Below are 44,668 nucleotides of genomic sequence, written 5' to 3'. Positions count from 1 at the left end.
CGACGACTGAGCCCACGACGACGACTGAGCCCACGACGACTGAGCCCACGACGACTGAGCCGACCACGACGACTGAGCCGACCACGACGACTGAGCCGACCACGACGACGGCTGAGCCCACGACAACTGAGGCCTCGACCAACCCTTCGGCGTCGCAACGTCCGAGCAGCAGCGCTTCCCCTGCGACCAACGCAACTTCGCAGACTGAGAGTTCATCTAGCGAAGCAGCCTCCGAGACGACGCAGTCCCCTTCCGAGTCGCAGTCGAGTTCCGAGCCATCCTCGGAGGCCGCGGTTCCGCCGGCTGGACCGTCTGATCCGCAGGGGCCGTCAGCGGGCGGCGGAGCAGCTGCACCCTCTGCCGGTGGACCGGCGAACGCTGCGCCGGGCGCAGTCGCAGCACCGTCCGCGCCCGAGGTTCTGGCCGCACCGGCACCCGTAGCTCCCCAGGTACCGTCGAACGCTCCGAACGTCGCGAGTCCCAGTGAGAACCCGCAGGCATTCCCGACGGCGTTCACTCAAGGCCTTCCGCCGATTCTCAACGCTGCCGCCGTCGCAGGCGGTGTGGGCGGAATGGCAGTCGTAGCGGCGGGTGCGGGAGCAATGACTTTTCGCGGAGCATCGTTGCAGAAGGCACGTTTGGCTGCCGCACGTGCCGAATTCCTGGCACCCGGATCACAGGGAGGTGCGTGAGTCGTGCCGGACAGACGTTCACATCGCCGCGTTCTGGCCGCGGTGGATGCCGTATGTGACGCAGCAGCGTCGTCGGAGGCTGTGTCACTGCTTACGGTGGTACAGACAGTCGCCCGCGAGCGTGGGCGCCCGATCGAGATCGATCTGGAAACCCCGCTCGCCACCGGAGTGTGCGGTCAGCGCCGGGCCTACGACGACCACGACGTCATCGTTTTGGCTCCCGGACTACCCAATGTCGAGCGGACTCTGGCACATGAGTTGGGGCACATAGTGTTTCGTCACGAAGGTGCCGAGATCGCCGAGGCGACGCTCGAGGTCAGTGACGATTTGATTGCATACATGTTGAGTCAACGTTCTCTGCGGCGCAACGAACCCGTGCCGATGGATGACATCGCGGAGTGGGAAGCCGAGACGTTCGCGTCGATGTTGATCATGCGTCTGCGAACGATGAGTGGCCGTGGGACACCGCTGTCGGTGTTGCGGTACGACGAGGCGATCGGATGATCTTTTGGGCTGTGGCCCTTCTCGTCTGGGTTGCAGCCGGCGCGAGACTGGGTCGAGTTGTCGCGCGCACCGCGACGCCGTTGCGAATGTCGATGGTCTTCGCAGGCTTCTCGGTCGCATTGTCGTCGACGGTCATGGTGCCGGCGGTGTGGGACATCGTCGATCGAATTGCGCCGGAGCAACATGCCGCAGCGATGATCGTCATCGTCTTGTGGACCGCGTTGTCTGCGGCCAGCGCAGTCGGCGCCGTGTCTGCCTGGCCGGTGATGTCGCGTCCAGCCATGCGCGGTCTCGCCACGGTGCTGTACTCGGTGGGGCTGCTGGTGGCGATCGCGGTTTTCTTCGGATACCCAGCGCCGGCTCTGATCTTTATCATCGTCGCTCTGTCCCTTGTCATTTCGACGGGGCTACGGCACGTTGCCTGGGCGCCGTTGGGGCGCGGAATCGCATTGATCGTGACAGGTTCGTCGGTCTTGCTTGTCGTGGTCGTCGTGATGCTGGTCGAATCGATCGGTGGCACCAGCGCACTCGAATCGGATATCTGGACGGGCGCAGGGGTGTGGTTCATCGCTGCCTCGAGTGTTCTGATAGCGCTCGGCATCACGTGGGTGCTTCTCGAGACCTGGTTACGTGCCCGACGAGATCTGTACCGGCTGCGGCGGATGCACGCGCTTCTCGTCAAGCGATTCCCCGAGGTTGTCGACGCGGACAGTGCCGGAAGTACGTCAGTACTCCGGGCATCGGACATGATCGCTCAGATCATGGATGCGATGTACATACAGTCCGGCGCCGGGATGTTCGACGTCGGTGGTCAGGAACCGCCCCGGGCAGTTACCGCCCATGCAGGAATACTTGCGGGGTGGATCGCGGATCCATTGGCCTCGGATGTGTTGGACACCAGATGGATTGCGCCGCCGGAGCGGATGTCGGCGCGCCGATGGGTCCTACTGTTGGCGAAGGAACTCGATGAAACGACAAAAGTAGGTCGACGTTCGTAGTCGACCTACTCCATGTCAATTCAGTGCTTCAGCACATTTGCATCAGCGTGACGCGTCGGGCGGAACCTCTGGCAAACCCTCACTCGCACGCAGCTTTTCAGCCATCGTGGTGAGCAGATTCTGCGATTCTTCCGACAGGTCGAATGCGCGGCTCGAGAGGCGGCGAAGGCCGTAACCTTGGAGCTGCGAGAGCAGTTCGAGGTCGTGATCGATCTTGGCAGCGTAGATGTCGTTGAAGAAGTAGTCGGGCTTCACCTTGAAGAACCGGGCGAACGCAGCGACTGTCTCGTCCGAGGGGTTGGTGCGCTGTCCCGAGCGGAGCTGCGAGATGTACGGCTTGGAGATCTGATGGCCGTCTTCGATGAGCGCTGCCGCAACCTCGGCGTTGGTGTGGGGTTTGCGCCCCGGAGGATGAACACTGTCGAACAGTTTGTTCAATCGTTCTGCAAAGTCAGCCATTGTGAACCGCCCCGTAATCCTCTCTAGCTAGCAATTGTCCGTTCAGTGAATCCTACGGTATCACGCGGATAACCGATCGGTAGCTCACCGTAGTCTGTTTAGTGGACCAGTTGTCAAATGTGTCCGAGATTCGATTCGTTCGGCCATTGAGTGCTCAGCTATGTCTCAGCGCACATTGAGTATCGGCCGCACGAAGATTGTGCAGCTACGGTCGCGCTATTCGAACCTTCCATTACTTGGTTAATGTGCCCAGTATCAAACCTTTTACCCGTTTTGGCGATATTAGCTAAGCGTTAGCCTGGTTTTTCATATGTGTTCCGAAAGGAAAACCGCAGTTCAGTGACGGTGTGGAGTGATGCGGTTGCAATTATGGCGACTGTTCGCGATGTTGCTCGAATCACTTCGGGGTTGAACCTTGAACGGTTTGCCGGAATGCAATCTGCGCTAGCTAAACCCCCTGCGTAGGTGCAGAATTGTGATATGAAACACACGATGAGTGATGACGAACTGCGCCGCGCGATCCGTGAAATCCAGGATCGAGCCCACGACGCACGCAAGCGTGGGGACGATGTAGCGGCGGAAGAACTCGACCGTACGGTCAGGGGCTATCAAGAGCAGATGGCTCAGCGTCTGTAGCTGTCGGTGGGTTCGGCGACTGCCGCCGAGGTCGTGGGTTCTGGCATGCTCACGGCCGCAATGCGTGTTTCGGGGCGGCCGCACAACGCGTGCGTAGACTTTCCCGCATGTCCACAGTACGAGTGCGGGGGAGTGTCGATCCATGTCAGTAAGGTCGCTCGAGGGTAAGAAATGCCTGATCACCGGCGCTGGTAGTGGGATAGGACGCGCAACTGCACTGCGGGCATCCGAGGCCGGAGCCGAATTGTTTCTCACTGATATCAACGACCGTGGATTGCACGAGACTGCCGCAATGGTTGGTGCCGGAGGCGGCACGGTCAGTTTGGCCAAGGCACTCGATATCTCGGATTACGACGAGGTCGTGAAATTCGGTACCGAGATTCACACTCAATTCTCTCCGATGGATGTCGTCATGAATATCGCCGGCATTTCAGCGTGGGGAACTATCGAGAACCTCGAGCATCGGCACTGGAAGTCGATGGTTGACGTCAACCTGATGGGACCGATCCATGTCATGGAGACGTTCGTTCCGCCCATGATCCGCGCCGGCAAGGGTGGGCACCTGGTCAATGTGTCTTCGGCCGCTGGGCTCTTGGCACTGCCGTGGCATGCCGCTTACAGTGCGAGCAAGTTCGGCCTTCGCGGGGTCTCCGAGGTGCTGCGATTCGATCTGAAGCGGCACGGAATCGGCGTCAGTCTGGTTGTGCCTGGTGGGGTGAAGACGCCTTTGGTGGGAACCGTGGAGATCGCGGGTATCGACCGGGATGACCCGCGGGTCAAAAAGCTCACGCACCGGTTCGAGAAGCGCGCGGTCTCCCCGGAGAAGGTGGCCTCGTGCATTCTGCGGGGAATCGAGAAGAACACGTACCTCGTGTATACGTCCAATGACATTCGATTCGGATACTGGTGGGCCCGCAAATTCGCCCCGCCTTACGAGTTCGTGATGCAAAAAGCGAACGACCAGTTCAGTAAATTGCTCAAGCGATGAGCATTAACTCCGACGGGACTTTTATCTAGTCGAATAGGGACCAAAGTCATGCCGAAGAGTTTTCACTTCGATATCGAATTCAAATATCCGATCGACGACGTGCATCGAACTTTGACTGACCCGAGTTATTGGAAAGTCCGACTCGGAGACCTTTATGCCACCTCGGACATCGAAGTTGGAGACGGATCGATCGAAGTATCCGTGTCCGAGGAAATCGACTCCGCCTCCCTCCCGACCCTGGTCGCCAAGGTTGCGCCGAGTCGACTGGGTCTGACACGGGTCGACCACTGGGGGCCTCTGTCTGACGGGAAGGCCGCAGGGTCGGTCACCGGAATCGCGCACGGACTGCCGATACGAATCGAGACGACGCTGGACCTCACCGCCGCCGAGTCCTGCACGCGACTGGTCGTCGACGGAACGGCCGAAGTGAAGATGCCGATCATCGGCGGCCAGATCGAGAAGTTGCTGAAGAAGACCGTCGAGGACTTGCTGGGGCGCGATCGGGACGCTGTCGAGTCATTTCTCGCCTGAGTCGGCGCCGAAATCCACCTCCAGAACGCGTGCACCTGGGCCAGCGGCAGCGAGTTGATCGTGAGGGTTTGCGAGGGCGCATCCCTCCAGTGAGAGACACCCGCAACCTATGCAACCGGTGAGATTGTCGCGTAGTCGTTCCAGTTGCTCGATGCGGAGATCGAGGTGGCGCCGCCATCCGGTCGACAACCGTTCCCAATCTGCGCGGTTCGGGGTACGGCCTTCAGGAAGTGTGCCGAGGGCTTCCCGGATTTCCGACAGTGGAATGCCGACGCGTTGCGAGATTCGGATGAAGGCGACGCGTCGAAGCGTGTCTCGTTGGTATCGACGCTGGTTGCCGCTGGTCCGGCGACTGACGATGAGGCCTTCTCGTTCGTAGAAATGCAGGGCCGAGACGGCGACACCGCTGCGCTCGGAGAGCTGGCCGGGCGTAAGTTCCTTGGCTTTCCACGACGGCATCTCCATGGCGACTACCGGTCCGTCGCCCGGTGGAGGGTGGCGTGGAGATGATGCGTCAGCGGGGTGTCGCCGTGCGCCATCCACAAGTCGTAGGTCAGGGTGTCGCCTTGGACGCGCATGACTCGCCGGACGTCGTGAACCGGTTTTGCGTCGGGCGATGCTGCGAGCGTGAGACGGGTCAAGGCGAGAGTGCCTTCGGAGTCGACGGTGCCGCGATGGATCTCGACAAAACCGGTGGGCTGGCTGACCAGCAGTTCGAGCTCACCACCAGGTGTCGGGCGCAGGTATCCCGATTCCTTGTGAAGTGGTCGGCCGTCGGGGAGCCCTCGAGTGCGCGACGAGTAGGTGACAAACGGTTTCGGAGTCGGAGCGAACTCGATCTCCTCGGAGTACTCGAAGTCGTCGATGGTGGGGAAATGTCCGGCTCCAGCGCCGACCCAGCGCCCGGTGAACCTGTCGATTCCGGCGCCGCCCAGCGCCGCCTGATCCGTGCTACTCATTGCGTGGTCCTCTCGCCTGCGTCGGATCAGACGTTACGCGGGAAGATATGGCAGCTGCTCATCCCTGCTGGGTGGGGCCTACGGGATTAGTGTTCACTCATGAACGCTTCTGGCTCCGTCCCCCTCGGTGTCGATTCCGAGGTGGGCCGATTGCGATCGGTCATTCTTCATCGTCCGGGCGACGAGTTGAAACGATTGACTCCGCGCAACAACGACGAGCTGCTCTTCGACGCGTTGCCGTGGGTGGACCGCGCGCAGGAAGAACACGATCAGTTTGCGACCGTCCTTCGTGAGCGCGGCGTCGAGGTACTGCTTTTGTCCGATCTCCTCACCGAGGCGCTCGAGGTCAGTGGCGCAGCGAGGATCCAGGGAATCGCGGCCGCCGTCGACGCACGCAAGATCGGCCACGCGCTCGGGCAACACCTGGCTGCGTACCTGCGAAAGGTAGACCCGAAGGAGCTGTCGTCGATCCTTACTGCCGGAATGACGTTCGACGAGCTGCCGATCGACGCCGGCTCGACCTCGTTGGTGCGCAGGATGCATCACGGCGGTGACTTCGTGATCGACCCGCTGCCCAACTTGCTCTTCACCCGCGATTCGTCGTTCTGGGTCGGGCCACGGGTCATCATCACGTCCTTGGCGTTGTCAGCGCGAGCTCGCGAATCCTCGATCACGGATCTCGTCTACGCGCATCACCCTCGATTCAGAGGCGTGCGCCGCGCGTACGAGTCGCACACGGCTCCTGTCGAGGGAGGTGACGTGCTGCTTCTCGCGCCGGGGGTGATCGCGATCGGTGTCGGTGAACGTACGTCACCCGCCGGCGCAGAAGCATTGGCGCGTAGCGTGTTCGACGACGGTCTCGCCCACACGGTGTTGGTTGTTCCGATCGAGCAACGCCGAGCGTCGATGCATCTCGACACGGTCTGCACCATGGTCGAGGCCGACGCGGTCGTCATGTATCCGGCCATTCAGGACACATTGGCAGCGTTCACCCTTTGCAAGGAAGACGACGGGGTGAGTATTCGCGGTGCGACGCCGTTCCTCGAAGCGGCAGCCGACGCCATGGGAATCGGAAAACTTCGAGTGATCGACACCGGACTCGACACGGTCACTGCCGAGCGTGAGCAATGGGACGACGGCAACAACACGTTGGCCGTCGAACCGGGCGTCGTCGTCGCTTACGAGCGCAACGTCGAAACGAATGCCAGGCTGGAGGCCTCGGGTATCGAGGTTTTGCGAATCGCGGGTTCCGAACTGGGCTCCGGTCGCGGTGGACCTCGCTGCATGTCCTGCCCGATCGCCCGCGATCCGCTGTGAGCGGTGGACGTCAGAGAATCTCTTCCACCTTGGCTGCCGGACGCGCGAGCACCGTGCCCTTGTCAGTGACGACGAATGGGCGTTCGATCAGAATTGGGTGCTCGATCATCGCGTCGAGGATCTCGGATTCGGAAGCGTCGGCGAGTCCGAGGTCCTTGTACTGCGTTTCGCGCTTGCGAACCGCTTGACTGGGCTCGAGGCCGGCGTCGGCGATGAGTTTTTCCAGCTCGGATCGGGTAGGCGGAGTATCGAGGTACTTGACGATGGTGGGTTCGATGCCGGCTTCCCGGATGAGCCCGAGAACGGTCCGCGAGGTGTTGCACCGTTGATTGTGGAAGATGGTTGCAGATGCCATGTTCGTCATTCTGCCTCTGCGTCCGAACTCGTGGGACAAACAGGGGAACAACGGGCCGCTCCGGAGTGCTGCACTTGAAGTACCGACGTGTGAGGAGAAAACGATGACGGAACATCGAAGTGTGGACGAACGACGCGTGGTCATTGCCGGTGGGCACGGCAAGATCGCGCAGCACCTGACGTACCTGCTGGCAGGACATGGTGATCGGCCGGTAGCGCTGATCCGCAACTCCGCGCACGAGGGTGCGGTCCGCACACTCGGCGCGTTCCCCGTGGTGATCGATCTGGAATCCTCCTCGGTCGAGGAAGTTGCGAAGGTACTCGACGGTGCCGACGTCGCGGTCTTCGCCGCGGGCGCCGGACCTGGTAGCTCGATCGAGCGCAAGGACTCCGTCGACCGAGCTGCGGCGGTGCTGTTGGCCGATGCCGCCGAGAAAGCGGGAGTACGTCGGTTCATTCAGATCAGCGCCATGGGTGCTGGTGACGAAATACCGGAGAACACCGACGAGGTTTTTGCCGCCTACCTGCGGGCGAAGACGGCAGCGGAGGAAGACCTGAAGACAAGGTCTTCGCTGGATTGGACGATTCTTCGGCCAGGACTTCTGACGGACGACGACCCCACCGGTGAAGTATTGCTTGCGCAGCCGCCCGTCGATCGAGGCTCTGTGCCTCGAGCCGATGTCGCCGCCGTCGTCGAAGCGCTCATCGATGCGCCGTCCAGCGTCGGCAAGACATTGGTTCTGACCTCCGGCCCGCATACGATCCGCGAGGCGATCGAGGGCCTGTGACCGAGAAGATACGACGAGGGTGACGATGAAGATCGCAATCGAACACGATTCCTCCACAGCTCCGTACGACCAACTGCGGCAACAGATTATCGAGCAGGTTCACGGCGGCGGATTGATCGCGGGAACCAAGATCCCGACGGTGCGAGCGTTGGCCTCGGAGCTGGGATTGGCGGCCAACACCGTCGCGAAGGCTTATCGCGCGCTCAGCGATCAGGGCGTCATCGAAACGAGGGGAAAGCAAGGGACATTCATCGCTTCGGGGACCGATCCGGTGCAGGCGCAGGCCGAGCAGGCGGCGACCGCGTTTGCGCATAGGGTCCGCTCGCTCGGGTACTCCGACAGTGAGATCGTCGCCATGGTGGAGTCGGCATTGAGAGGTGCATGACACAATGTTTAAGTTGACGCTTCAACTTAAAGCTGTCAGTCTTGGCTCATGAATTCGTCGATTGCTCGTGACCTCGGACTCCTCATCGCCCGTGTCGGCCTCGGGATCATCTTCATCGCCCACGGTTGGCAGAAGTTCTTCACCTACAAGATCGCCGGAACGCAGGCCGCGTTCGAAGGGATGGGCGCCCCGCTCCCCAAGATTTCTGCGGTTGTGGCTGCATCCATCGAACTCGGCGGCGGAATCCTGCTCATCGCGGGTCTGTTGACCCCGCTCGTCGGCGCGCTGCTGTTCCTCGACATGGTCGGCGCGTTCTTCATCGTGCACGCGGACAAGGGTGTCTTCATCGACAACGGTGGCTACGAACTCGTCGTCGCACTCGGTGTCGGATCGCTCTTGATCGCTGTGATCGGCGCAGGACGCATCAGCATCGACGGATTGATCGGCAAGGGCAACGGTTGGGTTAAAACCCCAGCTTGATCGGGGTGAGAAGGCGGGTTCAACGGACGTTGAGCCCGCCTTCCGGCTTGCTTTTGGCCCATAAAGTGACGAACGTAGTCATCTATGGTGACGAAATCTGATCGATCCGAACAAGATTCCGGGGCCAACGAAGAGCGCCCGGAGACGGGCTTTACTCGAGTAGGCGTTCGGACCGACTACGTGGTGTTTTCCGTGGCGGCTGCCGCGGTGCTGGCTATTGTCGTGTGGGGCCTCGTAGCTCCCGACAACCTCGATTCGGTAACCGGAAGTGTTCTCGGCTGGTTGGTGACGAACATCGGCTGGCTCTTCGTACTCGCAGCTTCGGCTTTCGTGCTGTTTTCCATCTACCTCGCGGTCAGTCGATTCGGCGACATTCCGCTGGGCAAGGACGGTGAGAAGCCCGAGTTCCGAACCGTCAGCTGGATCGCGATGATGTTCAGCGCCGGCATGGGGATCGGCCTGATGTTCTTCGGTGTCGCGGAACCGCTTGCGCACTACGTGACTCCGCCTCCCGGCACCGACGGTGGCGTCGGAACTGCCATGGCCACCACCATGTTTCACTGGGGTCTTCATCCTTGGGCGATGTATGCCGTTGTGGGCCTTGCCATTGCATACGGGTCGTATCGCCGAGGACGCAAGCAACTGTTCAGTTCGGCCTTCATTCCGTTGCTCGGTCGCAAGGCCGAAGGGCCGATCGGCAAGGTCATCGACATCCTGGCGATCTTTGCCACACTTTTTGGTACCGCAGCATCTTTGGGGCTCGGCGCACTTCAGATCGGCTCCGGTTTCGAGGTAGTCGGCTGGATGGAAGAAGCCGGCGTATTCCTGCTCGTGGCCATCGTTGCGGTGCTGACCCTGGCATTCGTCGCTTCGGCAGTTTCCGGTGTGGCCAAGGGAATTCAGTGGCTCTCCAACATCAACATGGTGCTCGCGCTGATCTTGGCGCTGTTCGTGTTCGTTCTCGGGCCGACCGTGCTGATTCTCAATCTGCTCCCGACGACCATTGGCGCATACGTTTCCGACCTCGCCCAGATGTCCGCCCGCACGGGTGCATCGTCGAATCCTGAAACGGGCGCGTGGCTTTCGTCGTGGACGATCTTCTACTGGGCATGGTGGGTGTCTTGGACGCCGTTCGTCGGCATGTTCCTGGCACGCATCAGCCGCGGCCGCACGATCCGCCAGTTCATCGTCGGCGTCATCGCCGTTCCCACGACTGTCAGCTTGCTCTGGTTCGCGATCTTCGGCGGCGCAGGCATCGGCGAGGAACGTGACGGAATCGGCTTGTCCGGCCGAGGCTCGGAAGAGGCTCAACTGTTCGGCATGCTCGACAATCTGCCGTTGGCCGGAGTGACGACTGTCCTCGTCATGCTGCTCGTGGCAGTGTTCTTCGTTTCCGGCGCAGACGCAGCGTCGATGGTGATGGGGACGCTCTCGCAGCGCGGAACGCTCGAACCGAGTCGCTGGGTTGTGGTCTTCTGGGGCATGTTGACCGGTGGCGTCGCGGCGCTTCTGCTGTGGACCGGTGGCTCCGAAGCGCTCGACGGCTTGCAGACCATGACGATCATCGCTGCGGCGCCGTTCGTGCTGGTCATGATAGGACTGTGCTTCTCGCTGTACAAGGATCTTTCGCACGACCCGATCATCATTGCGGCGAAGGAGCAGAAACGTGCTCTCCTACGCCCGAGGCGGGGACGTCGCGTCGGTAAGCCGACAGAGTAATCGTGAAGCGAAGGAGGCACCGAACCAGGTTCGGTGCCTCCTTCGTCTCTCTATTTCCAGCTAGGCAGCCACAGATGGTTTTGCCACGATTCCGGCGTGATCGGCATGGCGGTGAGTATCGGCCAGAGGTAGACGAAGTTGGCCACGACCAGACCGATGTACAGACTGACCGCAAGAAGTCCGGTGGTACGACGCTCGACGGACGCGCTCGCCTTGCCCAGAACATCGCCGAGGACCAGCGCAAATCCCATGACCATGAACGGGGCGAGTGCAACTGCGTAGAAGTAGTACATCTGGCGGTCGAGCGTCGCGAACCACGGAAGGTAAGCGGCGCCGTAGCCCGTCAGGACCACGGCATATCGCCAGTCCCTGCGCACGAACGTCTGCCAGATCGCCCACGCCAACATCGGTAGTGCCAGCCACCACATCGCCGGTGTGCCGATCAGCATCACGGCCTTGACGCAGCTGGCGGCCCCGCAACCGGTGACCTGCTCGCCGTCGGCGTAGTAGTAGAGCATCGGTCGTAGCCCCATCGGCCACGTCCACGGTTTCGACTCCCACGGGTGGTGGTTTCCGGCGGAGTTGGTCAGACCGGCATGGAACTGGAGAACGTTTCCGCTGTAGTACCAGAGTGAACGCAGTGCGGAGGGAATGAAGCTCCACGTGCCGCCCTCACCGATCTCGTTACCGACGGCGTGACGGTCCACGCCGGTCTCGCTGGTGAACCAGGCCCAGTAGCTCGCGAGGTACACACCGAGCGGAATGACCACCAGCGCATACAGAGCTGGACCGATGTCGCGAACTGCGGTGCCGACCCAGGGGCGCTGCACGCGGTATGCGCGGCGCGCTGACAGGTCGAAGGCAACACTGAGCAATCCGAAGAACAGAATGAAGTACATGCCGGACCACTTGGTTCCGCATGCCAGACCGAGCAGGATACCGGCGCCGAACCGCCACCACCGGAAACCCAGCCGTGGACCCCAGGCGGAATCGCCGATTCGACCTTCCTCGTATACCTTCGCCATTCGTTCGCGGACTTGGTCGCGATCGACCACCAGGCATCCGAGCGCCGCAAGGACGAAGAATGCCAGGAAGATGTCGAGCATCCCGAGGCGTGAGGAGACGAAGGTGACGCCGTCCACGATGAGCAGGATTCCGGCAATCGCCCCGATCAGCGTGGACCGCGTCATGCGGCGGACGATCCGGATGATCAGCAGGACCATCAGCGTCCCGACCAGGGCTGACGAGAATCGCCACCCCCAACCGTTGTAACCGAAGAGTGCTTCGCCGATCGCGATCATCTGCTTACCGATCGGCGGGTGCACCACCAATCCGTAACCGGGATTGTCCTCGATGCCACCGCCGGTCAGAACTTGCCAGCCCTGCGGAACGTAGTGCTTCTCGTCGAATACAGGTGTGCCGGCGTCGGTCGGGTAGGCGAGCATCGTGAAGCGGGTGATCGCCGCGATGGCGGTGATGAAAGCGGTGACGATCCAGCCGCGCAATCTGTCGGTCGGGCCGAAATCAGGATCCGGTACCAGCGGGCCGGGACTACGCACTACCCGATCGCTCGTGGCGGGCGTTGGCCGCTCGTCCGTCTGCACAGTCACCTGGCAATCGTAGGCTGTCAGGTATGACTGGTCGTTTGGTACTCGCCGCAACACCCATGGGAGATGTCGGTGACGCGTCCCCGCGTCTTCGGTCTGCTCTCGCAACCGCCGACGTCGTCGCTGCGGAGGACACACGACGCACCAAGTCTCTGGCGTCCGCGCTCGACGTCACCATCACCGGGAAGATCGTCAGTTTCTACGACCAGGTCGAGATTTCGCGGCTGCCCGCGTTGGTCGCCGACGTGGCCGAAGGCAAGACCGTCCTGCTGGTCACCGATGCAGGCATGCCGTCTGTCAGTGACCCCGGATATCGCCTCGTTGCCGCCTGCGTAGCCGAGAACCTCGCCGTCACGTGTCTCCCGGGCCCGTCGGCGGTCACGACGGCGCTGGCACTCTCGGGTTTGCCGGTGGAGCGGTTCTGCTTCGACGGATTCCCGCCGCGAAAGCAGGGGCAGCGCAAGACCTGGCTTTCGGCCCTGGCAACCGAGCAGCGAGCGTGTGTGTTCTTCGAAGCACCCCATCGCCTTGCCGACTGCCTCGCAGATGCTGTGGAAGTTCTCGGGCCCGATCGCCGCGCGGCCGTGTGCCGGGAATTGACCAAGACCTACGAGGAAGTGAAGCGCGGCACTCTCGGAGAGTTAGCTACTTGGGCGGCCGAGGGCGTTCGCGGAGAGATCACGGTGGTGCTCGAAGGCGCAGTGCTGGTGGCATCTGATCCTGCCGATCTGGTCGACGAGGTGGAAAGGCTGGTCGAGGGGGGAGCACGATTGAAGGACGCGTGTGCTCTGGTCGCAACGGCCGGAGTCTCCAAGCGTGAGTTGTACGAGACGGTCCTGGCCGCTCGAAAGGACTAGCGGGAGCGGTTCACGGCGGGTGCGCCGGGACGCAGGTTGGCGTCGTCGGCTGCGGCCTGGCCGGCGTGCCAGCCTTCGGCGTCGACGGACCGTCCGCGAGTTTTGCGGGTTGTCGGGAACAATCGATCGAATTCGGCGTCGACGGCCTCGGAAGTGGTGGCCAGGATCGGCAGAAGATCCGCGACGTCCATCGATGCCGCGTCGGCCGCTTCGGCGGTGGCTTTGGTGCCGGCGTCACGCAGGCGGTGTCCGATGCGGCTGGCGAACCCGGCCAGGAATCCCTTGCGGAACGAGGTGGTGCGTGAGCCGCCACGATTGCTCGAGTCGGCGAATTGCATTGCACGGGTTGCCTGTACGAGCAAGGAAGTGAACAGCATGTCGACTTGCTGAAGGTCGACCGGAGTGCCGACGACGGTCGCGAGTGCAATGTCGCTGAACCAGACAGTCCTGACTCGATTCGATTCGCCGATCTCGGTCAGGAGGTGAACCTTTTCCTTCACGTACGGGTTCTCGATGTGAATGCGTCGGGCATTCACGGATGTGTCGGTGACCCCGGCGCGAGAGTGGAGCAGCGCGGAATCGATGGCGTACCGGGTCATCAACTCCTGAGCCTTCGCGGTGAAAATCTCGGCTTCTTCCGCGAAGTTGGTGGCTTCCGCTTTGGCGAGTAATCCACGAATTCGCTTGAGTACCTTGGAGTCGACCTCGGTATCACCGACGCCGGCATAGGTGGTGTCGGTCCGTTGCGACGGCCAGGTGGATGGTGGCGCGAGCAACACCGTCCACTGAGGTAGGCGCATCCACGATCGCGCGACGTCGACGATTTGCGAAACAAGGAAGTAGGGATCCTGGAACAGAAGGCCGGCGGCGAGGGAGCGAAAAACGTCGTCGTCCACGGTGATTCGAGAAGCGATGTGCCGAGACTTCGGATACTGTTCGCCGATCGTCTGCAACTGCCCCACCCATTCGAGCGGTGCGCGATCGGAGGCGCGCGACGCTTTCGCATCGAACAGGATGGTGGTGGCGGCGAGATCGGCGTCGGACGGTTCTTTGCTTCGACGCGCCAGATGAATCAGATCCGCCGGCTGCCATCCGCGGTCGTACGCCGCGGACAGTTCGGAAACGAGATCTCGCACCGCGGAAACGGATTGAGGGCTGACCTCCTGAGTGGACACCCGCGCTCCGTTCCATGGCAGTGTCTGCGCCGAAGCGCTGGTTCGAATGTATGTTCTATTCGTCGTCATGGCTGGAGTGTGCACGTGGGGTCCGACACATCCGCCTGTAACCGGATATCTCGGACCCCACGTGAGGCACTCTCGCTTAGCTCATTCCTCGACGAAGCGGGGGAAAACTGGCGCCGGAGCAGGCAGTTTCCGGTTCGCGTCGATGCGAACCGCGATGTCGGCGAACTGTCGGTTCTCTTCGCTCTGGCCGAGCAGATCGAGGATACGTGACGCCGCGTCGGGCATCACCGGCTGAACGAGAAGCCCGACGATACGGACCACTTCGAGCGTCACGTACAGAACCGTCGCCATACGTGCCGGATCGGTCTTACGCAGAACCCACGGTTCCTGCTTGGAGAAGTACCGGTTGGTCTCGCCGAGCACGCCCCAGATGGCTTCCAGCGCGAGGTGTAGAGCCTGCACGTCGAACTCGCTGCGGCACTTGGCGAGCAGGGCATCCGCCGATGCCAGCATCGCCAGGTCGTCCTCGGTGAACTCACCGGGGGTGGGTACCTGGGCGTCGCAGTTCTTCGCGACCATCGTCAGCGAACGCTGCGCGAGATTGCCGAGTTCGTTCGAGAGATCAGCGTTCATGCGCGTCACGATCGCTTCGTGACTGTAGCTGCCGTCCTGACCGTACGAGATCTCGCGGAGCAAGAAGAAGCGGACCGCGTCGAGGCCGTACTGATCGACCATCGCGATGGGGTCGACGACGTTGCCGACGGACTTCGACATCTTCTCGCCCTTGTTGTACAAGAAGCCGTGGACGAACACCCGCTCCGGCAGTTCGATGCCGGCAGACATGAGGAATGCCGGCCAGTACACGGTGTGGAACCGCGTGATGTCCTTGCCGATGATGTGCAGGCTCGCGGGCCAGAACTTCTTGAACTCCTCCGAATCGACGTTCGGGTATCCGACGCCCGTCAGGTAGTTGGTGAGGGCGTCTACCCAGACGTACATGACGTGGTCCGGGTCGCCCGGCACCTTGACGCCCCAGTCGAACGTGGTGCGCGAGATCGAGATGTCCTTGAGGCCGCCCTTGACGAAGCTGACGATCTCGTTGCGGCGAGTCGTGGGGGCGATGAATTCGGGGTGCTCTTCATACAGCGCGAGGAGACGCTCCCCGTACGCCGAGAGACGGAAGGTGTAGTTCGACTCCTCGGTCCACTCCACCGGGGTGCCGGTCTCGGTGGACTGACGGGTGCCGTCCTCCAGAAGCGTGGTCTCGGCTTCGGTGTAGAAGGCCTCGTCCCGAACCGAGTACCAACCCGAGTACGTGTCGAGGTAGATGTCGCCCGATGCGGCCATCTTCTCCCAGATCGCCTTGCTGGCGACCTGGTGATCAGCGTCCGTGGTGCGGATGAACCGGTCGTACGAGACGTTCAGGACCTTGTCGAGGTTCTGGAACACGTCGGAGTTGCGAGCCGCGAGTTCGCGTACGTCGATGCCCTCTTTGATCGCTGTCTGCTGCATCTTCAGACCGTGCTCGTCGGTACCGGTCATGAAGAACACTTCATGACCGTCCAAACGCTTGAAGCGGGCAAGCGCGTCCGAGGAGATGTACTCGTACGCGTGGCCGATGTGCGGAGCGCCGTTGGGATACGCGATCGCTGTCGTGATGTAGAACGGCGATCGTTCCGCGCCTTCCGGGGCGGCGGAGTCCGGGCGCGGGGTCTGGGAGGGTGAGGCAGGCACAGTCATGGTGGGCTTACTCTATCGGGCGTGAGCAAAGACCGTCCCGCCCCCGATGCCCCTGAGCCCTTGTCGCCTCTGATCGACGCCCATACGCACCTCGACGCGTGCGGCGCACACGACGCTGCGACCGTGGCCGAAATAGTCGATCGAGCCGAGGCCGTCGGCGTCGGACGGGTCGTCACGGTGGCCGACGACCTCGATGCTGCACGCTTTGCCGTCGACGCTGCGAACTGGGATTCGAGGGTTTACGCAGCCGTCGCAATCCATCCGACCAGGGCGAACGTCCTGGATGCCGACACCAGGGCCGAGATCGAACGGTTGGCGTCCGATCCGCGGGTCGTCGCGGTGGGGGAGACCGGGCTGGATCTCTACTGGCCAGGCAAGCTCGAAGGGTGCGCCACGATCGAGGAGCAGGTCGACGGTTTCCGGTGGCACATCGATCTGGCGAAGCGTCTCGGTAAGACGCTGATGATTCACAATCGCGAAGCCGATCAGGATCTGCTGCGGGTGCTGCACGAGGAAGGCGCGCCGGAGACAGTGGTGTTCCACTGCTTCTCCTCGGATTCGGAGATGGCGCGGGCATGCATCGACGCCGGGTATGTGCTCAGTTTTTCGGGAACCGTGAGTTTCAAGAATGCGAAGGCGCTGCGTGAGGCCGCGCTGTTGGTGCCGTCGGATCAACTGATCGTCGAAACGGATGCGCCGTTCTTGACGCCGCACCCGTTCCGCGGGGCGCCCAACGAGTCGTACTGCCTGCCGTACACAGTGCGCGCACTCGCAGACATCCGCGGCGAGGATCCGCAGGCCCTGGCAGCGGCGTCCACGGCGACAGCGGAGCGCGTCTACAAGATCTGACGCTATTCTGGTTCGACAGGTAACTCCGCGCCCGGGATCGTCGTGTCCCGGTCCGTCTACTGCGCGGGGTATTTCAGATGAATGACTCCATCTATCCCTCCGACGTCTATCCCGACGACGTCGAACACACAGCCGAGCAGTCCTCGCGATCCGGCTCGAGCGCGGCGAATTTCTCGAATCCCGGGAGGGAATGAAGGCGCACAGCTTCGCTGAGCCGACGCCGGTCGACTCTTCGGTCCAGATCGTCAGCGTTCATGTCGACGCGGTCGAAGTCGAGTGCTGCGGGCCGTTTCCGGTGGTCGGTGAATCATGCTCGTGGACATTGGCACCGCGATCGCAGGACGACGCGTTCGACGGTTGGGTTCACGGCGGGATGCCGGCGTCTGGAGTCGTGACCACGGGTGTGGTGCTCGGGATTCTCGTGGTGACGACGACCTACGCAGAGGTCGGAAGTCCACGCATGTGGTTGCCCGTCGCAGGTAGTGAGAACTATCGAAGGGTCGAGGCCAGTCCTCGGTGGTTCCGAAGGTTCGGCGACTTCGACTTCGAGCCGCAGAATCGGATCGAGACCGGGCTGGTTGTCGAATTGGCCACCACCCGTGCGCCTTTCCGGTAGTCCCCACTACCAAAAAGGCGCACAGGGGGCTTGCCCCTAGAGAACTTTCGCCAGGAAGTCCTGGGTGCGCTGCTGCTGGGGGTTGCCGAACAGACTCTCCGGCTTACCTTCTTCGACGATGTATCCGTCGGCCATGAAGATGACTCGGTCGGAAACCTCACGGGCGAAGCCCATCTCGTGGGTCACGACGACCATGGTCATGCCCTGCTTGGCGAGGTCGCGCAGCACCTGCAGAACCTCACCCACCATTTCGGGGTCGAGGGCGCTGGTGGCCTCGTCGAAGAGCATGATGTCCGGGCTCATCGCCAGTGCGCGGGCAATGGCCACACGTTGCTTCTGCCCACCGGACAGGCTGGCGGGCTTGGCATCTGCCTTCTCCGCGAGACCGACCTGGCCCAGCAGTTTGACGGCGATCTCGCGAGCCTGATCCTTGGTCGATCGCCCGGTCTGCACCGGGGCGAGCATCACGTTTTCGACGACGCTCATGTGTGGGAACAGGTTGAAGTGCTGGAACACCATCCCGATGTGCTGGCGCACCTTGTCGATGTCGACGTCCTTGTTCGTGAGGTCGAACTGGTCGACGCGCACGGAGCCGGCGGTGATGTCTTCGAGGCGGTTGAGGCAGCGCAGGAAGGTGGACTTACCCGAACCGGAAGGCCCGATGACGCAGACCACTTCACCGCTCTTGATGTCGACGTCGAGGCCTTTGAGGACCTCGTTGTCGCCGAACGACTTCTTCAGTCCCTTGACCGAAATCTTGACCTCGGTGTCGGACTTGCCCATGTTGACGGCTGTTTCGGTCACTTGTTGATCCTCTTCTCGAGGCGGTTCGACAGCTTGGTGAGCGCCATGATGATGATGAAGTACATGACGCCGATGATCAGCCACATGTTGAACGACTGGAAGTTGCGCGCGATGATGATGCGCCCCGTCTGAGTGAGCTCGGCGAGTCCGATGACCGACAGGATCGACGTGTCCTTGAGGGTGATGACGAACTGGTTGATGTACGACGGGATCATCGTGCGAATTGCCTGCGGCATGATGACTTTTCGCATCGACTTCATGTAGCTGATGCCCAGGCTTCGTGACGCCTCCATCTGTCCCTTGTCGACGGACAAGATGCCGCCGCGGACGATTTCAGCCATGTACGCACCGGCGTTGAGCGAGAGCGTGATGATGCCTGCGGTGAAGGCGGACATCTGGAAATGCAGGGCTGCCGGGATGCCGAAGTAGATGAAGAACGCCTGCACCAACAGCGGTGTGCCGCGGAAGATGTCGACGTAGGTCGTGCCTATACCTCGGACGAACATGTTGGTGGACACGCGGCAGAGACCGAAGATCGCACCCAGGACCAGAGCGATCGCGATCGAGACGACCGAGAGAACGATCGTCAACCACAGGCCCTTGAGGAGCTGGGGATAGGTGCTCTTGATCAAGCCGATGATGGAGTTGTCCGACGTCGACGCGCCCTGACCGAGGTAGGTCGAGACGATTTCGTCGTACTGGCCGTCGTCGCGCAGGTTCTGCAGTCCAGCGTTGAACATCTGGAGCAGTTCGGCGTTCTGGCCCTTGTTGACTGCGAAGCCGTAGCTCGCGCCCACCTCTTTTTCGGTGACCGTCTTGAGGCCGTTGCCCTGGGTGATGCCGTAGGCGAGGACGGGGTAGTCGTCGAAGACTGCGACGGAGTTTCCGGTGCGGACCTCGTCGTACATGCTGGCGGAGTCGGCGAAATAGACTGTGGTGAAGCCGTATTGGTCCTTGATGGACTCGGCGAAGCTGGCGCCCTCGGTGCCGTTCTTGACCGCGACGCGCTTGCCCTTCAGATCCTCGTACGACTTCACGTCGTTGTCGGTCTCGAGGACCGCCATCTGCACGCCCGACTCGAAGTACGGGTCGGAGAAGTCGAAAACCTGCTTGCGGGCGTCGGTGATGGACATGCCGGCGATGACGCCGTCCGCCTGCCCGGCTTGCACGGCCTGAAGCGCAGCGTCGAAGCCGAGCTGCTTGATGTCGACCTTGAAACCTTGGTCCTCGGCGATCGCGTTGAGGAGATCGATGTCGATGCCGACGAGTTTGCCGTCTTCGTTCTCGAATTCGAACGGGGCGAATGTCAGATCGGTGGCGATCGTGTAGGTGCGACCGGGTTGCGCGCTCGCGATTCCGGGGGCGAACAGCGCTGCGATCAGCGCCAGCAGGATGGCCAGGATCGGCCACCTGGCATTACGTGGTCTGTCGAATCTTCTTCGCACTATCGCCCAGCTTTCTTCTGTCGCGCCCGGGATCGCCGGACTGCTTTGAACCAGACGAGAACATACTGCGCCCAGAGCTGAATCGATACACGGGTATCGGAGCCGGAAAGTGCAGAACACACGACACGCCGTTGCCGTTCCGTGACAAAAGTCGCATTTCGTTGTGATTTGGTTGCCGATACAACGCTCGGTCGTTACCGTATTGTGATCGAACGTCGTCTGCCTTGGGATTTCCTGTGTCGCCTTTTGCCAAGATCAACTCCACGAAGTCACCACTTCTCTATTCAGTGGTGGGTGCGTTGCTTCTGACGCTCATCGTCGGAGGTGCGCTCGCCGTGGTTCGGCACAAGACGATCACCCTCGACGTCGACGGCGACATGATTTCGCTGTCCACGATGTCGAGCAGCGTCGGTACCGCTCTCGAGGACGCCGGATACCCGGTCGATCCCAAGGACGCGCTCGCTCCGAGCGCCGATTCCTCGCTGTCCGACGGCGATACCGTCGTACTGCGACGTGCCCGTGAGTTGGCGCTGACCGTGGACGGTCAGCCGACGACCATCTGGACCACGGCATTGACGGTCGACGAGGCACTGAAGCAGGTAGATGTTTCCGACGACTTCGCAGTCTCGGCTTCGCGCTCGCATCGTCTGCCCCTCGAACGCACCGAGCTCGACGTCGTCAGCCCGAAGACCGTCAGCGTCAGCGACGGTGGTGCTCCGGCGGCCGAGATCAAGCTCGCCGCCGTAACCGTCGGTGATCTTCTCGCGGCCAAGAATGCGCCGCTCGAGCAGGCCGACTCGGTGGTTCCCACCGCTGACACACCCGTTACCAACGGCCTGACCATCCAGGTCACCCGCGACCGCACGGACACTCGCGTCGAGACGCAGCCGATCGCGCCGCCCGAGAACAAGGTCGAAGATCCCGAGCTCGAGAAGGACAAGACCGTCGTCGAAAACCCGGGTGTTGCCGGCGAGCGCACGGCCACCGTCGAGGTCAAGACCGTCAACGGCGTCGAGGCCGGACGAACCGAACTGTCCGCGACCGTGATCAAGGAACCGGTCGCAGCAGTGGTGAAGGTCGGAACCAAGCAGACTTCCGCGCCCGCTGTGTCCAACGCGTCGACGTGGGACTCCATTGCTCAGTGCGAAGCGACCGGAAACTGGGCCATCAACACCGGCAACGGTTTCTACGGAGGACTTCAGTTCACCCAGAGCACCTGGGAAGCATTCGGCGGCGGTCAGTACGCAGCGCGCGCCGACCTCGCATCACGTGAACAGCAGATCGCGATCGGCGAGAAGGTCCGCGCCGGTCAGGGCTGGGGTGCGTGGCCGTCCTGCACCAGCAAATTGGGCCTGCGCTGACGCGCCCACACTCCACACAGAACTCAGGAACCCATGTCACCGTTCGCCAAGATCAACTCGACCAGGTCGCCGTTGTTGTACTCGGCGATCGCCGCTCTTCTCCTGACGGTTCTCGTGGGTGGCGTTCTGGCCGTCGTCCGGCACAAGACCATCACCCTCGACGTCGACGGTGAGCAGATTCACCTGAGCACCATGTCGACCAACGTCGACGGCGCTCTCGAGGACGCGGGTTACCCGATCGGTGACAAGGACGCGGTTGCTCCGGCGGCCGACGCGTCGCTGTCCGACGGCGACACCGTGGTGCTCCGTCGTGCTCGTGAGATCACGCTGACGGTCGACGGTCAGCCGCAGAAGCTCTGGACCACCGCCTTGACCGTCGACGACGCGCTCAAGCAGTTGGATGTCTCAGCGGATGTGCACGTGTCGGCGTCGCGCTCGCAGCGTCTCCCGCTCGACGGCGCCGCGCTCGACGTCTTGACACCGGTCGTCGCAAAACTGGTCGACGGCGCAAATGCGGCGGCCGACGTGCGTATCGCGGCACCGACGGTGGGCGAGTTCCTTACGGCCAACGGCACTCCGCTCGAGCAGTCGGACACGGTGGTTCCCGCCGCCGACGCTCCGCTGACCGAGGGCCTCGAGGTCACGGTGACGCGCAACCGCACCGAGAACAAAGTCGAGACCTTGCCGCTCGATCCGCCGGATCAGCGCATCGAGGATCCGACGATGAACCAGAGTCGCACGATCGTCGAGAATCCGGGCGTTCCCGGCGTGCGTGACGTGACGTTCGCCGTGAATCTCGTCAACGGTGTCGAGGCCGGACGTACACAGGTATCGGAGACGATCACCACACCGGCGCAGCCGAAGGTCGTGCGCGTGGGAACGAAGCCGGGCACCGAGGTGCCGCCCGTGGAGAACGGTTCGACGTGGGACGCGCTCGCACAGTGCGAGGCCACCGGCAACTGGGCTATCAACACCGGCAACGGTTTCTACGGCGGCGTGCAGTTCGACCAGAACACGTGGGAACGGCAGGGCGGGTTGAAGTATGCGCCTCGCGCCGACCTCGCAACCCGTGAAGAGCAGATCGCGATCGCGACGCAAACGCAGCGCACTCAGGGCTGGGGCGCATGGCCGTCGTGCTCGGGTCGCCTCGGACTGGGATAAGTTCTACTGGTGTCAGACGCCGAACAATCGAACGAACCCATCGCTACTCCGCGCGGGCAGGCAGCCCTGCTCGGTCCGGTCGAGGTGCGCGCTCTTGCCGAGGAATTCGGTGTCCGGCCCACGAAACAGTTGGGGCAGAACTTCGTTCACGACGCCAATACCGTGCGACGCATCGTCACCACGGCAGGCGTCACTCGTGACGATGTCGTTCTCGAGGTGGGGCCGGGTCTCGGTTCGCTGACGATGGCGCTGATGGACGTCGTCGATCGTGTGATCGCGGTCGAGATCGATCCCAACCTTGCGGCTCGCCTTCCCAAGACGGTCGCCGAGCGAGCGCCGGAGTTGGCCGATCGACTGACCGTCGTCGAAGCGGACGCGATGCGTGTGCTGCCTTCACAGATTCCAGGCGAGCCGACCGCGCTTGTCGCGAACCTCCCGTACAACGTCGCGGTGCCGGTGCTGTTGCATCTGTTCGCATCGCTCCCGAGTCTGCGGACCGCACTCGTGATGGTGCAAGCCGAGGTTGCCGATCGCCTGGCGGCTGATCCGGGAAGCAAGATCTACGGCGTTCCCAGCGTCAAGGCCAACTTCTTCGGCGAGGTTCGCCGCGCCGGTGCCGTCGGACGCAACGTGTTCTGGCCGGTGCCGAAGGTGGAATCAGGTCTGGTTCGTATCGACCGGTACGCGGAGCCGCCGTGGCCGATGGACGAGAAACACCGCAAGCAGGTCTTTGCTGCCATCGACGCCGCATTCGCGCAGCGCCGCAAAACTTTGCGTGCCGCGCTCAGCGGGTGGGCAGGTTCGCCTGCCGAGGCCGAGCGACGGCTCCTCGCTGCCGGCATCGAGCCACAGACGCGTGGCGAGATGCTCGACGCAGCAGCCTTCGTTCGGCTGGCTGGAGGCGAATAGCCCCGTGCGCGGTTAAGGAGTGCAGGGACTCCCTAACCGCGCACAGGGGCTTGCCCCCTTACTTGAACCGCCGCAACCTCAGGCTGTTGCTCACCACGAACACACTGCTGAATGCCATTGCGGCACCAGCGAGCATCGGGTTGAGCAGGCCGGCCGCAGCCAGCGGGATCGCAGCCGTGTTGTAGGCGAATGCCCAGAACAGGTTGCCCTTGATGGTCTTGAGCGTCTTGCGAGACAGTCGAATTGCATCGGCTGCCGACCGCAGGTCACCTCGAACCAGGGTGATGTCGCTGGCCTCGATCGCAACGTCGGTACCCGTGCCCATCGCCAGACCGAGATCGGCCTGAGCCAGGGCCGCCGCGTCGTTCACGCCGTCGCCGACCATGGCTACGACGCGTCCTTCCGCCTGCAGCTTCTTGACGGCGTCGACCTTGTCCGCCGGCATGACCTCGGCGAAGACGGTGCTGATCCCGACCTGATCCGCCACGGTGCGGGCAACGGTGGCGTTGTCACCGGTCAGCAGAACCGGTTCGAGGCCGAGTGCCTTCAACTGCGCGATTGCTTCGGCGCTCGTGTCCTTGACCGCGTCGGCGATCACGAGGACGCCGTGCGCCTTGCCGTCCCAGCCCACCGCGATTGCGGTGCGCCCGGCCTTCTCTGCTTCAGCTTTCGCGTCACGGAGATTTTCCGGCAACGGCATCGACCAGTCGGCGAGCAGCGCGTCTCGGCCGGCGACAACGGCATGACCGTCGACCATTCCCTGCACGCCGCGACCGGCGACGTTCACGAAATCCTCGACCGCAGGCAATTCGCCCACTGCGTCGGTCGCACCCTTCGCGATCGCTGCGGCGATGGGGTGCTCGGAGCGATGTTCGAGGGCGCCGGCCAGCCGAAGCACCTCGTCGACGGTTGTTCCTTCGCCCACGACGGTGTCCAGCAATGTCATCTGACCGGTGGTGACGGTCCCCGTCTTGTCGAGCACGACGGTGTCGACTGCGCGCGTCGATTCGAGCACCTCGGGTCCCTTGATGAGGATTCCCATCTGGGCTCCGCGGCCCGTGCCCACCAACAGAGCTGTGGGCGTTGCCAATCCGAGAGCACACGGGCACGCGATGATCAGGACGGCGACCGCAGCGGTGAATGCCATCTCGATGGGGTTGCCGGTACCGAGCCAGTAGCCCAGTGTCGCAACGGCAATCGCGATGACGACCGGTACGAAGATGCCGGCGATTCGATCGGCGAGGCGCTGAACTTCGGCCTTGCCGTTCTGGGCGTCTTCGACCAGTGCCGCCATCTGGGCGAGTTGGGTGTCGCTCCCGACTCGGGTGGCCTCGACGGTCAAGGTTCCACCGACATTGACGGTGGCCCCGACGACGGTGTCTCCGACACCGACCTCCTCCGGGACGGATTCGCCGGTCAACATGCTCATGTCGACGGCTGAGCGGCCTTCGGTGATGATGCCGTCGGTGGCGATTTTCTCGCCGGGCCGAACGATGAAGGAGTCGCCCGCTGCCAGTTCTTCGGCGGGGATTCGTACTTCGACGCCGTTTCGCAGTACCGCGACGTCTTTTGCACCGAGTTCCATGAGCGCGCGTAGTGCGGCGCCGGACGTGCGCTTGGACTTGTGCTCGAAGTAGCGTCCGGCGAGCACGAACGTGATGACGCCCGCGGCAACCTCGAGGTAGATGTTGGCGCTGCCGTCCATCCGGTCGACCGTCAGTCTGAACGCGTGTTTCATTCCCGCTTCGCCCGCGGTGCCGAAGAACAGTGCGTAGAGCGACCAGACGAACGCTGCGATGGTGCCCAGAGAGATGAGCGTGTCCATCGTTGCGGCGCCGTGACGCAGGTTGACCCAGGCAGCCCGGTGGAAGGGAAGGGCTGCCCACACGATGACCGGTGCGGCCAGCGTGAGGGAGAGCCACTGCCAGTTGTCGAACTGCAACGCAGGAATCATCGCCATCGCGATGACCGGCACGGAGAGCAGAGTCGAGATGATCAGGCGGGTACGAAGCTCGCGCAGATCACGATCCTGCGGGGTTTCCGCATCCGGGTCGACGGTGTCTGGCGCGCTGGGCGGTTTCGGGAGCGCGGCAGCGTAACCGGCATTCTCGACGGCGGTGACCAAATCTTCGACGGGTACCCCGTCCGGGAAGGTGACCTTGGCTTTTTCCGTCGCGTAGTTGACCGTGGCTGTGACGCCGTCGATCTTGTTGAGCTTCTTCTCGATTCGTGACGCGCAGGAGGCGCAGGTCATTCCGGTGATCGCGAGTTCGACGCTGCTCGAGTTGGCAGCATTGTCGACCGCAGTCGATGACGTCATCAGTGCCCTCCCTCGTGATTGTCTGGAACTGAAGCTGCGGAAGTGCCTGCATCAACAGTGAATTCGGCGGTGCGAACCACGCCCTCGTGCTGGAAGTCGAGGAACAGTCGGTATGTGCCTTCGCTCGGCGCCTGTGCGTGGAAGGAAACGTCAGGACCGGGAGAAGTGACGCCGTCGCCCGGTTCACCCTCGGGGTGAACGTGCAGGTAGGCGAGGTCGCCGGTGCGAAGCGCAACAAGATGACCGTAGGCACCGAGGTACGGATCGAGATCGGTGACCGGGGCTCCGTCGCGAGCAACGCTCAGCGTGATCGGGCCGCCGGCAGTGGTCAGATCACCGTCGAGAGTCACGGTGTATCCGTCGACGGTTGCGGTCGCGCTCTTCGCGGGCAGCGGCGCAGGAGTGAATTCGCCTGCCACGTCGAAGTTTCGGCCGAGTGTCAGTTGGGTGCCGTCGGTGGGATCGAAGTCCGCGAAGACTCGGTAGGTGCCGGCGACGGGCCAGGTCCAGTCGATCGACCAGGTGCCGTCTGCGGCGAGAGAAGGATGTACGTGGCGGAATTCGCTGGTGTCGTTTCGGACGACGATGAGGTGGAGCTTCTTCTCGTGCAGGAGGTCGAAATCGACGACGGGCTTGTTGGTGCTGTCGAGAATCCGGAAGGTCAAGGTTCCCGGCTCCCCAGCTCGACCGGGTGCGGTCACGTCGGTGAGTGTGTATCCGCCGGAAGAGACTTCGAGCCCTGCGGGTGTCGCCGAATCCATGCCTGGCATCGATTCAGCGGTTGATTCGTGAGTGCTGTGCTGGGTAGTGGACATGTCTATCGGGCTTCCGATTGCGGCCCCCACGCCGAGGGCGGCGCCGAAGACGGCGACCAACCCTACGGCGTAGGTGGCAAGTGTTGTCGAGGTGCGCACGGCTGACTCAGCTTGGTACGACTGCGTAGCCGGCTTCGTCGACTGCTGCGACGACGTCGGCTGCGGAGACGGGGGCATCGCTGGTGACAACGACGCGTCCGCTCGCCAATTCGACATCCACCGCGGTTACGCCCGCGATGTTGCCGATCTCTTCCTTGACGGATCCGACGCAGTGTCCGCAGGTCATTCCGGAAACGGTGTATTCGGCGGTGGTCATCGCAGATCCCTTCGCTTGTGTAAAACTCATTTTACGGATACCCGGTGTAGGTATCTCCCTGGGACTGAAGGTACCCCCAGGGGGTATGCCTGTCAACGGGTTGGGCAGTGACGAAGGCCTCAGGGAAGACAACAGGGCGGATGTGTGGTCTACTTGTGTTGGTCGTAAGTGTTTGTGTTTGTGTTTCCACGCTCGCAAATGGTTAGGTTGCGAGCGTTTGGACATCCTCCACGGATTTGTCTCAGAACGGTCGTAGTAAGTGACCCGGGCGGTCGAAGCGACTGCCTGTTGACACTGTGTTAGAGGAGATTTACATGGCAGAGGGCATCGTGAAGTGGTTCAACTCCGAGAAGGGGTTCGGCTTCATCGCTCCCGAAGACGGCAGTGCTGACGTCTTCGTTCACTACTCCGAGATCCAGAGTGGCGGCTTCCGCACTCTCGAGGAGAACCAGCGCGTGGCGTTCGAGATCGGTCAGGGCAACAAGGGCCCGCAGGCCACCGGCGTTACCATCGTCTAAGACGTCCATGTGAGTCGGGCAACCGACGCATGACGTACTGACAAGACCCCAACTCTTCGGAGTTGGGGTCTTGTTGCATTTTGGGTGAAAAGTGCTCTCACGCATCGAGATAACGCTGAGCGGCCACTGCGGTTTCTGCTGCGATCGCGCGGCATTCCTCGCGGAGTTCGGGTGGATTCACAACGGTGAAATCGACGTCGAAAGCCCTGAGCCACATTGCGATCGACCGTAGGGAAGTGCCCGAAAGCACTATGACGCAACGCCCTTCGTCGGTGGACTCCACTGATCCCCACTGCTCATTGACCATTGGTGCTATCTGCTCGATGGGTGCATGCAGTAGAACTGTTGCGCGCGTGGAGGAATAAGCCCGGGCGACGCCGCGCGAAACGAAGTCTGCCGCGCCACCGGCCGGTAGTTCCCGCGGCGTGAACCGCGGACCGGTGGGAATCTTGGGTTCCATCCGGTCGACGCGGAACGACCGCCAGTCTTCGCGAGATAGATCCCAAGCCACCAGATACCACCGAACACCCGACCGTACGAGCCTGCTCGGTTCCACCTCGCGTCGGCTCTGGGTGCCGTCGTGAGTGCGGTAGTCGAATCTCAAACGCTCGTGGTTGTGGCATACGGACGCGATGGCGGACAGTACCGACGCATCGACTGCGCTCGCGGCGGGCTCGCGTGGCACGACGTCGATCGACAGCGACTCCAGACGGTGTCGCAGCCTCGACGGCATGATCTGCCGCAGCTTCGCCAGCGCGCGCATCGAAGCCTCGCCGATGCCGACCACAGAGCCGGTCGCTCCGGACTGCAAAGAGAGCGCCACCGCGAGCACTTCTTCGTCATCGAGCTGTAGCGGGGGCATCTCCGCGCCCGCTCCCAGGCGATATCCACCGCCGACGCCGACCGTCGCGTCGACCGGGTAGCCGAGATCGCGGAGGCGGTCCACGTCACGTCTGACTGTGCGCGGGGTGATCGCGAGCTTGTCTGCGAGTTCGGCACCGGACCAGTCTCGACGTGTCTGGAGCAGTGACAGCAACCGCAGTAGGCGAGCCGATGTCTCCTTCATGGCAAGAAGTCTGCCAAACATTTAGGACCCAATGCGTCCTCAATTGAATTTAGGTTGGTCCTCATCCGACCAGTCGAGAAGAAATTGGGGCACATCATGAGTCGCATCAACAACGGCAGACCGATGATCGAGACGGAGGCGCTCACCAAGCACTTCGCCCAGGGCAAGAAACTCGTGGAAGCAGTCAAGGGAGTCACTCTCGACGTAGCGGAGGGCGAGTTGGTTGCCTTGCTTGGGCCGAACGGTGCCGGAAAATCGACGACGTTGCGCATGCTGACCACCTTGCTCGAGCCCACTTCCGGTACTGCGCGGATCGCAGGATTCGACATCGCTGGGGCACGAAACGAGGTGCGCTCGAGCCTCGGATACGTCGGACAGGGGAACGGAGCCGGCCACAACCAGCGGGTTCGCGACGAGTTGGTGACGCAGGGGTTGTGCTACGGAATGCCCAAGGGTGAGTCGCAGGTCCGGGCCGACGAATTGCTGCGTGATCTCGAACTCACCGAGTTGGGTACTCGAAAGGTCAGTACGCTGTCCGGCGGGCAGCGACGGCGGCTCGATATCGCTCTGGGCCTGGTCCATCGCCCACCGCTCCTGTTCCTCGACGAGCCGACCACGGGCATGGACCCGCAGAGTCGGGCCAACCTCTGGGACCACATCCTGCGGTTGCGGCGAGAGATGGGCACGACGATCGTGCTGACCACGCACTACCTCGAAGAAGCGGATTCGATGGCAGAGCGGGTCATCGTCATCGACGAAGGCACTGTCATCGCGGACAACACCGCTGCCGCACTCAAAGCGGATCTCGCGGGGGATCATCTTCTGCTCACCTTCGACAGTGCCGAAGCGGCCGCCATCGCGGCGTCGGTGGCCGAGCAACTTGTCACTGTGCGTGACGTCACGGTCGAGGCAAGCTCGGTGAGTATCCGTGCCGGCGAGGGTGATTCGACGCTTCCGGTATTGCTGCGTGAAGCCGATACCCGCGGCGCCCGCGCAGTCACTGCCGACATCACCAGGCCGACTCTCGACGACGTTTTCCTCACTCTCACCGGCCGCAGCCTGCGCGAGAGCGCCGCCGCGGTTGCTTCCTAGAACTACGACGAAGAACTACGACGAACAGGAATCCGCCATGACAATCACACTCGATACCCCACGTAGCGCGCACGGCAACATTGTTCGAGACAGCGCGATCGTGATGGGCCGTGAACTGCGACCGATGTTGCGTGACCCGGTCAGCGTCATCTTCAGCCTCATCCAGCCGCTGATCCTGTTGGCCCTGTTCGGGCCTCTGCTCAAAGGGGTCCCGGGTACCGGTGACGGCGTGTGGAATTGGTTCATCCCCGGTGTATTGGTGATGATCGCGATCTTCGGCACGACGATGACCGGTTCCAACCTTCTGATGGAGATGCAGCAGGGATCCCACGAGCGAATGTTGGTGACTCCGCTCAGACGCTCTTCGTTGTTGATCGGGAGGGCATGCAAGGAGATGGTTCCGCTTGCGGCGCAGGCGATTCTGATCATCCTTGTTGCGCTACCGCTCGGATTGGACGTCAATGCAGCGGGCGCCGCGCTCGGAATCGTCCTGCTGGGAGTGTTCGGCGTCGGACTCGGTGCGCTCTCGTACGCTCTCGCTCTGGCTGTGCGGGAGCAGGATTGGATGTTCTGGGTCGTTCAGCAGACGCTGATGTTCCCGCTCCTGATCCTGTCGGGAACCATGCTTCCACTCGATGACGCACCAGGTTGGATGAAGGTCCTCGTGAACATCAATCCGCTGGGCTACGTCGTAGATGCCGAGCGGGCTCTCTTTGCCGGTGACTTCGCGTCGGGCAGCGTTCTGGCAGGAATCTTCGCTGCCGTCAGCGTGGCTGTGGTCGGCCTGGGGATAGGCGTGCGCGCGGTGAAATAGCGTGGGTGTGCTTGCTGTCGGATGGGATGCGGCGGTCGCAGGTTTTCGCCCAGGTGTTCGCAGCGCCTATTGTTGTTCCTTGTGCTCTCCGTCGTTCCTCGCCCCGTAGTTGTCCGGGCCCCGTCCAAGGTGAATCTCCACCTTGCCGTCGGGGACCTGCGAGACGACGGCTATCACGAACTGACGACCGTTTTTCAGGCATTGTCGCTGGCAGACACCGTCACGGTGGCGCCTGCGGACACCTTGACCGTGCGGGTGATCGGCGACGACGCCGCGGCCGTACCGACCGATCGCACCAATCTCGTGTGGCGTGCCGCCGAGATGCTGGCGGCCGAGGGTGGCGTGGCCCCGAATGTCGAGATCGTCATCGAGAAGGGCATTCCCGTCGCAGGCGGTATGGCCGGCGGGAGCGCCGACGCGGCAGCCGCGTTGGTTGCGCTCAATTCGTTGTGGAAACTCGACTTCTCGCGGCCTGATCTCGACGCCTTCGCGGCACGTCTCGGGAGTGACGTTCCGTTCTCGCTGCACGGTGGCACTGCCCTCGGGACCGGTCGCGGTGAACAACTTGTCCCCGTCTTGACGCGCCGCACCTTTCACTGGGTGTTGGCGCTGGCCAAGGGAGGCTTGAGCACGCCGGTTGTCTTCCGGGAACTCGACAAGCTTCGCGCCGAAGGCACACCGAATCGATTGGGTACCGCTGACGAGTTGATTCACGCGCTCACCACCGGTGACCCTCATGTGCTCGCCCCGCTGCTCGGAAACGATCTGCAGGCGGCAGCACTCTCACTCAACCCGGATCTACGACGGACGCTGCGAGCGGGTGTCGAAGCCGGAGCTTTGGCCGGCATCGTCTCCGGCTCCGGACCGACGTGCGCCTTTCTCTGCGCCGACGCACAGTCCGCGGTGGAAGTGAGCGCAGAACTTGCGGGAGCGGGGGTGTGCCGCACCGTTCGCGTGGCGAGCGGACCCGTTCCCGGAGCACGAATACTCGACAATGCGGCAAAGGGACAGCACTGATGGCGAATCTGATCAATCTGGAAAACGTGTCGAAGTCTTTCGGCGTCAAGCCGTTGCTCGACGGGGTCTCCCTGGGCGTGGAGGAAGGCGAGCGCATCGGTGTCGTCGGCCTCAACGGCGGCGGCAAGACGACCATGCTCGAAGTCCTCGCGGGTGTGGAGCAGCCGGATTCGGGACGCGTTAGCCGCGTCGGCGGATTGCGCATGGCCGTCGTGACGCAGCGCGGTGTGTTGCCTCCCGGCTCCACGGTCGGTGAAGTGGTCCTGGGGCCGCTCGGAGTGGCTCAGCACGAGTGGGCCGGCGACGCGCGCATTCGTTCGGTGCTCTCGGGTATCGGCATCGACAACTTGGGCGCCGGCGGCGAGCGGTCCGCATTGGACGCCAAGGTCGACGGCTTGTCCGGCGGTGAGCGTCGCCGCGTGGCTCTCGCTGCGGCTCTGGTTCAGGACCTCGATCTGCTGGTGCTCGACGAGCCGACCAACCACCTAGACGTCGAAGGTGTTCAGTGGTTGGCCGAGCACCTCGTCTCGCGTCGCAGCGCGCTTGTCGTCGTGACCCACGATCGCTGGTTCCTCGACACCGTCGCCACCCGCACCTGGGAGGTTGTCGGTGGCGGCGTCGAAAGCTACGAGGGTGGCTACAACGACTGGGTGTTCGCCCGCGCCGAGCGTTCGCGTCAGGCCGACGCTTCCGAAGAGCGTCGACGCAACCTTGCGCGCAAGGAACTCGCATGGCTGCGCCGCGGTGCGCCGGCCCGTACATCGAAGCCGAAGTACCGCATCGAGGCCGCGGAGGCCTTGATCGCTGACGTTCCGGCACCTCGTGACGCGGTGGCACTTGCGTCCTTCGCCCAGCGTCGACTCGGCAAGGTTGTCATCGAACTCGAAGACGCGCGTCTGGAGACCCCGGACGGCCGCGTACTCGTCGAGGATCTGACCTGGCGTCTCGCTCCGGGTGAGCGTGTAGGCCTGGTCGGCGTCAACGGCTCGGGCAAGACGACTCTCCTGCGGACACTGGCCGGTGAACTCGAGCCGGCAGCAGGCAAGCGCATTCAGGGGCAGACCGTCCACATCGGTTGGCTCAAGCAGGAACTCGACGATCTGCCGACCGACATGCGTGTACTCGACGCGGTCAAGGATGTAGCCGAGCGAATCACGCTGGGGGACAAGGAAGTATCAGCCGGTCAGCTGGCTGAGCGGCTGGGCTTCACACCGGCGCGTCAGCGCACCCCCGTCGGCGATCTGTCCGGTGGTGAGCGCCGCCGTCTGCAGTTGACGCGTGTCCTCATGGCCGAGCCCAACGTTCTGCTTCTCGACGAGCCCACCAACGATCTCGACATCGACACGCTTCAGCAACTCGAAGATCTGCTCGACGGCTGGGCGGGCACCATGGTGGTCATCTCGCACGACCGGTACCTGATCGAGCGCATCTGTGACACCACCTGGGCTCTCTTCGGTGATCGCAAGCTCACCAACCTGCCGGGTGGTATCGAGGACTACCTGCGTCGACGCGCAGCGATGGGGGATGGCGACAACCCGTCGGTGGCCTCGACGGCGAGTGGTGCGTCGAAGAGCAAGCAGGTCCGCGACGGTGCCGCGGATCGCGCTGCACGCAAGGAACTTTCGAAGCTCGAGCGGTCCATTGCGAAGTTCGACGACCGCGAGAAGAAGCTGCACGCTTCCCTCGCCGACGCAGCCACCGACCCGGACAAGCTGCAGAAGCTCGGGGCTGAACTCAAGCAGGTCATCGCGGACAAGGAAGCCGCCGAGGAGCAGTGGATGGAGCTGTTCGCCGAGCTGGACGGCTAGGGGAATTTCGCTCCGAACTTCTTGAAGATTCGCTCTGGATCCACACTCTCCGGTGCTTGCTCGCGTAGCAGTGCGTCCAGAACGATCCCGTCCAGTGCTGCGACCAACTCCGTTGCATCGGACGATGTCATGCCGCGTTCGACCAAGATGTCGACAAACCGATCCCGACCACGCACCAGTTCCACTGCGAGGTCGGGATCGTGGAATGACGCGATGATCAGTTCGTAACGCGCCCGGGTGCGGCCGGATTCAGGCCCCAGCCACCGGGCCACTTGTTGCTTCGGCGTCTCGCCTGGGCGAGGAAGATCACCGTCCAGAAGGTGTCGCACCACCTCGACTATCAGTCCACGTTGATTTGCGAAGTAGTGCCGTGCGCTGCCGTGTGGCACGCCTGCCTCGTCTTCGACGCCTCTCATCGACCAGGCTCGAAACCCAACCCGGCCCAGCAGGTCGAGCCCGGCGTCCAGAAGTGCTTCTCGCGTCGATTTCTCCACGCAGAGAAGATACCGTGATACGTTCTTCTCCGCGTGGAGAAGTTCTTGAACTGGGTTGAACTCACTTGGGGGTGAAGCATGGTCGTCTTTTTCGACATCCTGCTCGTGCTGTGTGTTGTTGCGATTGTGTGTTTTGCGGGGTATGTCTTCTATCGCGTGATATTGGACGACTAGGTGAATGTTGATGTACTTCAACAGGTCTCGAGTCTTCATGTTCCCGAAGTTGTCCGCTTTGTCTCTGGCTATCGAAAATATGTTCGATTAAACTTTGAGCATGAACAGTCGGGATGCGTGGCAGCTGGATGGCGAGGACCTCAAGAGTGAGGTTCTCGATCTGGTGCGCGCCCGGCACGAGTTGCAGTCGCGGATGGTGTTGCTGATCGTGGAGATGTTTTCCCGTGAGGTGCTCGGTGGGAAGGGTTTTCGGGCGATCGCGCAGTGGTTGCATGGTTCGACGAATCTCGAGATCGGTGAGTGCAGTCTGCTGGTCGGGTTGGCGCGGTTGTTGATGCTCGAACCTGTTGTCGCGGATGCGTTTCATCGCGGTGATGTGGATGCGTTGAAAGCCCGTCAGGTGGCGTCGTTTTGTCAGCATCCGCCGAAGAACATGACCCTGGCGGATGTGGACAAGGCTCGCGGGATTTTGTTGTCGTTGGCGTCGAAGAACATCGCGGATTGTGATGCGGTGCGGGCGGCGATCCGCCGAATCGAGAAGCAGTACGGCAAGCGTGAGGACGGGGTCCCGGTCGGCGAAGATTCCGAACGTAACGAGTTCTACGCCTCGAAAGGCTTGTACGGGCGGGTGTCTGTGAAGGGTGATCTGGATGCGGTGAACGGGGCGCGGTTGATCACGTTGTTGTCGAGCCTGTCGGCTCCGACACCGGAGAAGGACGGCGTGAAGGACACCCGCACGCCGGCATTACGACGGGCCGATGGGTTTTGCGAGTTGTTGCGCCGGTACGAGCGGGCGGGGTTGGGTCCAATTGAAGGTGGAGTGAAACCACACATCACCGTTACCGCGTCCGCGAAAGACATGACGGACCTTAAAGTTCTGAAAGACCTGTTGCCGTCCACCGAGGAACTGGGGTTCGCGTGGACGGATTGGGTGGGCCCGATCAGTATCGACACCGCCCGGATGCTGGCCTGCGACTGCACCGTGACGCGGATTTTGTTGGATGAGAATGGTGTTCCGCTCGACTGCGGTAAGGAAGCGAGAACGGCGACGGTGCCGCAGCGGCGGGCGTTGGCGGTTCGGGATGGTGGGTGTGCGTTTCCGGGGTGTGGGACGCCGTCGGGGTGGTGCGATGCTCATCATATTGTTCACTGGGGTGATGGTGGCCCAACAGATCTCGACAATCTGATCTTGTTGTGCGGTCATCATCATCGGACGCTGCACCACACCGAGTGGCGGGTGGAGATCGGCCCGGATCGGAAGACGGTGTTCTACCCACCGATGTCGATCGATCCGCACCAGCATCCGATCGGTGGGAACAGTCCGCCCACCGCGGCGTGAATCGCGACAACTGAAGACGTGAGCACCGGGGCACAAGCATGCCCCGGTACTCACGGCTGTCGACCGTCAGAACGTGAGCGTGAGCTTCCCGTTCTCGTCGCTGATATGAACGGTCCGTCCGATCGCCGCCGGGTTGTCACCGCGAAGCTGGGTCAGTTCGGCGGCATTCTCGGGACCGGTGTGACCGGCGACGCGGCCGCCGTCCGGCGTTGTTGCAATCACGAACCCGATCTCAGGCTCCCCGGTGCGACCGTATTCGACAGAGGCAGTGACGATTTCTGCAGTGCCCTGGTAATTGGTGATCAGTTCCGGAGCCTCCGCGGTCAAAGCGCGTGCGTCGGGATCACCGACGTACCCGTCGGCATGAGCGGCGGCCGACAGCAGTACACAGTGCTGGTATGTGAGGAATCCACCGTTGGCGTGGACGAGGGCAAGGTTCGCGCCGTCGCGAATTCGCCTGGTGACTTCAGCGACGGAATGCAGGGTGTAGCTGTTGAGCGGTCCGCCGAAGAACGAGTGACCTCCGGTGACGCTTGGGATCGCGGTATCGGGAAGTCCGAGTTCGCGGATCAACAGCTTGGGCACGATCGGGAAGCAGCTGTAGGCATCGACGATGTCGAGTGCGTCGGCGCCGACTCCGGCACCATCGAGTGTGCGATGTACGGCGTCATGCATCGCGGCCGAGCTGTCGAAGCTGTTGCGGCTGAGGATGTCCAACGGATCACTCGCACCAGCGCCGCCCCAGAGGTACACCAGTTTGCTTTCATCGATCCCGAACTCGCGGGCCGTCGACAACGAGCAGACGACAACGGCCGCAGCCTGATTGACGAAGGGCATGGCGTTGAGCATCAGCGGGTACGGCTCGGAGACCATCCGATTGCCAGGTCCGACGGTGCCGATCTCGTCTGCCGATCGGATCTCCGACGTCCAGGAGGCGGGATTCTTCGATGCCAGTTCCGAGAATGCGGCGTACATCTTCGCGGACCAGGCGAGCGATTCGCGGGCGCCGTGGCCGTCGGCAGCACTGAAACAGTTCTCGAAGAGCGGGTAGACGCGCGTCGGCACGATGAAACCGGCGCGCTGCATTTCAGGGCTTCCCAGGTCGGCCGGATCGAATCCGGGAGGCCCACCGGGCGCAGCGGTCCACCCGATCGAGTCGGGAGCGACTCCGGACTTTCGCAGCGCGGTGCTGCTGGCGTGCGATTCGCCGCCCACGAGCAGAGCAGCCGAGGATTCACCGCGAGCGATGGCCGCGCCGATCCGATCGAGGAGTGCCGCCGGCCAGTGGCCACCGATCGGCGAGGTAGAGGTGACAGTGGGGGTCGCGCCTAATCGTGAGGCAAGCAGCCCGGGGAGATCGTCGTACGACCAGCTGACCGTCTTGATCGCGAACACGGAATCGATCTGTGTTCCCAGCTCAGCGCGTCCACTGTCGTTCAATGCGGCGACGGTGGCGTCGTGAATCAAGTCAAGAGGTTCGCGGTGCCCGTCGGCAGGATTCCAGCGCAGATCGCCGACGCCGACGATGACCGGGATTCGTGATGCGTCAACCATCATGTACCTCTCGTTGCCGACCCGTAGCCGGGAGTTGCAGTCACGATATCGGGGAGCCTGGTATGTGTAACTCTGGGGTCACAGTCAACAATTTTCGGGTTCCTATTTAGGTATGCCTAACGAAAGTCCTATACTCGTCTTCATGACAGCTGTGGCAGAGAGAATTTCGGTGCCCGTGGGGCCGCGTTCCATCGATCACCCCTACTCGATGACAACGGTGACTCTGAAGCTCTCTCATCAGCGGCAGTGGGCCCCGCATCGTCATCCTGAACATGAGCTGATCTGGGGAAACTCCGGTGGAATGCTCACGGTTGTCGCTGACGGCATCACCTGGGAGGTGCCGCCTTCGGCCGGACTGTGGCTGCCTGCCGGTGCGTTGCATGCCGTGAAGGCGGGCCCAGGTACCGAGTTCTTCTGCACGTACTTCCGGCCTGAGGCGCACGCCGCGCCGTCGGGTGTTCCGGGCTTGTTCGGTGTCAGCGCTCTCCTGCGTGAGGTACTCCTGCACATGCATCGGCGGAACATGCCCGACGAGGCGCGCAGTCGCGCCGAGCGGGTGGCCTTCGACATGTTGCAGCCGCTCGAAGTTGCTGCGGTGGAGGTTCCGATGCCGACCGATCCGCGAGCGTTGTTCGTTGCCGAAGCGTTGGTCGCCAATCCGGCAGATCAGCGGTCGCTGTCCGAATGGGCGCTGACGGCCGGCGGTAGCGTCCGTACACTGACGCGTGTGTTCGCTCAGGGTACGGGAATGACCTTTGCGCAGTGGCGAATTCAGGCTCGAGTCCGCGCAGCACTGACTTACCTGGCTGCTGGCGTGCCGGTTTCGGTTGTCAGTAGGCGGGTCGGATACGAAACTCCGAGTGCTTTTGTCGCAGTGTTCCGCCGGGTCACCGGCCGGACACCCGGCAGCATGATGAACAAGGGGAGCGTGGCTCCCGAATCGGTGCCGTATCTCCTGCACGCTTGAGTTGGGTTGCACCGGGCGGAAGTGCCCGGTGCAACTGTCGCGGTCAACGCCGCGGCGCGGACCACGCTTCCCACAGTTCCGCGTACCGACCCCCGAGGTTGACCAACTCGTCGTGAGAGCCGTGCTCGACGACGCGGCCGTCGTCCATCACCAGGATCTGATCTGCGTCGACGGCCTGTGAGAGTCGGTGTGCCACTGTGACAGCAGTGCGACCCCGGGTCAGAGCCAGAGCGGCATCGTCGAGGACCTTGGCTCCGGCGCTGCCCGCTTCGGCGGTCGCCTCGTCGAGAATCAGTAGCGGCGGATCCAGTAATTCGATTCTTGCCAACGCAAGTTGTTGTGCCTGTGTTGCGGTCAGCCGGTGTCCACCGTCTCCGACGACGGTTTCGAGTCCGTCCGGGAGTGCCCGCAGCCAATCGGAGGCGCCGACGGTATCGAGCGCTGCGATGATGTCGCTGTCGGTTGCCGACGGGTCGGCCAGCCGCAGATCCTCGGCCAACGTGCCGGCAAAGACGTGGACCTCCTGAGTCACGAGGGCCACCGCGCTCCGAGAGGTCGACGGTGGCAGTTCGTTCCGGGGCACCGTCCCGATCTTCACGACGCCTTCGGTCGGTTCGTAGGTCCCCGCGACCAGTTTTGCGACTGTCGATTTTCCGGCTCCGGTAGCGCCGACGAGTGCCGTGACGGTTCCTGCCGGAAGGGTGATGTCGATGTCTCGCAGAACAGGAGCGTCGCCGCTTCGGTACGAGAATGTGACGCGTTCCAAAGACGCCGAGCTGTCGACAGGTTCCTGCGGATCGGTCGGTGCGGATGGCACGGGCGCAAGGGTGACTCCGACCAGGCGAGCCAACGCGATTGTGCCTTCCTGTAATTCGTCGAACACGCTGAGAACCGCGCCCACCGGATCGAAGAGGCGGTGGAAGAACAGGGCTGCGGCGGTGGCGGCGCCGATGCTGATCTGACCGTCCTTCACCAGCCAGAAGCCTGTGATCAGCACAGCGGACAGGCCGATGTACTCCGCGATGTTGAGCCGGCCGAAGAATCTGGTGCGTAGACGCGTGGTCAACAAGCTCAGGCGGACGGCGGCCATCGATCGAGATTCGATCTGTTCGAGATGCGGCTGGGCCAGGCGAAGCGATCCGACGGTGTCGGAGTTGCTCAGCGAGTCCAGGAGCTGTTGCGCACGTGCACCTTCTGCCTCCCTCTCCTCGCGGTAGACCGGTGCCGACCTCGAGAGGTACCAGCGCAGCGCCTGGAGCTGGATGGGTGCCGCGATCACCGCGGCGACGGCGAATCGCCAATCGAGGCTACCCAATCCGATCAGCGTCAACACGATGGTCAGTGCCGCGGTGGCAAAAACCGGAAGTGCTTCGGATACGGCCCGGGTCACCAACCGCACGTCGCCGGTGATGCGGGAGACGAGATCTCCGCGCCCGGCGCGTTCGACGTCGCTCTGCGGAAGGTCGAGAACCCGGACGACGACTTCTTCGCGAAGGTCGGCGACAACGCGCTCGCCGACGCCGGCGAGCAGGTAGTTGCTCACTCCGACGAGAAGGGACGAGGCAACCGCGATGCCGACCAACGCGAGAGTCAGTGTGCCGATGCGAGAGACAGCGTCGCCGTCTCCGTCGGTCACGGCGTCGACCATGGCGCCGAGGACCAGCGGTGTGAGCAGACCGATCGCGGTCGCGGCGGTCAGGGTGACGACTGCTGCGATCGCGGAAATCCGGTGGGGTCCCATCAACCGAAGTGCCGCGCGGCGCGCTTGTTTCGGTGTTGCGGTGGGGAGTAGTTCGTTCACAGCTCGATCACCCGATCGCAGATATCGAGCAGCACTGGGCTGCTGGTCAGAAGTATTGTGGCGTGTGCCCCGCGTACCTCGGCGATCCCGCGAGCAATGCGCGCTTCGGTGACGGAGTCGACGGCAGTGGTGGGATCGTGCAGCACCAGGACGGGCGCTTCGCTTGCAAGTGCCCTCGCCAACGCGATGCGCTGACGCTGTCCGCCGGACAAAGAATTCCCTTGCTCGGTGACTCGGGTGGCGAGGCCGAGCGGCAGTGCCGAGATCACTTGATCTGCGGCGGCCGCGGCGATGGCCTCGTCGTTGCGGCGACCGATCGGTGCGAGGGCGTCGATATTGTCGCCAACGGTTCCTATGAACAGTGCCGCGTCGTGCGGTGCTGCCAGAACGTGAGTGCGAAGTTCGTCGATGTGCAGCTCGTGAATGGCGTTGTCGCCGAGATGAATTGTTCCGCTCGAAGGCTCGATTCGACGCGCCAGTGCGTCGACCAACGCATCCGCCCACGCCGCATTCTCGGTGACGATGCCGATGATCTCGCCGCGTTTGACATCGAGATCGACTGGTGACGCTCCGGCCAACACGACGTCGCGCAGCGTCAGGAACTCGGAGTGATTCAGGGGCACAGGTGCACCCGCGGGAGTCACAGCCTCGGTGGTCCCGAGAAGTGCTGCGACGCGGTTGGCGGAAGCACGCGCCCGTGCCAGGCCGGCGCCGAAGTAGATGATGTCGATCAACGGACCGCGAAGGAACTGTGCCAGACCCACCACGGCAACGAATTCACCGACCGAGATGCTCCCGGACGCTGCCATCCGTCCACCCACGTACGCGATGACGGCGAGGAAAGCACCGGCGATCGCAACATTGGCGGCGGAGTACATCGCTTGGTATCTCTGTGCGCGAAGGGTTGCTTCCAACGAAGTCCGGCTGGCTCCCCGATACCGCTGCGCTGCAGCATCTCCGGCGCCGATGCCGGAGAGGATTCGGAGTCCGGAGAGCAGATCTGCGGCCAGTGCACCGGCCTTGGCGCCCTGCCATTGATCGGTTTCGGCTCGGCGTTCGAGCGGCCGACTGACCACCTGCATGAGAGCCAGCACCGGGGGCGTGCCGAGGATGACGAGCAGGCCGAGTGGCACCGAGATCACCAGCAGCGAGATCGCGGCGGTCAGCACTCCGCAGGCGGCCGCAAGTTTGGTGCTCAGCGTGTGGGTGAATCCGGCCACCGAACCCGCGTCGGACGTCGCGATCGAATAGACCTCACCCGGCATGCGCCGCGGTGACATGCCGTGCGGATCGAGGCCTCGGCGCGCGATGTCCATCCGCAAGTGATGTGCCCCGTGCTCGGTGACGGAATCGGAGATGCGTGCCGCGAAGCGCCAACTGAGCAACAAGCCGGTGAAGAGAATTCCGAGAACGAGGATCCACTTTCCGAGTGCGGCGGCATCGCTGGTCGCCACAGCACGGTCGATCACCGCACCGATCACCACCGGCACCAACGCCTCCGCGACCTGGTGGCCGGTGAAGCCGACGGACGCCGCCGCCAGCTTGGCTCCGCGACCTTCGGAAGCGATCGCGCGAGTAATTACCTGGCGCGGCGTGATCGCCGGGCCGGTTGGGGGACCGTTTGTCTCGGCCGAAAGAAGTGGTGTCGAAGGCACTGGGTCCACGCTAGGGATCGTGGGCGGTAGTCAGAAGTCACACCGGTGCCAATACTTGTCGTGAACAGGCCATATGTATTGCGTTGGCCGAATTGCGATAGTAGTTGGCCCCGTTGCAGCGGAGAAGGCATCGACTCATCGACAACACTGCAATAAATTAAGGTCTACCTTACTTAGCGCGGGTTAACTATGTCCGGAAGTCGGATTTGATCCTCGTGTTCGGGTCGGGTTCATGTTCCATCGATGTTGGAGATTGTTGTGAGTCTTGTGTTCGGCGAGGTACTTCACAAGGAGTACGTGACCCCGGGAATGGTTCGTATCGTGTTCGGTGGGGAGGAGCTGACCGCCTTCGAAACCACCGGTACCGGTGACGAATACCTGCGCCTCCACTTCCCGGTCCCGGCTACAGGCGAGTTCGTTCTACCGGCGGAAGATCCGGACGCACCTCGCGGTTGGCGGTACCCGGAGGGCGAGGAACCGTCCCCGTGCCAGCCGTACACCGTGCGACGGTTCGATGCCGAAACCAGCCGAATGACAATCGACTTCGTGGTTCACGAGGGCGGAATCGCCAGCGACTGGGCGCAGAAAGCCGAGATCGGTGACAAGTTGGCGATCGGCGAGTCTCGTGGCCTCTACGAGCCGCCGGCCGACGCACGCTGGCAGGTGTTCGTCGCCGACGCAACCGGACTCCCCGCACTCGGTCGTCTGATCGAACAGTTGCCGGCCGGTATGTCGGCCAAGGCGATCGTCGAGGTGGTGGACGAGTCGCACAAGCAGCAGATCACCTCGGACGCCGACGTCGAGTTCATCTGGCTGGTCGGCAGTGGCAACGGTGTTGCACCGTCGAAGCTGCCGGACGCGGTTCGCGCGATGAACCTGCCCACCGAACTCGGATACGTGTGGGTGGCAGGCGAGAGCACGATGCTCCGTGACATCCGCAAGTACCTTCGCCACGAACTCAAGTTGCCGGGTGAGCAGTACAAGGTCATCGGCTACTGGACCTACAAGGCCGAGGTCTGGAACGCGAAGTACGAGGCCCTCGACGAGAGTGTCCGCGCGGCACTCGATGCGGCCTGGGAATCGGACCGCGACGAGGAAGAGATTCGCGACGAGGTCGAGAAGACTCTAGAGAGCGCCGGCTTGTGACCGTTGGATTGGACAAGAGTGCCGTCGACCAGAGTGCGGCTGACGAGAGAGCCGTCGACAAACACACCGAAGAACTGATCGACGAGTCGCTGCAAGAGAAGCAGAAGCAACCGGACGGCCTGGTATCGACCAACTCTCGTCGTATGGCGGGTCTTCTGGTGTGCCTGGTGGTGCTTGCCGCCGTGCTCCTTCTGAGCATTGCGGTGGGATCGAAGACCATTCCGTTCGGGACCGTGATCGACGCGCTGGTGAACTACGACGACTCGAACGATCACGTGATCATCCGTGACCTGCGGCTGCCGCGTACTCTGCTCGGTCTGATAGTCGGCATGGCGCTCGGCGTGGCCGGTGGCCTCATCCAGGCGATGACACGAAATCCCTTGGCTGATCCCGGAATTCTCGGTGTCAATGCCGGAGCAGGCTTTGCGATGGTTGTCGCCGTCGCGGTCTTCGGCCTGACCAGCATCTGGTCGTACATCTGGTTCGCGTTCCTCGGAGCGGTGATAGCCACGGCGATCGTCTACACACTGGGCTCGATCGGCCGAGGTGGTGCGACGCCCATTCGGCTGACGCTGGCCGGTGTTGCCATCGGCTCCGTGCTCGGCGGCATCTCGTCCGGCATCACCTTGCTCAACCCGACCGCCTTCGACCAGATGCGCCAGTGGAATGCCGGCTCACTCAGCGGACGTTCGTTGGAAATCGTTCTGGCTGTTGCCCCCTTCATTCTCATCGGGCTCTTCCTGGCGCTCGCGTTGGCGCGCCAACTCAACGCCGTGGCCTTGGGTGACGATCTGGCACGTTCGCTCGGTGCCAACATCACTCGTACTCGTATCCTCGGTGTCATCGCGGTGACCTTGCTGTGTGGCGCAGCGACAGCTGCGGCCGGCCCGATCGGATTTGTCGGTTTGATGGTTCCGCACGTCGCGAGATGGTTCGTCGGACCGGATCAGCGATGGATTCTCCCGTACACGTTGGTGTGCTCGCCGATTCTTCTTCTCTTCTCCGACGTCGTCGGCCGAATCGTGCTGCGCCCGGGTGAACTTCAGGTCGGCATCGTCACGGCATTCATCGGAGCTCCGGTGCTGATCATGCTGGTGCGTCGAAGCAAGGTGAGCGGTCTGTGAGCATCGATTTCGGGCGCCCCACCACGGTGGTGCGCTCACCTAAAGAAGGCTGGTCCGCGCGGATCGACGTCCGCACGGTCACGGTTTGCCTCATCCTCGTTGCGCTTGCACTGGCGATCGGTGTCATCGCCCTCGGTAGTGGTGACTACCAGGTGCCGATCGGGGACGTCCTCGGCGCACTGTTCGGCGAAGCGCCCGCGCGTATCCACATGGTCGTCGTGGAATGGCGTCTGCCCCGAGTTCTGTTGGCGCTGATGCTCGGTGCGGCACTCGGCATGAGCGGTGCGATCTTCCAATCGCTCACCAGGAACCCGTTGGGTAGCCCAGACATCATCGGCTTCAACTCCGGTGCGTACACGGGCGCTCTTGTGGTCATCCTCCTCATCGGTGGTACTTACTACGAGATCGCAGTCGGTGCTCTGGTGGGCGGAATCGCGACCGCAGCAGTGGTTTACCTCCTTGCGTACAAGCGTGGTGTGCAGGGATTCCGGTTGATCATCGTCGGTATCGCCATCAGTGCGATGTTGGGCTCGGTCAACACCTGGATGATTCTCAAGGCGAAACTTGACGACGCCATGGCCGCGGCAGTGTGGGGTGCCGGTTCGTTGAACGGTCTCGGCTGGACTCAGGTGTGGCCGGTGGTCGTCGTGCTGGCCATCCTCGTTCCGCTGATCCTGGTGTTGGGCAGGCGGATGCAGATGCTCGAGATGGGCGACGACGCCGCCAAGGCGCTCGGAGTCCGGGCCGAACCCACGCGGCTTTCCCTGGTTGTTCTGGGTGTCGCTCTGACGGCCATGGTGACAGCAGCGGCCGGACCGATCGGGTTCGTCTCGCTGGCGGCTCCGCAATTGGTGAGGCGATTGACCGGTAGTGCCGGAGTGACCCTGCTGCCGTCGGCAGCAATGGGTGGCGCGTTGTTGATGGTCAGCGACTGGGTGGCGCAGCGAGCTTTTGCACCGACACAGTTGCCGGTCGGCGTCGTCACGGTCTCCATCGGTGGCATCTATTTTGTATGGCTTCTCGCGCGAGAGGCCCGTAAGCAGTGATCGGTGAAGGAACGAGGAACAGCGTGAACGAGGAAAGTGCGGCGGGCGTCGTGGCTGAGAAGACGAATCGGCTTCGCGCCGAGGACGTCACGATCGGGTACGACAAGCGCGTCATCTCGGAGCACCTCGACGTCGAGATCCCCGACGGTGGCTTCACCGTCATCGTCGGTCCCAACGCCTGCGGCAAGTCGACACTTCTGCGTGCGTTGTCCCGGTTGCTCAAGCCGACCACCGGCAAGGTTCTTCTCGACGGCAAAGC

The 44,668-nt window shown here is 62.7% G+C and carries 44 protein-coding genes and 1 pseudogene (1 of these 45 running past the window's edge); 27 read left to right on the top strand and 18 right to left on the bottom strand.

Annotation, left to right across the window (positions count from 1 at the left end; all coding sequences use genetic code 11):
- A pseudogene (locus ACKAMS_RS20295) lies at positions 1–517 on the bottom strand (hypothetical protein); the annotation flags it as partial.
- Positions 518–695: 178 nt separating this feature from the next.
- Here ACKAMS_RS20295 and ACKAMS_RS20290 point away from each other — a divergent pair.
- Together ACKAMS_RS20290 and ACKAMS_RS20285 are read left to right on the top strand one after the other, a co-directional pair.
- Positions 696–1,196, top strand: a complete 501-nt coding sequence (locus tag ACKAMS_RS20290; protein ID WP_003946241.1) for an ImmA/IrrE family metallo-endopeptidase — start codon at positions 696–698, stop codon at positions 1,194–1,196.
- A complete protein-coding gene (locus tag ACKAMS_RS20285) occupies positions 1,193–2,194 on the top strand; it encodes a hypothetical protein (RefSeq protein ID WP_092763132.1) in 1,002 nt (333 codons plus the stop codon). The genes ACKAMS_RS20290 and ACKAMS_RS20285 overlap by 4 nt, the downstream gene beginning before the upstream one ends.
- 42 nt (positions 2,195–2,236) lie before the next feature.
- Here the strand turns inward: ACKAMS_RS20285 and ACKAMS_RS20280 are convergent, their stop codons facing one another.
- Positions 2,237–2,653, bottom strand: coding sequence for a helix-turn-helix domain-containing protein (locus ACKAMS_RS20280; RefSeq protein WP_003946231.1), 417 nt, complete (start codon positions 2,651–2,653; stop codon positions 2,237–2,239).
- Between the two features lie 492 nt (positions 2,654–3,145).
- Here ACKAMS_RS20280 and ACKAMS_RS20275 point away from each other — a divergent pair, with 492 nt between their 5' ends.
- From ACKAMS_RS20275 to ACKAMS_RS20265, 3 genes are all read left to right on the top strand, one after another.
- The gene (locus ACKAMS_RS20275) at positions 3,146–3,289 is read left to right on the top strand and encodes a hypothetical protein (RefSeq protein WP_162267916.1); all 144 of its coding nucleotides are present in this window, start codon (positions 3,146–3,148) and stop codon (positions 3,287–3,289) included.
- Between the two features lie 142 nt (positions 3,290–3,431).
- A complete protein-coding gene (locus ACKAMS_RS20270) occupies positions 3,432–4,277 on the top strand; it encodes an SDR family oxidoreductase (protein ID WP_408989444.1) in 846 nt (281 codons plus the stop codon).
- A 48-nt stretch (positions 4,278–4,325) separates the two neighbouring features.
- Positions 4,326–4,808 carry a DUF2505 domain-containing protein gene (locus ACKAMS_RS20265; protein ID WP_029255916.1) on the top strand — a complete coding sequence of 161 codons (483 nt, stop codon included), beginning with the start codon at positions 4,326–4,328 and terminating at the stop codon, positions 4,806–4,808.
- Here the strand turns inward: ACKAMS_RS20265 and soxR are convergent.
- Positions 4,794–5,273 carry a redox-sensitive transcriptional activator SoxR gene (soxR, locus tag ACKAMS_RS20260; protein ID WP_019744715.1) on the bottom strand — a complete coding sequence of 160 codons (480 nt, stop codon included), beginning with the start codon at positions 5,271–5,273 and terminating at the stop codon, positions 4,794–4,796. The two genes, ACKAMS_RS20265 and soxR, sit on opposite strands and share 15 nt — an antisense overlap.
- A gap of 5 nt (positions 5,274–5,278) precedes the next feature.
- Complete coding sequence (locus tag ACKAMS_RS20255; protein ID WP_408989443.1) at positions 5,279–5,767, bottom strand: FABP family protein; 489 nt, start codon at positions 5,765–5,767, stop codon at positions 5,279–5,281.
- Positions 5,768–5,866: 99 nt separating this feature from the next.
- On the opposite strand from ACKAMS_RS20255, the gene arcA reads away from it, so the two are divergent.
- Complete coding sequence (gene arcA, locus ACKAMS_RS20250; protein WP_408989442.1) at positions 5,867–7,084, top strand: arginine deiminase; 1,218 nt, start codon at positions 5,867–5,869, stop codon at positions 7,082–7,084.
- A gap of 10 nt (positions 7,085–7,094) precedes the next feature.
- Here arcA and arsC read toward each other — a convergent pair whose 3' ends face one another.
- The gene (arsC, locus tag ACKAMS_RS20245; RefSeq protein WP_020970331.1) at positions 7,095–7,448 is read right to left on the bottom strand and encodes an arsenate reductase (glutaredoxin); all 354 of its coding nucleotides are present in this window, start codon (positions 7,446–7,448) and stop codon (positions 7,095–7,097) included.
- A 94-nt stretch (positions 7,449–7,542) separates the two neighbouring features.
- Between arsC and ACKAMS_RS20240 the strand changes: the two genes are divergently transcribed.
- From ACKAMS_RS20240 to ACKAMS_RS20225, 4 genes are all read left to right on the top strand, one after another.
- Positions 7,543–8,226, top strand: a complete 684-nt coding sequence (locus ACKAMS_RS20240; RefSeq protein WP_031330896.1) for an SDR family oxidoreductase — start codon at positions 7,543–7,545, stop codon at positions 8,224–8,226.
- A 25-nt stretch (positions 8,227–8,251) separates the two neighbouring features.
- Positions 8,252–8,611 carry a GntR family transcriptional regulator gene (locus ACKAMS_RS20235; RefSeq protein ID WP_020970329.1) on the top strand — a complete coding sequence of 120 codons (360 nt, stop codon included), beginning with the start codon at positions 8,252–8,254 and terminating at the stop codon, positions 8,609–8,611.
- Positions 8,612–8,659: 48 nt separating this feature from the next.
- Complete coding sequence (locus tag ACKAMS_RS20230; RefSeq protein ID WP_020908616.1) at positions 8,660–9,091, top strand: DoxX family protein; 432 nt, start codon at positions 8,660–8,662, stop codon at positions 9,089–9,091.
- Positions 9,092–9,175: 84 nt separating this feature from the next.
- A complete protein-coding gene (locus tag ACKAMS_RS20225; RefSeq protein ID WP_019744709.1) occupies positions 9,176–10,810 on the top strand; it encodes a BCCT family transporter in 1,635 nt (544 codons plus the stop codon).
- 50 nt (positions 10,811–10,860) lie between these two features.
- On the opposite strand, the gene ACKAMS_RS20220 is transcribed toward ACKAMS_RS20225, so the two are convergent.
- Positions 10,861–12,420 (bottom strand): dolichyl-phosphate-mannose--protein mannosyltransferase, encoded by a 1,560-nt coding sequence (locus ACKAMS_RS20220; RefSeq protein WP_024487795.1) that lies wholly within the window; start codon positions 12,418–12,420, stop codon positions 10,861–10,863.
- Positions 12,421–12,443: 23 nt separating this feature from the next.
- On the opposite strand from ACKAMS_RS20220, the gene rsmI reads away from it, so the two are divergent.
- On the top strand, positions 12,444–13,274 hold the full coding sequence (rsmI, locus tag ACKAMS_RS20215; protein WP_019744707.1) for a 16S rRNA (cytidine(1402)-2'-O)-methyltransferase: 831 nt from the start codon (positions 12,444–12,446) through the stop codon (positions 13,272–13,274).
- Here the strand turns inward: rsmI and ACKAMS_RS20210 are convergent.
- Positions 13,271–14,518: a DUF2786 domain-containing protein gene (locus tag ACKAMS_RS20210; RefSeq protein WP_408989441.1), complete on the bottom strand. Its 1,248-nt coding sequence runs from the start codon at positions 14,516–14,518 to the stop codon at positions 13,271–13,273. The two genes, rsmI and ACKAMS_RS20210, sit on opposite strands and share 4 nt — an antisense overlap.
- Positions 14,519–14,599: 81 nt before the next feature.
- Positions 14,600–16,198 (bottom strand): methionine--tRNA ligase, encoded by a 1,599-nt coding sequence (gene metG, locus ACKAMS_RS20205; RefSeq protein ID WP_070385507.1) that lies wholly within the window; start codon positions 16,196–16,198, stop codon positions 14,600–14,602.
- 21 nt (positions 16,199–16,219) lie between these two features.
- On the opposite strand from metG, the gene ACKAMS_RS20200 reads away from it, so the two are divergent.
- Positions 16,220–17,047: a TatD family hydrolase gene (locus ACKAMS_RS20200; RefSeq protein WP_408989440.1), complete on the top strand. Its 828-nt coding sequence runs from the start codon at positions 16,220–16,222 to the stop codon at positions 17,045–17,047.
- 190 nt (positions 17,048–17,237) lie between these two features.
- The gene (locus ACKAMS_RS20195; protein WP_113683217.1) at positions 17,238–17,663 is read left to right on the top strand and encodes a DUF6578 domain-containing protein; all 426 of its coding nucleotides are present in this window, start codon (positions 17,238–17,240) and stop codon (positions 17,661–17,663) included.
- Between the two features lie 36 nt (positions 17,664–17,699).
- On the opposite strand, the gene ACKAMS_RS20190 is transcribed toward ACKAMS_RS20195, so the two are convergent.
- Positions 17,700–18,467, bottom strand: coding sequence for an amino acid ABC transporter ATP-binding protein (locus ACKAMS_RS20190; protein WP_134999521.1), 768 nt, complete (start codon positions 18,465–18,467; stop codon positions 17,700–17,702).
- Positions 18,464–19,912 carry an amino acid ABC transporter substrate-binding protein/permease gene (locus ACKAMS_RS20185; RefSeq protein ID WP_020908609.1) on the bottom strand — a complete coding sequence of 483 codons (1,449 nt, stop codon included), beginning with the start codon at positions 19,910–19,912 and terminating at the stop codon, positions 18,464–18,466. The genes ACKAMS_RS20190 and ACKAMS_RS20185 overlap by 4 nt, the downstream gene beginning before the upstream one ends.
- 236 nt (positions 19,913–20,148) lie before the next feature.
- On the opposite strand from ACKAMS_RS20185, the gene ACKAMS_RS20180 reads away from it, so the two are divergent.
- The 3 genes from ACKAMS_RS20180 to rsmA are packed head-to-tail and all read left to right on the top strand — an operon-like array spanning position 20,149 to position 23,343.
- Positions 20,149–21,273, top strand: a complete 1,125-nt coding sequence (locus ACKAMS_RS20180; protein WP_019744700.1) for a resuscitation-promoting factor — start codon at positions 20,149–20,151, stop codon at positions 21,271–21,273.
- Positions 21,274–21,306: 33 nt separating this feature from the next.
- Positions 21,307–22,434, top strand: coding sequence for a transglycosylase family protein (locus ACKAMS_RS20175; protein ID WP_020908607.1), 1,128 nt, complete (start codon positions 21,307–21,309; stop codon positions 22,432–22,434).
- Between the two features lie 9 nt (positions 22,435–22,443).
- On the top strand, positions 22,444–23,343 hold the full coding sequence (gene rsmA / locus ACKAMS_RS20170) for a 16S rRNA (adenine(1518)-N(6)/adenine(1519)-N(6))-dimethyltransferase RsmA (protein WP_003946263.1): 900 nt from the start codon (positions 22,444–22,446) through the stop codon (positions 23,341–23,343).
- A 58-nt stretch (positions 23,344–23,401) separates the two neighbouring features.
- Here rsmA and ACKAMS_RS20165 read toward each other — a convergent pair whose 3' ends face one another.
- The 3 genes from ACKAMS_RS20165 to ACKAMS_RS20155 are packed head-to-tail and all read right to left on the bottom strand — an operon-like array spanning position 23,402 to position 26,794.
- Positions 23,402–25,663: a heavy metal translocating P-type ATPase gene (locus tag ACKAMS_RS20165; protein WP_408989439.1), complete on the bottom strand. Its 2,262-nt coding sequence runs from the start codon at positions 25,661–25,663 to the stop codon at positions 23,402–23,404.
- A complete protein-coding gene (locus ACKAMS_RS20160; protein WP_020908605.1) occupies positions 25,663–26,577 on the bottom strand; it encodes a hypothetical protein in 915 nt (304 codons plus the stop codon). The genes ACKAMS_RS20165 and ACKAMS_RS20160 overlap by 1 nt, the downstream gene beginning before the upstream one ends.
- Before the next feature lie 7 nt (positions 26,578–26,584).
- Positions 26,585–26,794: a heavy-metal-associated domain-containing protein gene (locus ACKAMS_RS20155; protein WP_003946267.1), complete on the bottom strand. Its 210-nt coding sequence runs from the start codon at positions 26,792–26,794 to the stop codon at positions 26,585–26,587.
- Between the two features lie 314 nt (positions 26,795–27,108).
- On the opposite strand from ACKAMS_RS20155, the gene ACKAMS_RS20150 reads away from it, so the two are divergent.
- Positions 27,109–27,312 (top strand): cold-shock protein, encoded by a 204-nt coding sequence (locus tag ACKAMS_RS20150; RefSeq protein WP_003946232.1) that lies wholly within the window; start codon positions 27,109–27,111, stop codon positions 27,310–27,312.
- A gap of 97 nt (positions 27,313–27,409) precedes the next feature.
- On the opposite strand, the gene ACKAMS_RS20145 is transcribed toward ACKAMS_RS20150, so the two are convergent.
- On the bottom strand, positions 27,410–28,378 hold the full coding sequence (locus ACKAMS_RS20145) for a helix-turn-helix transcriptional regulator (protein ID WP_408989438.1): 969 nt from the start codon (positions 28,376–28,378) through the stop codon (positions 27,410–27,412).
- A gap of 96 nt (positions 28,379–28,474) precedes the next feature.
- On the opposite strand from ACKAMS_RS20145, the gene ACKAMS_RS20140 reads away from it, so the two are divergent.
- The 4 genes from ACKAMS_RS20140 (at position 28,475) to ACKAMS_RS20125 (ending at position 33,109) form a co-directional block, all read left to right on the top strand.
- Positions 28,475–29,470: an ABC transporter ATP-binding protein gene (locus ACKAMS_RS20140; protein ID WP_408989437.1), complete on the top strand. Its 996-nt coding sequence runs from the start codon at positions 28,475–28,477 to the stop codon at positions 29,468–29,470.
- Positions 29,471–29,507: 37 nt separating this feature from the next.
- Positions 29,508–30,284, top strand: a complete 777-nt coding sequence (locus tag ACKAMS_RS20135) for an ABC transporter permease (protein ID WP_019744694.1) — start codon at positions 29,508–29,510, stop codon at positions 30,282–30,284.
- Between the two features lie 81 nt (positions 30,285–30,365).
- The gene (locus ACKAMS_RS20130) at positions 30,366–31,301 is read left to right on the top strand and encodes a 4-(cytidine 5'-diphospho)-2-C-methyl-D-erythritol kinase (RefSeq protein WP_024487798.1); all 936 of its coding nucleotides are present in this window, start codon (positions 30,366–30,368) and stop codon (positions 31,299–31,301) included.
- Positions 31,301–33,109, top strand: coding sequence for an ABC-F family ATP-binding cassette domain-containing protein (locus tag ACKAMS_RS20125; RefSeq protein ID WP_003946255.1), 1,809 nt, complete (start codon positions 31,301–31,303; stop codon positions 33,107–33,109). Before ACKAMS_RS20130 ends, ACKAMS_RS20125 begins: the two co-directional genes overlap by 1 nt.
- Here ACKAMS_RS20125 and ACKAMS_RS20120 read toward each other — a convergent pair.
- A complete protein-coding gene (locus ACKAMS_RS20120) occupies positions 33,106–33,603 on the bottom strand; it encodes a TetR/AcrR family transcriptional regulator (RefSeq protein WP_019744692.1) in 498 nt (165 codons plus the stop codon). The genes ACKAMS_RS20125 and ACKAMS_RS20120 overlap by 4 nt on opposite strands.
- 274 nt (positions 33,604–33,877) lie before the next feature.
- On the opposite strand from ACKAMS_RS20120, the gene ACKAMS_RS20115 reads away from it, so the two are divergent.
- Positions 33,878–35,116 carry a DUF222 domain-containing protein gene (locus tag ACKAMS_RS20115; protein WP_408989436.1) on the top strand — a complete coding sequence of 413 codons (1,239 nt, stop codon included), beginning with the start codon at positions 33,878–33,880 and terminating at the stop codon, positions 35,114–35,116.
- A gap of 66 nt (positions 35,117–35,182) precedes the next feature.
- Here the strand turns inward: ACKAMS_RS20115 and ACKAMS_RS20110 are convergent, their stop codons facing one another.
- Positions 35,183–36,673, bottom strand: a complete 1,491-nt coding sequence (locus tag ACKAMS_RS20110; protein WP_408989435.1) for an acetyl-CoA acetyltransferase — start codon at positions 36,671–36,673, stop codon at positions 35,183–35,185.
- Positions 36,674–36,812: 139 nt separating this feature from the next.
- On the opposite strand from ACKAMS_RS20110, the gene ACKAMS_RS20105 reads away from it, so the two are divergent.
- On the top strand, positions 36,813–37,637 hold the full coding sequence (locus ACKAMS_RS20105; RefSeq protein WP_408989434.1) for an AraC family transcriptional regulator: 825 nt from the start codon (positions 36,813–36,815) through the stop codon (positions 37,635–37,637).
- 43 nt (positions 37,638–37,680) lie between these two features.
- Here ACKAMS_RS20105 and ACKAMS_RS20100 read toward each other — a convergent pair whose 3' ends face one another.
- Together ACKAMS_RS20100 and ACKAMS_RS20095 are read right to left on the bottom strand one after the other, a co-directional pair.
- Positions 37,681–39,438 carry an ABC transporter ATP-binding protein gene (locus tag ACKAMS_RS20100; RefSeq protein ID WP_408989433.1) on the bottom strand — a complete coding sequence of 586 codons (1,758 nt, stop codon included), beginning with the start codon at positions 39,436–39,438 and terminating at the stop codon, positions 37,681–37,683.
- A complete protein-coding gene (locus tag ACKAMS_RS20095; protein WP_408989432.1) occupies positions 39,435–41,093 on the bottom strand; it encodes an ABC transporter ATP-binding protein in 1,659 nt (552 codons plus the stop codon). Before ACKAMS_RS20095 ends, ACKAMS_RS20100 begins: the two co-directional genes overlap by 4 nt.
- Before the next feature lie 258 nt (positions 41,094–41,351).
- Between ACKAMS_RS20095 and ACKAMS_RS20090 the strand changes: the two genes are divergently transcribed.
- The 4 genes in view from ACKAMS_RS20090 to ACKAMS_RS20075 are tightly spaced (at most 23 nt apart) and all read left to right on the top strand, a layout consistent with a single transcriptional unit that may run on beyond the window.
- Positions 41,352–42,239 (top strand): siderophore-interacting protein, encoded by an 888-nt coding sequence (locus tag ACKAMS_RS20090; RefSeq protein ID WP_020970316.1) that lies wholly within the window; start codon positions 41,352–41,354, stop codon positions 42,237–42,239.
- On the top strand, positions 42,236–43,363 hold the full coding sequence (locus ACKAMS_RS20085) for a Fe(3+)-siderophore ABC transporter permease (protein WP_020970315.1): 1,128 nt from the start codon (positions 42,236–42,238) through the stop codon (positions 43,361–43,363). Before ACKAMS_RS20090 ends, ACKAMS_RS20085 begins: the two co-directional genes overlap by 4 nt.
- Positions 43,360–44,409, top strand: a complete 1,050-nt coding sequence (gene fepG, locus ACKAMS_RS20080) for an iron-enterobactin ABC transporter permease (RefSeq protein ID WP_019744683.1) — start codon at positions 43,360–43,362, stop codon at positions 44,407–44,409. Before ACKAMS_RS20085 ends, fepG begins: the two co-directional genes overlap by 4 nt.
- Positions 44,410–44,432: 23 nt before the next feature.
- Positions 44,433–44,668: the 5' end (the start) of an ABC transporter ATP-binding protein gene (locus ACKAMS_RS20075; RefSeq protein ID WP_050768703.1), read on the top strand. The gene runs 616 nt beyond the window's last position; the window shows 236 of its 852 coding nt (coding positions 1–236); it begins with the start codon at positions 44,433–44,435; its stop codon lies beyond the right edge, outside the window.

The sequence above is a fragment of the Rhodococcus sp. 5A-K4 genome, from assembly GCF_046097995.1.
GTDB classification, from domain to species: Bacteria; Actinomycetota; Actinomycetes; order Mycobacteriales; family Mycobacteriaceae; genus Rhodococcus_F; species Rhodococcus_F erythropolis.
Note: the sequence above shows the minus strand (reverse complement) of the source record. Positions and strands in the feature narration are given on the sequence as shown.

Excerpts from the sequence above, each read along its gene's own strand:
- ACKAMS_RS20285 (WP_092763132.1), top strand. The coding sequence starts at position 1,193 with ATGATCTTTTGGGCTGTGGCCCTTCTCGTCTGGGTTGCAGCCGGCGCG.
- ACKAMS_RS20280 (WP_003946231.1), bottom strand. The coding sequence starts at position 2,653 with ATGGCTGACTTTGCAGAACGATTGAACAAACTGTTCGACAGTGTTCAT.
- ACKAMS_RS20275 (WP_162267916.1), top strand. The coding sequence starts at position 3,146 with ATGAGTGATGACGAACTGCGCCGCGCGATCCGTGAAATCCAGGATCGA.
- ACKAMS_RS20270 (WP_408989444.1), top strand. The coding sequence starts at position 3,432 with ATGTCAGTAAGGTCGCTCGAGGGTAAGAAATGCCTGATCACCGGCGCT.
- ACKAMS_RS20265 (WP_029255916.1), top strand. The coding sequence starts at position 4,326 with ATGCCGAAGAGTTTTCACTTCGATATCGAATTCAAATATCCGATCGAC.
- soxR (WP_019744715.1), bottom strand. The coding sequence starts at position 5,273 with ATGGAGATGCCGTCGTGGAAAGCCAAGGAACTTACGCCCGGCCAGCTC.
- ACKAMS_RS20255 (WP_408989443.1), bottom strand. The coding sequence starts at position 5,767 with ATGAGTAGCACGGATCAGGCGGCGCTGGGCGGCGCCGGAATCGACAGG.
- arcA (WP_408989442.1), top strand. The coding sequence starts at position 5,867 with ATGAACGCTTCTGGCTCCGTCCCCCTCGGTGTCGATTCCGAGGTGGGC.
- arsC (WP_020970331.1), bottom strand. The coding sequence starts at position 7,448 with ATGACGAACATGGCATCTGCAACCATCTTCCACAATCAACGGTGCAAC.
- ACKAMS_RS20240 (WP_031330896.1), top strand. The coding sequence starts at position 7,543 with ATGACGGAACATCGAAGTGTGGACGAACGACGCGTGGTCATTGCCGGT.
- ACKAMS_RS20235 (WP_020970329.1), top strand. The coding sequence starts at position 8,252 with ATGAAGATCGCAATCGAACACGATTCCTCCACAGCTCCGTACGACCAA.
- ACKAMS_RS20230 (WP_020908616.1), top strand. The coding sequence starts at position 8,660 with ATGAATTCGTCGATTGCTCGTGACCTCGGACTCCTCATCGCCCGTGTC.
- ACKAMS_RS20225 (WP_019744709.1), top strand. The coding sequence starts at position 9,176 with ATGGTGACGAAATCTGATCGATCCGAACAAGATTCCGGGGCCAACGAA.
- rsmI (WP_019744707.1), top strand. The coding sequence starts at position 12,444 with ATGACTGGTCGTTTGGTACTCGCCGCAACACCCATGGGAGATGTCGGT.
- ACKAMS_RS20210 (WP_408989441.1), bottom strand. The coding sequence starts at position 14,518 with ATGACGACGAATAGAACATACATTCGAACCAGCGCTTCGGCGCAGACA.
- metG (WP_070385507.1), bottom strand. The coding sequence starts at position 16,198 with ATGACTGTGCCTGCCTCACCCTCCCAGACCCCGCGCCCGGACTCCGCC.
- ACKAMS_RS20195 (WP_113683217.1), top strand. The coding sequence starts at position 17,238 with ATGAAGGCGCACAGCTTCGCTGAGCCGACGCCGGTCGACTCTTCGGTC.
- ACKAMS_RS20175 (WP_020908607.1), top strand. The coding sequence starts at position 21,307 with ATGTCACCGTTCGCCAAGATCAACTCGACCAGGTCGCCGTTGTTGTAC.
- ACKAMS_RS20165 (WP_408989439.1), bottom strand. The coding sequence starts at position 25,663 with ATGACGTCATCGACTGCGGTCGACAATGCTGCCAACTCGAGCAGCGTC.
- ACKAMS_RS20155 (WP_003946267.1), bottom strand. The coding sequence starts at position 26,794 with ATGACCACCGCCGAATACACCGTTTCCGGAATGACCTGCGGACACTGC.
- ACKAMS_RS20150 (WP_003946232.1), top strand. The coding sequence starts at position 27,109 with ATGGCAGAGGGCATCGTGAAGTGGTTCAACTCCGAGAAGGGGTTCGGC.
- ACKAMS_RS20145 (WP_408989438.1), bottom strand. The coding sequence starts at position 28,378 with ATGAAGGAGACATCGGCTCGCCTACTGCGGTTGCTGTCACTGCTCCAG.
- ACKAMS_RS20140 (WP_408989437.1), top strand. The coding sequence starts at position 28,475 with ATGAGTCGCATCAACAACGGCAGACCGATGATCGAGACGGAGGCGCTC.
- ACKAMS_RS20135 (WP_019744694.1), top strand. The coding sequence starts at position 29,508 with ATGACAATCACACTCGATACCCCACGTAGCGCGCACGGCAACATTGTT.
- ACKAMS_RS20125 (WP_003946255.1), top strand. The coding sequence starts at position 31,301 with ATGGCGAATCTGATCAATCTGGAAAACGTGTCGAAGTCTTTCGGCGTC.
- ACKAMS_RS20115 (WP_408989436.1), top strand. The coding sequence starts at position 33,878 with ATGAACAGTCGGGATGCGTGGCAGCTGGATGGCGAGGACCTCAAGAGT.
- ACKAMS_RS20110 (WP_408989435.1), bottom strand. The coding sequence starts at position 36,673 with ATGATGGTTGACGCATCACGAATCCCGGTCATCGTCGGCGTCGGCGAT.
- ACKAMS_RS20105 (WP_408989434.1), top strand. The coding sequence starts at position 36,813 with ATGACAGCTGTGGCAGAGAGAATTTCGGTGCCCGTGGGGCCGCGTTCC.